The following is a 47,063-nucleotide window of genomic DNA, read 5'->3' as shown; positions in this document are numbered from 1 at the left end:
GCTACATCGGCGGCAATGTGCTTTGGAACGACAGCGTTGGGGCCGATGGCCAGTTCGCCGGTGGCGGCGTGGTCGGCGTGCGCGCAGGCTCCGACACCTCGACCCCGGTGTATGGCGGCCTGAACAGCCAGATCAACGGCACCTACGGCTATCTGACGCTGGATGCGGCGGGCAACGCGCTGTACCACAGCTACCCGAACTCAGTGGGCGGCCAAGGTGCGAGCGACGTGTTCACCTACACCTTGCGCGATGGTGACGGTGATGAAAGCACCACCACCGTGACCATTGATGTGTACAACAACAGTTGCAAGGTGGCGGGCCGTGACAGCGACGTGAGCGCCCATGGAAAAGCCGGCGGCCAGGACCTGATAGCAAAAGGCGCGGACTTTACCGGGACCCAGCAGAACTACAGCGTCTCCGGCAGCAATGCCGCCATTGCCCGCAGCGCCTTCGTCGCCAATACGGCGGCCATGACCGCGGTCCTGGTGGTCAGCGGGGCGCTGGGTGCGGCCAACGGCAACCACAACGACAACCTGATCACCGTCAATCTCAAGCAGGGGGAAACCCTCAACCTGGATCACAACCTCGCAGCCGGCCACATCAGCATGGAGTACTCGATCAACGATGGCGCCTATGTCGCCATCGCTGACGGGCAGGCCATCACGGCGACGTCGGATGCCACCTACCGCATCCACATCACCAATATCCCCGATGGTCCTGGCCAAGGCGCAAACGGCGCTGAAAACTACCAGTTGAAGATGACCGTCGATTACGCCGGGGCCCACGACATCGCGCCGGACAACACCTACAGCGCCAGCGACAACCATGGCAGCAACGCCCACCTGACCTCCCAGGATGGCCACGCCCTCACCGGAACGGCGGGGGATGACACCCTGGTAGCCGGCAACGGCGAGCACATCATCAATGCCGGTGACGGTAACGACGTGCTGACCGCAGGCACCGGCAATACCGAGCTGCACGGTGAAGCCGGCAATGACTTGCTCTACAGCGGGCCGGGCAACGACCTGCTCGACGGTGGTACGGGCAGCGACACTGCAAGCTATGCCCACGCCACCGCCGGCGTCACGCTCAATCTCGGCGAGGCCGGCGCACAGAACACCGTCGGTGCCGGCACCGACACCCTGACCGCCATCGAAAACCTGACCGGTTCCAACTTCAATGACTCACTCACGGGAGATAACCATAGCAATATCATCACCGGCGGCCTGGGCAACGACGTGCTCAACGGCGAGGGTGGCGACGACTTCCTGATCGGCGGTCTGTACAACAACACCCTGACCGGCGGCAGTGGCGCCGACACCTTCCAGTGGCTCAATGGCAACAACGGCCACGACATCATCACCGACTTTAAGCCGGGGGCCGACAAGCTTGACCTGTCGCAACTGCTGCAAGGGGAGAACAGCACCGCCGCCTCGCTGGATGACTACCTGCACTTCACCGTCAGCGGCAGCGGCGCTTCACTGGTGACCAGCATCGACGTCAGCGCCATGGCCGGCGCGGAGCCGAACCAGACCATCGACCTGGCGGGTGTCAACCTGGCCAGTCACTATGGGGTTACGCCGGGGGCGGACGGGGTCATTGGCGGCGCGGATACGGCCACCATCATCAACGGCATGCTCAATGACCATTCGCTGAAGGTGGATACCGTGTGACCTGAAGCCGCAACGAAAAAACCGCCCTCCTGTGCAAGGGGGGGCGGTTTTTTTCTGTGTGCGAATCGTTGCAAATCACATCGGCAGCGGCTGCCCGACCAAGCGCCCCATCACGCCAAACACCCCCAGTGCCCTGATCGTTTCCAGCTCGCCCTGGGTTTCCACTCGCTCCGCTATCAGGGGTAAGTCGATGCTGTGGGTCGTGCGGCAAACTGCTTCGATGAACAGCCTTTTGTCACGCTCAACATCGATGCCACGGATGTAGACTCCGTCGATTTTCAGGTAAGCCAGCCCCAGCTGAGTGAGGTTGCCAATCTGGCTGAAGTGACCGCCAAAATGTTGCAGCCCGATGCGGTAACCGATGGCGAGCAGGCTGTGGCTCAAGCGTTGCAGTTGGTCCGGTGGTGGCAGTTGGCGTTCATCGATTTCCAGGGTCAGCAGGGGCGCCAGTTCCGGCAGCGATTCCAGCGTGTCGAGGATCAATTGCAGCTGCGCCTGATCGCGCAAGGTGGTGCCGGACAGGCTCAATGCCAGGGGCAAACGGTTGATGACGAGGTACTCGAGCGTGGCTTCGAGCATCGCCAGGTCGAAGCGCGCCGACCAGCCAAAACGCTCGATCCACGGCAGGAACTGGCCAGCGGCAATCGCTTCGCCCTGCGGGTCGAGCAGGCGTGCGAGGACTTTGTGATGCAGCACCTGGCGGGTGTCGGCGCATTGCACCACCGGTTGAAAGTACAACTGCAGCTTGCCTTCGTTCAGGGCATCGTCGATCCAGGTGTGCCAGTGGTGTTGGGCCTGCCCTGGCGCGCTGTCGCTGCGGCCCAATACGGCCCAGGGGCGCTCGGGATGTTGCCGGGCTTCGTTGAGTGCCTGGTCCAGTTGATGCAGAACATGGCTTGCCGGGTCGCCAGGGTGGAAGGCGACGATGCCCAGATGGGCAACGGGCATGCAATCACTGTCGCCGGTCAGGCGCAGATTCTCCAGAGTGGCGCTGATCTCGGCGGCCAGGCGTCCTGCATTTTCGCTATCCAGATCCGGTGCCAGCAGGCTGAATTCGCCGCCGCGATTGCGCGCTGCCAGCCAGGTGCGACGTTCCGCAGCTTGAGTCAGGCGCTTGAGCAAGTCGCCGACCGCACCAATCAACGCATCGGTACGTTCCCCGCCAAGGCGCTGATTAAGGCCGGCCAGGTCGTTGAGCTGCAGCATCATCAGGTGACCGCCGCCATTTTGCTCGGTGACCAGCAATTGATCGGCCAATTGTTCATTGAGCAATCGCCGGTTGGCCAGCCCTGTCAGGCTGTCCTGATAGGAGTCGTGGAGCAGTTTTTCACTGCGCGCGGCCTCTTCGGCGAACAACGTCTTGAGCTTCTCGACCATCTGGTTCATGGCCAGCACCACGCGTTTCAATTCCGGTGTGCGCGGCAGTGTCGGCACGCTGAGAAATTCGCGTTTGCTGATGGCGTCGGCCTGGCGGACCATGCTGTCGAGCGGACGAAATTGTCGTCGCAGCAGCCAGCCACCGAACACCGCACTGAGCAGCCCACAGAGCAGCAACCAAACGAGGCTGCCCAGCGTGCTGTCCCAGAGTTTGGCCAGGGCGAATTGTGGATTGCTCAACACTTCGACCCGCGCCACCTGTTGCCAGCCACGGGTGATCAGTGCATCGCCACCTTCGGGACGCAAATTCACCAGGTTGACGAACCAGCCGGGCACGCCATCGATTTGCTCGGGGATGCTGCGCTGCACCAGCACCTGCCGATTCTCGAGGTGGGTGACGCGGATGTCGCTGAAATAGCCGCTGTCGAAAATCGAGCTGACCATCAATTCCATCATGGCCGGGTCGTCGACCTGTGTGGTCAAGGTCAGGCCCAGGGCGGTCGCGGCGTCCTGGGCATGGGCGCGCAACTGCCCAAGCGTCTGTTCGCGGGAGCTTTCCAGGCTGGCATAAAAACTGCCGCTGAAGGCCACCAGCAAGAACAGGCAAATGGCGAGAAACAACTGGTTGCGCAGTTTCATCGAGCGCTCCTTTGCGTGGCGGCTAACCGTCGCCCACGGCGAACCCTTCGGATTGCATTTTTTTCAAGACGTCTTGCCAGCGCGACAGTTTTTTCGAGTCGCCGCTGCGCGGGTTGCCAGGCTTGCCGGGCAGGTACAGGCCTTCGGCGTTGAATGCGTACACCGGCAGCAGGTCCTTGCGCTGCGAGGCGGGGCGGATGTCGCCGATCAAATTATCGAGCACCAGCGGTTCGGCACCGGGGCTGCTGTAGTAAGTCAGCACCATGTGCGCCTGGTTCCGGGTCAGGGCCTTCACGTAGGTAATGCGCAGCTTGTCGCTGGGAATGCCCAGCTGGCGCAGGCTGAAGTATTTCGCCAGGGCATAGTCTTCGCAATCGCCGGCGGCCTTGATCAGCGCTTCGACGGGCGTGGCCCAGTAATCGCTCTGGTGCCAGATGCGGGTGTCATCCTGGAATTCCAGCTGCCGGTTGAAGTAGCGATTGACCGCAGTCAATTGCGCCTGCTCGGGCAGGTCGCGTTCGCTTTGCAGCATTTCACTCCAGGACTGGATACGTCCCTGCGTCGGCCCCAGGCTGGCATAGCGTTTTTCGGCGGTTTGCGCAATTTGCGCGAAATCCCAAGCGGGCCAGACATTGCCAGGCACAGCCAAAGGAAAACTGGCCAGCAGCAGGCATCCGCCAAACCGAAGTCGGCGTGTTGACCATCCTGGACTACCCGGCCTGCGCGGCATGTCTGGCTGCTCGAGTGCAGAGATTTGAAGTCTAGGTGGTGTTTACAACGACAGTCAGGATTTACGCAGGGTTTTCTGTCGAAGGATGTACAGGGTTACCAGCACTGCACTGGTCAGCATGAACCCCCGTGCCCAAGGCATCGGCACCAGGTAGCAGGAGAACAGGATACTGGCCCACATCAGGCCGATGGCGTAGACCTTGCCCTTGAGGGGAATGCCGTTGCCCTCGAGGTAGTCACGAATCCATGGCCCGAGCCGCGGGTGCTCGACCAGCCATTGATAGAAACGTGGTGAGCTGCGGGCGAAACAGGCAGCCGCCAGCAACAGGAAGGGCGTGGTGGGCAACACCGGCAGGAAAATCCCCAGCACCCCCAACGCTACGCTCAGCCAGCCGATGGCCAGCAGCACGTAGCGCAACATCAGGGAGCGGTTGCCTATGGGGTTGTCCATAGGCAAAACCTTAGTGGTGACGTGGCTTGAGGATCGCCGGTTTTTCGTCCGGTGCGTTGCACAGCAGGTACAGCGCAGTCAGGGCTTCCGGGATCTGCACGATCATGTCGTCCATCAGGTTGGCGTCGGCGGCGATGTCGGAGAACTCCGGTTGCTCGTCGAACAGGCCGGAACCGACCATGATCGGCAGCAGCATTTCGCTGACTTCGTCTTCGGCGGTTTCGAACCAGGCTTCTTCGCGCAGGAATACGCCTTCCATGAAACCGATGCACCAGCCGCGCAGCTCGGAATCGTCCGGGTCGTCGCCCAGGTCGAGATCGCACGGCAGCTCGAACTCTTCATCGGAGGCCAGTTGACGGGCGATGTGCGCCTTGAGGCCGATCAGCGTGGCTTCGATCTCTTCGCGCTGGGCTTCGCTGCTGTAATGCGGCTCTTCAGCGAAAAGTGCGTCGATCCATTCACGATCGGGAACGTCTTCGGAACAGATCGATAGCGCGGTCAGGTAGCCGTGGGCGGCCACGTAGTCCAGCGCCTCGTCATGCAGTTCATCGGCGTCGAGGAAGACTTGCAAGCGGGTTAGTTGCTCAGCGAAGGACATTAAAGGGCTACCTTGGGGAATATTCGATGCGGGAATTCTAGGCCTTCTTGAGCGCTTGGGCCAGCCGCACGGCATATTTGCAGCGCATTCCCCATGGAAGCGAGCCTCATGGGTGTTCGTGTGTCTTCTCAGCGGCGCCCTTTGCCGGACAGGGGTCGGGTATACTCGCGCGTTTTGTGATGCCCTGCTGGTTTCGCGGCTTAAATGCACAGCGTCATGCAATCCGTACTTACGATTTGTCGGTGCAAAGTTGCGGGTTCTGCACCAGCCTTGCAGGGATGTTTCGGTGATTTTTGGAGTTTTTATGCTCGAACAGGCTCAGCGCGTCCTCAAGGACATCTTCGGCTACGACAGTTTCCGTGGCCGCCAGGGTGCGATCATTGAGCGCGTGGCCAGTGGCGGCGATGCCCTGGTCCTGATGCCTACCGGGGGTGGTAAATCCCTGTGCTTCCAGGTGCCGGCGCTGCTGCGCGAGGGCCTGGCGGTCGTGGTTTCGCCGCTGATCGCGCTGATGGACGATCAGGTCGCGACCCTGGAAGAACTGGGTGTGGCCGCCGCGGCTTTGAACTCCACGCTCAGTGCCGAACAACAGCGTGACCTGGCGGCCAGGATCCGGCGCGGTGAGGTGAAAATGCTTTACCTCGCGCCCGAGCGTCTGGTGCAGCCTCGCATGCTGAGCTTCCTGCAAGGCCTGAACATCTCGCTGTTCGCCATCGACGAAGCCCATTGCGTGTCCCAGTGGGGCCATGACTTTCGCCCGGAATACCTGCAATTGGGCCAGTTGGCGGAGCTGTTTCCCGACGTCCCGCGCATCGCCCTGACCGCCACCGCCGACAAGCGCACCCGCGAAGAGATCGTCACACGCCTGCACCTGCAGGAGGCCGAGCGTTTCCTGTCGAGCTTCGACCGGCCCAACATCTTTTATCGCATCGTGCCCAAGGAACAGCCGCGCAAGCAGTTGCTGGGGTTCCTCGCCGAGCGTCGCAGCGATGCGGGCATCGTCTATTGCCTGTCGCGCAAGAAGGTCGAGGAAGTGGCCACGTTCCTCACCGAACAAGGTTTCCCGGCGCTGCCGTATCACGCCGGCCTGCCCAACGATCTGCGTGCGCACAACCAGAAACGCTTCCTCAACGAGGAAGGCCTGATCATGGTCGCCACTGTGGCCTTTGGCATGGGCATCGACAAGCCCAACGTGCGCTTTGTCGCTCACCTCGACTTGCCGAAGTCACTTGAAGCCTATTACCAGGAAACCGGTCGCGGCGGCCGTGACGGTCTGCCGGCGGATGCCTGGATGGCCTATGGCCTGCAAGACGTGGTGATGCTCAAGCAGATGTTGCAGAACTCCGAAGGCGACGAGCGTCACAAGCGCCTGGAGCAACACAAGCTCGATGCCATGCTCTCGCTGTGCGAGGAAACCCGCTGCCGCCGCCAGACACTGCTGGCCTACTTTGACGAAGACATGCCCGAGCCCTGCGGGCATTGCGACAACTGCGTCGACGGCGTGCAGACCTGGGACGCCACGGAGCCCGCCCGTCAGGCGCTGTCGGCGATCTACCGCACAGGCCAGCGCTACGGTGTCGGGCACCTGGTGGATGTCTTGCTGGGCAAGGACAACGAAAAGGTGCGCAACTTCGGGCATCAGAAACTCTCGGTGTATGGGGTCGGCAAGGCGATGGCCGAAGGCGAGTGGCGCTCGTTATTCCGCCAGTTGGTGGCCCGTGGCCTGGCCGACATCGACCTGGAAGGCTACGGCGGCCTGCGCCTGAGCGACACGTGCCGGCCGCTGCTCAAGGGCGAAGTGACCCTGGAACTGCGGCGCGACCTGAAGGCGCAAACCACAGCCAAGAGCAGCAAGAGCCAGGCGAGCCAACTGGTGCGCGGCGAAGAGCGCGAACAGTGGGAAGCCCTGCGTGCCCTGCGCCGCAAGCTGGCCGAAGAACATGGCGTGCCGCCGTACGTCATTTTTCCCGACTCGACCTTGCTGGAAATGCTGCGCAGCCAACCGACTACGATGGCGCAAATGGCCCGGGTCAGCGGCGTCGGCGCACGCAAGCTGGAGCGTTATGGCGAGGCGTTCCTCGAAGTCCTCGGGGGCCAGGCCGAAGCACCGAAAGTGGTGGCAGACCTGCGCCACGAGCTGATCACCCTGGCGCGTGCCGGCATGACGCCGTTGCAGATCGCCGGGCAGTTGCAGTGCTCGGAAAAGAACGTCTACACCCTGCTCGCGGAGGCGATCGGCAAGCAGCAGCTGTCGCTGGAGCAGGCGCTGGATCTGCCGGAGGACTTGATGGGCGAAGTCCAGGATGCGTTCCTCGACGGTGAGGGCGAGTTACCGCCGGTGTCGGAAATTTCCGCGCTGTTTGCCGGTCGGGTGCCGGAAGGGGTTTTGTACTGTGTTCGCGCCGCCCTGCAGTCCGAATTCGAACTTTGAGCGACCGGTCCCGCTGATGTAACGATTCAGTACAGAACAAGCCTTGCCTCCAGCCAAGGCTCATGCTTAGCTGACTAATTATTAGTATTTCCCTTTTTTCAGTCTAATCATGAGTGTTTTATGCCGTTGACCGATCAACACCGTTTTGGCATGCAACTGGCCCAGATGTCGCGTGGCTGGCGTGCTGAACTCGACCGTCGCCTTGCCGGGCTCGGATTGTCCCAGGCCCGCTGGCTGGTGCTGCTGCACCTGGCGCGCTTCGAACAAGCCCCGACCCAGCGTGAGCTGGCGCAAAGCGTCGGTGTCGAGGGGCCGACCCTGGCTCGGCTGCTCGACAGCCTGGAAAGCCAGGGCCTGGTGCAACGCCAGGCGGTGGTAGAAGACCGTCGGGCGAAAAAAATCGTGCTGTGTGCCCCGGCGCGTCCCCTGATCGAACAAATTGAAACCATTGCCACCCAACTGCGTCACGAACTCTTCGAAGGCGTCGATGAGGCCGATGTAAAGGTGTGCATGCGGGTTCACGGGCACATCCTGGCCAACCTCGAAAAATCCTGAGACAAAGCTTCACGCCAGACTTTTGAGTGAACGCATTGGGCAGACTATAAGAACTACTCGGCAATATCGTGTTCGTACCGGATGTGCGAACACGTGCAGATTGGTTTTTTGGTGACCTAAGGGATGTTCATGCTCCAGAGTCGGCTATTGGTTGTACGGTGTGGTGCCAGGCTGTTGCTGGCCAGTACCGCCGTCACTTACTCGGCCTGGGTGCCGGCGTTGGGTTTGGGTGAAATCACCCTGCACTCGGCGTTGAATCAACCGCTACGCGCTGACATCGCCCTGGTGGATACGGCCGGACTTGCCGAGGGCGAGCTGTCGGTGCGCCTGGCGACGGCGGACGAATTCATGCGCGTTGGCGTCGAGCGCGTATTTTTCCTCAACGACCTGACGTTCACGCCCATTCTTCGGGGCGATCGCAGCCTGATCCGGGTCAGCTCCAAAAAACCGGTGAAGGAACCCTATCTGGATTTTCTGGTTCAACTCGACCAGCCCAATGGCCGCTTGTTGCGTGAGTACACCGTGCTCATCGATCCTCCGGGTGCCGGGGACATTGCACCGATTGACGATGAACCGCCGCTGGACCGTCCTGCTTCGGCATTCCCGCGTGTCCAGCCAGCGGTGGCACCCTTGCCTGCAAGCAGGGAATCGCCGGCAACGGCTGTGGATCCTCTGGCTGATCAACTGGCCACCAGTGTCCTGCACAGCCAGCAGTTGCAGGCGAGCCTTGATGAGCTCAACGCGAAGGTTCAGGCACAGGACGAGCAGATTGCCGTTGAGAAAAGGCAGGTGAGCGAGTTGCAAACCCGATTGGCGGAGGTCCAGCAGGCTCCAACGGAACCGGTAGCGGCGGTGCCAGCGCCGGTCGTGGTTGATGAGCCAGGGGTGAATTGGCTATGGATGTTTGGGTTTGTGGCGCTGTTGGCCTTGGCGCTGCTGCTTGCATGGAGGCGTCGTCAACGACAGCAGGATCAGGTTTCGCTAGAGCTCTCGCAACATGACCTCCAGGCCAATCGACCCGCAGCGCATGAAGGGCAGACACTTCAGGCAGTGCCCGCATATCCTCAACAATTGGGCGTTCTTGCGCCGGTTGCACTTGTTACATCGGCGGTGTTGGCCCCAGAAATGCCATCGCAGCCGTCACCCACCGATGAGTTCCAATTGAACCTGGACGACTTGTCGATGGATACGAATTGGGATTTGGGGCCGATGGAAAACACTCAGCCCTGCGAAGCGCCAGCGCTGCCCGAGCCCGAGATCGAATGGACCATCGAACCCGCTTCCCTTGACGACAGCCTTCGCGCCAACACGTAACTGTAGGAGCCAGGCTTGCCGGCGAACCAGGCGCTGCGGTGTACCTGCTGTACCGCGTTATCGTTCTTCGCGGGCAATAAAGACCGTTATCATGGTAACGCCCTCCGCCTCAGGAATTTCGCCGATCATGACCGCCAGCAAACCGGAAATCGTCATCACCTATTGCACCCAATGCCAGTGGCTGTTGCGTGCGGCCTGGCTGGCCCAGGAACTGCTCAGCACCTTTGGCGATGACCTGGGCAAGGTGTCGCTGGTGCCCGGCACGGGCGGGGTCTTTCACATTTTCTGTGACCAAGTGCAGCTGTGGGAGCGCAAGGCTGATGGCGGTTTTCCCGAGGCCAAGGTGCTCAAGCAGCGAGTCCGCGACCAGATCGATCCGGACCGCGACCTGGGGCACAACGATCGCACCACTCAGTGAGATACCGCCTCCGCGGCAACGGTTTTCTTGCTTGAACCGCTGGAAAGCCTGCTGGATACCACGATCGCGACGATGATCAATGCGCCGCCGAGCAGCATGCGCAGGGTCGGGTTTTCATTGAAGAGCAGCCAGGCCACGGTGATCCCGTAAACCGGCTCCAGGGCGAAGACCACCGCGGCGGTCCGCGCCTTGATCACCGCCAGGCTGGCGACAAACAGGCTGTGGGCAACGCCGGTGCAGAACACGCCGAGCAGGCCGATCCACAACCAGTCGATGGCCCGCACTTCGCTCAGGTGCGGGGCCGCCGCCGGCAGCAGGCACAAACCGACCACCACGTTCTGGCACAACGCCGCCTGTACCGGCGGGATGCGCGCGGAGCTGGCGCGGTTGGTCAGCGACAGCAGGGAGAACAGCAGGCCCGAGGCGATCGACCAGAGCAGGCCGGTGGTGGCGCCACTGCCCAGATCGAACTCAGGCGTGACCAGCACCAGCCCGACACTGACCAGCGCCACCAGGAGGATTTCATTGGCGCGGATGCGCTCGCGGAAAATCAGCCCTTCCAGGATTACGGTAAAGGCCGGGAAACTGGCAAAGCCCAGGGTGGCGATGGCCACGCCAGCGATCTTCACCGAAATGAAGAAGCTCACCCAGTGCCCGGCCAGCAGCAAACCGCTGAGCAGCAGTCGGCGCACATCCACGGCTTCGAGTTTCTGCCAGCGGGTCTGGCTGGCAAAGCGGGCAAAAAACGCCAGCGCCAGCACCGCGAACGCCGCCCGGCCGAAGACGATGATGGGCGCAGAGGCGGCGGCGAGTTTGCCGAACACGCCGGTCAGGCCAAACATCAATGCGCCGATATGCAGGGCGCCCAGGGCGGTACGGGGGGTCATGGCAATCCTTGGTAAAGGTCGTGAGTCCGGTCATTTAACCGCGCCGGCCGCCGCCGTGTCTGTCGCCAGACTCGCGTTATTTGTCGCCAGCCTCGCGTCGCAGTTTGCCCGGTGATGCGCCGAACTCGCGCAGCACCGCAGCGGCAAAGGCGCTCTGGGAGCTGTAGCCGACCCGACAGGCGATCTCGCCAATGGGCAGCGCTGAATTGCGCAGCAACCCCACCGCCTTGTGCAAGCGTCGGCTGCGGATGTAGTCCATCGGTGTCTGCCCGCACTCGGCCACGAACCGTGCATGCAACCGGGCGCTGGAAAGACCGGCCACGCGGGCCAGGTCGGCGACTTGCAACGGGTAGGCGGCGTATTGGTCAATGTGCGCATTCAAGGCGGCATAGGGCAGACGCCGGCCACCGATCGGGTCGGGCCTGGCGTTGTTGAGACTGGCCAGCAACAGCACCGCGCCCTGTTGCGCAATCACCGGGTCATCGACCGGGCTGTTGGCCAGCCACTCCACCAGCTGGCTCTGTCCTGCATCCAGCGACAAGCGCCCGGCATTGTCGAGCAGTCGCCGACTGGCATCGGCATGATCGCCCAGGGACTGGCCGAGCCATTGATCACCGGGCACATCCAGCACCAGGCAACGGCTGCCATTGGGGCTGCCGCAGGCATGGTGAAAACCGGAGGGAATCACCACGAAGCTTTGCTGGACCACCTGGCTGCCGCGCCCATCGACCTCGAAATCCAGCGCACCCGACAGCCCGAACACCAGTTGGGCGTGTTCGTGACTGTGGACGATCAGGTCTTCGGTGTACTGGCGCAGGGTAAGGATCGGTCTCATCACGGCTCTCGTTACAGGCTCTCATTGCAGGGTTGATGAGTCAGGACGCAGTCTACACCGACGCGACTGGTGCGCGCTGTCACAGGACTGACTTGCGGCTGTCATGGGTCATTAACCCGGCCGGGTCAAGCTTGCCAAAACTTGTCCTGAGGGTCGCCCATGACCAGCGCCGAGCTCGCCAAACCCAGTCATAAGCAACGTGTGCGCACCTTGTGGATTTCCGACGTGCACCTGGGCACGCGCGATTGCCAGGCCGAGCACCTGTCGCAGTTTCTCAAGGGCTATCACGCGGACAAGATCTACCTGGTCGGCGATATCATCGACGGCTGGAAACTGCGCAGCGGCATGTACTGGCCCCAGGCGCACACCAATGTGATCCGGCGCCTGCTGACCATGAGCAAGCGCGGCACCGAGGTGATCTACGTCACCGGCAACCACGACGAGTTCCTGCGCCGCTATTCGAAACTGATCCTGGGTAACATCCAGTTGGTGGACGAAGCGGTGCACGTGACCGCCGATGGCCGCCACCTGCTGGTGATACACGGCGACCAGTTCGACGTGATCACTCGCTACCACCGCTGGCTCGCGTTTCTCGGCGACTCGGCCTACGAATTCACCCTGACTCTCAACCGCTGGCTCAACCATTGGCGCGCCCGCTATGGCTATGGCTACTGGTCGCTGTCGGCGTACCTCAAGCACAAGGTGAAGACCGCGGTCAGTTTCATCAGCGATTTTGAAGAGGCCATTGCCCATGAGTGCGTCAAGCGCGAGTTGCATGGGGTGGTGTGCGGGCACATTCACCATGCCGAGATCCGCAAGGTGGGCGAGGTGGATTACCTCAATTGCGGCGACTGGGTGGAGTCCTGCACGGCGCTGATCGAGCATTGGGATGGCACGATCGAGCTGTATCGGTTGGCCGATGCCCAGGCGCGGGAGGCGCAGTTGAAGGCGGCGAAGGTGGCGGAACTGGCCTGAGAGTTTTGGCGGCAGGACTGGCTCTTCGCGGGCAAGCCCGCTCCCACAGGGTTCTGTGTCGAATACAAATTTTGTGTACAACATCGATCACTGTGGGAGCGGGCTTGCCCGCGAAGACGGCAGCACAGTCGACATCGCAATGACTGTCAGGCTGGCGAATGCTCTTCCATCGCCGCCTTGTAGATCGAATTCTTCGGCTGCGCAAACAAGCGCTCCATCATCGGTTCGAAAAAACTCAGCGGAAGCGTGTCGTACGCCGGATCAAAGGCCGCCGCATCGTACTTCGCGCAGAACTCGATGGTTGCCTGATACTGCGGATGGTCGTTGAATTGCTCGCGCAGGTGACGGTCCATGCCCAGGTGATGGAAGAAGTAGTAGCCCTGGAAGATCCCGTGTTTCTCCACCATCCACAGATTCTCGGCGCTGACAAAAGGCTTGAGGATCGCGGCGGCGATGTCCGGGTGGTTATAGGAACCCAGGGTGTCGCCGATGTCGTGGAGCAGGGCGCAGACTACGTACTCTTCGTCGCGGCCATCGCGCCAGGCGCGGGTGGCGGTTTGCAGCGAGTGGGTCAGGCGGTCCACGGGGAAACCGCCGAAGTCACCTTCCAGCAGCTTCAGGTGCGCGACGATCCGTATCGGCAATTGACGCGCGTAGGCGCTGAAGTCCGCGGCAATGATCGCCCAGTCCTCCTGCGTACCATCCTTCATGTGGGTAAAACGGGCATTGGCATTCATCGGCAATCCTCTGGTGGTCTAGAACGGCACGCGTCCCAGGATCATGTCGCGGTACATGACGAAATCGCCGAGCAGGCTGTAGAAAGGGTGCTGAAAGGTCGCAGGACGATTCCTCTCAAAGAAAAAATGCCCGACCCAGGCGAAGCTGTAACCCGCCACCGGCAATACCCACAACAACATCCAGGCGCCCCGACCGATGGTCAGCGCCAGAATGAAAATGACCAGCGTCGTGCCGATGAAGTGCAATCGTCGGCAGGTACTGTTGCTGTGTTCGCTGAGGTAGTACGGGTAAAACTCAGCGAAACTGTTGAAACGCTTGATGTTTTCCACGACTGCAATCTCTGTGGTTATTGTTCTGGCTGCAAGTTGTTCGGCGGGTAGCTTATTTGAGTCTAGAGTGATCAATGGCATCAGCCAGTGACAATGGGCGCCACTTTAGTATCCTTCGGAAAACTTGCCGCGACAGACGGCTCACCACGACAGTAAACGCCATGAGCGAACGAACGACTTCTGCAAGCTGGGCGATGGGGATTGTCAAAGCACTGGAAATGGACGGCCTGGATTGCCGGGTTCTGTTCAAGCAGCTGGGGCTCGACTACGCGGCACTGGATGATCCGGATGCGCGCTTCCCGCAAGATTCCATGACACGACTGTGGCAACGGGCGGTTGACCTGTCCGGCAACCCGGCGATCGGCCTGAACATGGGCAAGGTGGTGCGACCTGCGCAGTTTCATGTGACCGGCTACGCCTTGATGTCCAGCCAGACCCTGGCCGAGGGTTTCAAGCGACTGGTGCGTTACCAGCGGATCATCGCCGAAAGCGCCGACCTGAGCTTCCGCCTGCTGGATGAGGGCTATGCGCTGATTCTGACGGTGCATGGCGACCATTTGCCACCCACCCGTCAAAGCGCCGAAGCCTCGCTGGCTTGCGCCCTGGCGCTGTGCGGCTGGCTGACCGGGCGCACGCTGCACCCGCGCAAAGTGCTGGTGCAAGGCGATGAGCCGGTCAATCTCGAGCCCTACAAACAGGCCTTCCATGCGCCGCTGGTATTTAATGCGCCCTACGATGCGCTGATTTTCGAACGCGCAGACATGGAAGCGCCGCTGCCGACGGCCAACGAGGCCATGGCGTTGTTGCATGACCGCTTTGCCGGCGAGTACCTGGCGCGGTTTTCCGAAAGCCGGGTCACGCACAAGGCGCGGCAGGTGTTGTGCCGATTGCTGCCCCAAGGCGAACCCAAGCGCGATACGGTGGCGCAGACGCTGCATCTGTCGCAACGCACCTTGCAACGGCGTTTACAGGAGGAAGGCACGAGTTTTCAGACGTTGCTTGACGACACCCGTCGTGAGCTGGCCGAGCAGTATCTGGCGCAACCGACCATGACCCTGCTGGAAATCGCCTACCTGCTGGGGTTCGCTGATCCGAGCAATTTCTTCCGCGCCTTCCGCCGCTGGTTCGACACCACGCCCGGCGAGTACCGGGCGCGATTGACGGGAACACCTGCGCCGGTCAGTGACGCCAGAACGCCGGAATACACAGCACAAACACCGTAATGATCTCCAGTCGGCCCAAGAGCATGCCGAACGAGAGAATCCACTTGGCGGCGTCCGGCAGCGAGGCGAAGTTGCCGGCCGGGCCGATGGTCTCGCCCAGCCCCGGGCCGACGCCGGACACGGTGCTGGCGGCGCCGGTCAGGGCGGTCATCCAGTCCACCCCGAGCAGTGACAGCAACAGCGCGATCACGCAGATGGTGATGGCGAAGAAGAACGAAAAGGTCAGGATCGAGCGCACGATCTCTTCATCGAGGCGGTGGCCGTTGTACTTCTGCTTGATCACCGCCCGCGGGTGAATCAGCTGGTTAAGGTTGGCCTTGAGCAGGATGTAGGCGACCTGGAAGCGGAAAATCTTGATCCCGCCGGCGGTCGAACCGGAGCAGCCGCCAACAAAACCCAGGTAGAAGAACAGCATCAGCGAAAAATTTCCCCACAGGCTGTAGTCCCCCAACGCGAAACCGGTGGTGGTGACCACCGACGTCACGTTCAGCGCCACGTGCCGCAACGCTTCGAGCCAATGCAGCTTGGTGGTCCACCAGTACCAGGTGCCGAGCACCAGCCAGGTCACCAGCAGCATGCCGAGCAAACCCTGGACCTGTTCGTCCTTGATCAGTGCCTTGCGGTTACCCCGCAGGGTCGCCACGTACAGGGTGAACGGCAGGCTGCCGAGAATCATGATGACGATGGCCACCCAATGCACCGCCGGCTGCGTCCACTTGGCCAGGGACTGGTCCGAGGTGGAAAAACCGCCGGTGGAGATCGCCGACATCGCATGGTTGATCGCGTCGAACGGACTCATCCCCGCCCACCAGAACGCCAGGCTGCCGACAATGGTGATACCGACATAGGCCGCCACGATCAGGCGCGCCACCATGTGTGAACGTGGCATGACTTTTTCGGAGCGGTCCGACGACTCGGTCTGGAACAGCCGCATGCCACCGATGCGCAGCAGCGGCAGGATCGCGACCGCCATGCCGATAAACCCGATGCCGCCGATCCAGTGCAGCAGCGAGCGCCACATCAGGATGCCGGGGGACATGTCGTCCAGGTGGTTGAGCACCGTGGAACCTGTGGCGGTGATCCCGGACATGCTTTCGAAGAACGAATCGGTGTAGCTGATGTGCTGGGTCAGCAGGAAGGGCAGCGCGGCGAAGATACACACCACCAGCCAACTGCTGACGGTCAGCAGGTACATGTCCCGTGGCCGCAGATGCACATGCTCGGGGCGCCCGGGAATGACCAGGGCGAGGCCGGCGACAAAGGTGATCATGCTGGCCCAGAGGAACGACGGCAGGTCGCCCGTGCGATCGAAGATCACCAGCGTACCCATGGGCACAACCATGGCGATGGCCAGGGTTATCAGGAAGATGCCGATGATGAAACCAATGAGACGTAAGGTCGGCAACGCCATGAAATCCGCTCGGCTGAAGTAAGGAGGGCGCCATTCTACCTGCGGGGTGGGGCATGTAAACCGCACTGCCTCAGTAGTTACAGCTAGAATAGCCGCACGATTTTTTTCTGGAGGTGGCCGATGCAGGCTCTCGACGTTTTGCTCAACCGTGTTTCCGTCCCGCGCCTGATCGAACCGGCACCCACCCAGGCGCAACGCGAAGTGCTGTTTGGCGCGGCCATGCGCGCTCCGGACCACGGCCATTTGCAGCCTTGGCGTTTCCTGACGGTCGAAGGCGCGGCGCGCGAGCAGATGGGCGAGTTGCTGGCCGAAGCGGCGAAGTTGCAGGACGCTGAAGTCACCGAAGCAGCCATCGACAAGGCGCGTAACGGACCGCTGCGGGCACCCTTGGTGGTGGTCGTGATCGCGCGGGTGCAGGACCACGTCAAGTATCCAAAGTCCGAACAGTTGTTGGCGGCGGGTTGTGCGGCCCATGGGATTTTGCTGGCGGCCTATGCGCAAGGCATCGGTGCGGTCTGGCGGACCGGTGACCTGGCCTATTCGCCGCATGTGGCCAAGGGCTTGGGCCTGGCTGAGGGCGAAGAGGTGATTGCCTTCCTGTACCTTGGCACGCCGCTGAAAGAGCCGCGGGTAGCGGAGAAGGTAGACCTGGCCCAGTTCGTCTGCGCCTGGCCCGGCAAGGCCTGACGCTACCGATTAAATGTGGGAGCGAGCCTGCTCGCGATAGCGATCTGACATGCACATCAATGTTGAATGTGCTGCCGCCATCGCGAGCAGGCTCGCTCCCACAGGGTTTTAGGGTTGGACGACGGCCCCCGGCACCAGCGGAAACTCCAGGCTGGCAATGAATCCACCCTCAGGATGATTGGCCAGCACCAGGCTCCCGCCATGCCGTTCCGCCGCACGCCGGGCAATCGCCAGTCCCAGGCCATGCCCGGGCGCCGTCTGCCCGGGCGCACGATAGAACGGCTCACCCAGCTGGCTCAAATGTTCAGCGTCCGCCCCCGGCCCATGGTCACGTACGGTCACCACAATCCGTTCCCCTTGACGCAACGCCTGCATTTCAATCGGCAGGCCGCCCACGGGGTTGAAGCGCTGGGCGTTACGCAGCAGATTGTCCACGGCGCGTTCGATCATGGTCGGCCAACCCTTGAGGGTTAGCTGCGTTTCCGCTTCCAGGTGCACGAGCTGATCGGGTGAGCCCAGTTGTGCATCCTTTTGCAGGGTATTGAGCAGGGCGTTGAGATCCACGTCTTCGGCGCTGGCGTTATCGGCGTCGACCCGTGCCAGCACGAGGATTTCGCTGATCAACGCTTCGAGGCGGTCGCATTCGCGGGTCAGGCGCGGCCAGAGCTTTTCCCGTTCTGGTGGCGTGGCCCGCTCGGCCAGTGCCAGCGCAATGCGCAGGCGGGCGAGGGGCGAGCGCAGTTCGTGGGACACATCGCGTAGCAACTGTCGTTGACTGCCGATCAGGCTTTGCAGGCGCGCGCCCATGCGATTGAAGTCGTTGGCCAGCACGCCGAATTCGTCGCGGCGGTTGGCCAATTTGACCAGGCTGTTCTGTTGGTAGGTGGTTTGTCCCAGATCATGCACCGCACCGCGCAAACGGCTGAGCGGGCGGGTGATGGAGAAGGTCACCAGCAGGCTGAACAGGGTCAGCACCACCAACGCGATACCCAGCGCACTCAACGGCCAGAGCAGGCTTTCACGGTGCCAGGCGTCGAGTTCCGGGTGGGGAATCCGGTAGATGAACAGGTAGGTGTCACCGCTTTTTTCGCTGGTGAACTCATCGGTCAGGCGCCGCCATGGCAGGCGCCGGTCATCGTTGTTCTGCCGCGCTTCAAACGCCGCCGCGCGGCGCGGGAAGGTGCCGCGAACCACTGGGTCGCCGCTTTCGTTGAGCACCTGGACGTCGATGTGGTACTGGTGTTTACGCTCCTGCAGAAGGTCCTGCGCGGCGTCCTCACCTTGGGATTCGTAAGTCTGCGTCCATTGCTCGGCCAGGGTATTGAGGCCCGGGTGGCGACTGAGAATCCACGCATCCTGGTTGAGCATGTGCCCCAGCAGGATGGAGAGCCCTGCAACCAGGGCGATGGCCAGCCAGAAGCTGGCCAGGATCCGCCAGAACAATGAGCGCACAGAAAATCCTCAAGCAAACACAAAATCCCATTGCAGGAGCGAGCCTGCTCGCGAAAAACTCAAGGACAACACGGGCTACCTGATGCCCCGCGTTATCGTTGAAGTCCATCGCGAGCAGGCTCGCTCCCACAGTTCAGCTGTTGGGTCCGGGTTAGCGCATTATTGCGCTTTTTGCGCCTGTTGCGCTTTCCAGGCCTTGAACTCGGCCCACTCGGCGCGACGTTCAGCCTGTTTCTTCTGGATCTCGTCGAATTTCTTCTGTTGATCCGGTTTCAGCAAGGCACGCACGTCGGCTTCGGCTTTCTTGTGGTTGGCGGCCATTTCATCTTTCATGGCTTTCTGGTCGGCTGGCGAGAGTTTTTCCAGGTACTTGTCGACCACTTGCTTACGTTCATGCATCTGCTCGCCCATGATCTTGCGGATCTGCTCGCGCTGTTCGCGGCTCAGGTCCAGCTGGCTGTACGGGCCTTTACCGTGCATGCCGTGCATCTGACCGCCGTGGTGCGAGCCATCCATCGGGCCTGCGCCTTCAGGCATGGCCATGGCAACGGTCGGCAGGGCGGCGGCGAACATCAGAGCGATAAGAGTCTTGCGCATGGTGAATCTCCTTGTCTCATTCCCGGTACGTTCCGGATGTGTGCAGATTACGCAGTTCAAGGTCAACGGCGGTCAGCGGTACGTAAAGCTTGAGTAAAGACGGATTGCCGACGACCTGACAAACATTGCGTCTCTGTAGGAGCACGGCTTGCCGGCGATGACGATCTGCAGGACGCCATCGCCGGCAAGCCGTGCTCCTACAGAAATGAAGTTCGCTTTCAGAGGCTGTAGTAGTAACCACGGCTACGCAGCGCCACGATGCGCGGGCGACCATCGGGATGCGGGCCGATCTTTTTGCGCAGGTTGCTCACGTGCATGTCGAGGCTGCGGTCGTACAGGGTCAGCTTGCGGCCGAGGGCGATTTGCGCGAGTTCCTGTTTATCCAGCGGCTCGCCGGGCTGCTTGAGCAGGGCTTCGAGCAGGCGGCTTTCGGAGACCGTCAGGGTGAACTCCTGTTCATCGATGCTGACCACGCCGCGCACCGGGCTGAAACACAGGTCGCCCAGCTCCATCTGGCTGGACACCGCCGCGGGATGGCTGCGGCGCAACACGGCGCGCAGGCGGGCGGTCAGTTCCCGTGGGTCGCAGGGTTTGGCCAGGTAGTCGTCGGCACCGAGCTCCAGGCCAAGGATACGGTCCAGGGGTTCGCCGCGGGCTGAAAGCATCAGCACCGGCAAGTCGGGGTGATCGCTGCGCAGCTGCTTGAGCAGTTCCAGGCCACTGCCATCCGGTAACATCACGTCCAGCACCACGGCCGCCGGGGAAGTTTCGGCCAGTGCGCGACGGGCGCTCTGGCCGTCATGACAGGCGCGCACCTGAAACCCTTCCTGGCTCAGCCAGCTGCCCAGGAGCTCGCACAGCTCCTGGTCATCATCAATCAGTAACAACTCGCTCATGGATCACTCAATTTAGCCATTGTCGACGTTTTCGACTCGCCCCACTGGCGAAGATACCGCAGAGCAGGGCCAATAGCGCCACCCCGGCGCCAACGACGAACCACTGTTGCTGGTCGGTCAACCAGCGCGGGATCGAACTGCCGGCCTGCGCTTCCCGAAGTTGCAGCTTGAGTCGCTGATTCTCCTGGCGCAAGCGAACCAGCTGGGCGCTCTCGCGTTCGCCATCGGCAGCGTTCAATTGTTTGCTCAGTTCTTCTCGTTGCCGCTCGCTTTCCTTCAAGCGTTGCTGCAGTTCGTTGATCTGGCTGCCGGCGCTCAAGGACAGCGGCGTGGAGTTCGCGCCCTCGGCGGCTTCTTCACCGTGGGCGGGCGCCACGATCGACAACGTGACCAACATCAGACACAACGGACCCTTGCGCATCGCGACTCCTGATTCCAATACGGATATTGGGGAGTTTGTCGGCAGGCAAACGAGAATAATGAGCGATTGAGAACGCGATGAACCGATAAGGTTCACCGCGTGAAGGGGCGTTACGGGAGGACTTGCTTGAAAGGCTTGACCAGAACGTTGGCGTAGACGCCTGCGGCGATGTACGGATCAGCGTCGGCCCAGGCCTGTGCGGCGCTCAGGGAGTCGAATTCGGCGACGATCAGGCTGCCGGTGAAACCCGCTGCCCCCGGATCATTGCTGTCGACCGCCGGATGCGGGCCGGCCAATACGATGCGACCTTCGCCCTTGAGCGCTTGCAGGCGCTCCAGGTGTGTAGGCCGTGCGGCCAGGCGGGCTTCCAGGGAGTTGGCGACGTCTGTGGCAATGATTGCGTAAAGCATGTCAGTCCTCGGTTTTCGGCGTTGTGGTATCGGCGTCGTGCAGGTGGCGGGACAGGTAGATGCCCTGGCCGACCAGGAACAGCAAAGTCATGCCCAGGCTGCCGAAGACCTTGAAGTCGACCCAGTAGCTCTGGAAGGTGAACGCGACGAACAGGTTGGCAGCGCCGCAAAACAGGAAAAACGCGATCCAGGCGATGTTCAGGCGCGTCCAGACCGGCTCCGGCAGGCTCAGTGCGTGGCCCATGATGCGCTTGATCAGCAGTTGGTCACCGATGAAGTGGCTGCCGATGAAGGCCAGGGCGAACAGCCAGTTGACCACCGGGGCTTTCCATTTCAGGAAGGTCTCGCTGTGGAAGGCCAGGGTCAGGCTGCCGAAGACCAGGCAGGCGATGAGGGTCAGCCACTGGCTCTTCTCCAGCTTGCGCTGTTTGATGAACAGCGTGCCGTAGACCACCAGGGAGCTGATGATCAGCATCGCGGTGGCGCTGTAGATACCGCCTACAGTGACCTCGTGGCCGGCAATGTCGACGACCCGTGGATCGATTTTGAAGACGATGAAAAACAGCAGGAGCGGGATGAAATCGATGAATTGTTTCACAGTGGCAGCCAGAAGCAGGATGTGGCGGCATAATAACAAACATATGGGCGCGCGATAGCGCCAGCTGATTTGAGGTTACAAAGCCCTGTGAATGTTGATCTGCACTGCCATAGCACGGCCTCCGATGGCGCCCTGGCGCCTGCTGTCCTGGTCGCGCGTGCGTTCGAGAAAGGCGTGCAGGTCCTGGCCTTGACCGATCACGACACCCTTGAAGGCCTCGACGAGGCCCGCCACGCCGCGAATGCGCTGGGGATGCAACTGGTCAACGGCGTCGAGTTGTCCTGCACCTGGGGTGGCGCGACCATTCACGTGCTGGGCTACGGTTTCGACGTCAATGCCGCGCCGTTGGTCGAGGCGATTGCAAAATTGCGCGATGGTCGCTGGCTACGTTCCGAGGAAATCAGCCGCAAACTGGCGCTCAAGGGCATGCCGGGTGCGCTCGAAGGCGCCCGGGAAATCCAGCAGACCCTGGGTGACAGCGGCAACGCACCGGCCCGCCCGCACTTCGCCGACTGGATGGTGCGCGAAGGTTTCGTCAAGGATCGCGCCGAAGCGTTCCGCAAATGGCTGGGCGCCGGCAAGCTGGGGGACGTCAAGCAGCACTGGCCGACCCTGGAAGACACCGTCGAAACCCTGCGCGCGGCCAAGGCCTGGGTCAGCCTGGCGCATCCTTGCCATTACGAATTCACTCGCAGCAAGCGTCGCCGCCTGATTGCCGACTATATTCAAGCAGGGGGCCACGCGATTGAGGTGGTCAATGGCCATCAGCCTGCCGAGCAAGTGGGCAGTCTCGCGATTTTGGCCCGCGAGTTCGGTCTGCTGGTCAGCGCCGGCAGTGATTTTCATGGCCCTGGAGGCTGGTCCGAGATCGGTGAATACCGCCCGCTCCCCGAGGATCTGCCACCACTGTGGTGTCGATTCAAACATGACCCAATTATTGCCGCCGTCTGAACAGGTAGAGAATGTGAGTCAATTTTTCCAGATTCATCCGGAAAACCCGCAGGCGCGCCTGATCAAGCAGGCTGTCGAGATCATCCGCAAGGGCGGGGTGGTGATTTATCCCACGGACTCCTCCTACGCAATCGGTTGCCAGATCGGCGACAAGGTCGCCGTGGAACGCGTTCGCCGTCTGCGCCAGCTCGACGAAAAACACAACTTTGCGCTGATATGCAGCGATCTGTCACAACTGGGTCTGTTCGCGAAGATCGATACGGGCACCTTCCGCCTGCTCAAGGCTCATCTTCCAGGGCCCTACACCTTCATCCTCAATGCCACCCGCGAAGTACCGCGCCTATTGCTGCATCCGAAGAAACGCACCATCGGCCTGCGGGTACCGAGCCATCCGATTGCCCTGGCGCTGCTGGAAGAGCTAGGCGAGCCGCTGATGAGCGTGACGCTGATCATGCCGGGCGACGATGACCCGATGACCGACCCTTACGAAATGCGCCAGCTGCTCGAGCATCAGGTGGACCTGATCATCGATGGCGGTTTTGGCGGGATCAAGGCGTCCACCGTGATCAACCTCGCCGATGGCGAGCCGGAAGTGATCCGTGTCGGTTGCGGCGACCCTGCACCGTTCATGGTCGAGGCCTAGATGTCCGCGGTAGAACCCGTCGACGGTCAGGCCGGCGCCCAGCAAGAGCTGCCTTTCGCCATGGTCTATGGCCAGGCGGTCATGGAAATGCCGCTGGACTTGTATATCCCGCCGGATGCGCTGGAAGTCTTTCTCGAAGCCTTCGAAGGCCCGCTCGACCTGCTGCTGTACCTGATCCGCAAACAGAACATCAACATCCTCGACATCCCGGTGGCGGAAATCACCCGGCAGTACATGGGTTATGTCGAGTTGATGCAGTCGGTGCGCCTGGAATTGGCCGCCGAGTACCTGGTGATGGCCGCTATGCTGGCCGAGATCAAGTCGCGGATGTTGCTGCCGCGGGCCGAAACCGTCGAGGACGAGGAAGAAGACCCGCGCGCCGAACTGATCCGCCGCTTGCAGGAGTACGAGCGCTTCAAGGCCGCCGCCGAAGGCATCGACGGCCTCAGCCGGGTCGGTCGCGACGTGGTGGTGCCCAAGCTCGATGCCCCGGAGGCGCGGGCGCGCAAACTGTTGCCGGACGTGCGTTTGTCGGAGCTGTTGCTGTCCATGGCCGAGGTGTTGCGCCGCGGCGACATGTTTGAAAGCCACCAGGTCAGCCGTGAGGCGCTGTCCACCCGCGAACGCATGAGCGACGTGCTCGAACGGCTCAAGGGCGGCGGTTTCGTGCCCTTTGTCGAGCTGTTCACCGCCGAGGAAGGGCGTCTGGGGGTTGTCGTGACCTTCATGGCGATCCTCGAACTGGTCAAGGAATCCTTGGTCGAGCTGGTGCAGAATGAGCCGTTCGCCGCGATCCACGTCCGAGCACGAGCCGAATAACGAGTCCAATCATGAACCTGAGTGAACCCCGCGAGCTGGCGCCATTGCTCGAAGCCTTTCTGTTGGCCTCCGGAAAACCGCAATCCCTGGAGCGTCTGTTCGAGCTTTTTGAAGAGGCCGAGCGCCCGGAACCGGCGGTCTTCAAGAAAGCCCTGACTATCCTGGGCAAGTCCTGCGATGGCCGCGCGTACGAGTTGAAGGAGGTGGCTTCCGGCTATCGCCTGCAAATCCGTGAAAAATTTTCGCCGTGGGTCGGGCGTCTATGGGAAGAGCGGCCGCAGCGTTACTCGCGCGCCATGCTCGAAACCATTGCCTTGATCGCCTATCGCCAACCGATCACCCGGGGCGAGATCGAAGACGTGCGGGGCGTGGCGGTCAACAGCCAGATCGTCAAGACCCTGATGGAGCGCGAGTGGATCCGCATCGTCGGTTATCGCGACGTGCCGGGCAAACCGGCGATGTTCGCCACCACCAAGGCGTTTCTCGATCACTTCAACCTGAAGAACCTCGATGACCTGCCGCCGCTGGCCGAAGTGCGCGAACTGGAACCGGATCCGGTGCTCGACTTCGACGACGCGCCAGTGCCCGCCGGGTTGCAGGAACTGGCCGACGCCAGCGCCGAGCCGGAAGAGCCCAAGGAAGAGACCAGTTTCCATACGCTATTGCTGGAGCTGGACAGCATGGAGGAGGGGATCAAGACGGATTTCGATGATTTGTTGCGTGACGGGGAGGTACCGGGGATTGATCCGCAGCAGCCCGACATCGAGCCGGAACAGGTGGAGCTGCAGGTGGAACCTGAACCCGAGCAGGAAGACGACATCCTCGGCGTTGCCGAGGCCCGTGAAAAACTCTTGGCTGCAGTTGCAGCGCTTGAACCACCCAAGCCCGCGCCCGAGTTGACGGACGAAGAAGCCGAGGCCCTGGCGCTTGCCGAAGCCATCGAAGCCGAACGCCGCGAATTCGGAGACTGACAACAAGCCCTGTACCGACCAAAAAACCTGTGGGAGCGGGCTTGCCCGCGATGAGGGCGTGTCAGTCGACATCATTGCCAGCTGATCCACCGCAATCGCGGGCAAGCCCGCTCCCACAGGGTTGTGTGACAAACCATCGAGATCACCGGTCGGCGGAAAAACCAGTAACCTTGCCTTGATCAGCTACTCTCTGATGCGCAAACGCCCGCATGCGCGTATGATTCGCGACCCTTCGGCGATCCCTTCGCCAAAGTACCCAGTTTCCAGAACACACCGGGAGGTGCCCAGATGAGTATCAAAGACCAGAAAGACGACCAGGAAATCGGCCCAGCAGGCGAAAAACTGCAGAAAGTCCTCGCCCGTATCGGCGTCGGCTCGCGCCGTGACGTGGAAGCCTGGATCAGCCACGGCCGGATCAAGGTCAATGGCAAAGACGCCACCCTTGGCCAGCGCGTCGACATGCACGACGCCATCACCATCGATGGCAAGGTGATCAAGCGTGAAGAGGCCGCCGAGTCGGTGCGCCGCGTGATCATGTACAACAAGCCCGATGGCGAAATCTGCACCCGCGTCGACCCGGAAGGCCGTCCGACCGTGTTCGACAAGATGCCGCGCCCGAAAGAAGGTCGCTGGATCAACATCGGTCGCCTGGACATCAACACCACTGGCCTGCTGATGTTCACCACCGACGGTGAGCTGGCCAACCGCTTGATGCACCCTTCCTACGAAATGGACCGTGAGTACGCGGTACGTGTGCGTGGCGAAGTCGACGACGAGATGATCGAGCGCCTGAAAGCCGGCGTGGTCCTCGAAGACGGCCCGGCCAAGTTCACCGACATCAAGCAGGCGCCGGGCGGCGAAGGTTTCAACCACTGGTACCACTGCGTGGTGATGGAAGGTCGCAACCGCGAAGTACGTCGCCTGTGGGAGTCCCAGGGCCTGGTGGTCAGCCGCCTGAAGCGCGTGCGTTTCGGTCCGGTGTTCCTCAATTCGGACCTGCCGATGGGTCGCTGGCGCGAAATGAGCCAGTACGAAGTCGACATCCTCAGTGCCGAAGTCGGCCTGACGCCGGTGGCAATGCCGCAGATGAACGCCAAGAGCAAAGACAAGCTCGATCGGATGCAGCGTAAATCGTCGCGTCCAATGGCCAAGACCGAGCGCGTACGTACCCTGCGTCCCGCCACTGCTGCGCCTGCCGCACCCCGTGCCAACCGCGAGCCGCAGATCGAAGGCGAGCGTCCGGCACGCAAGCCAGCCGCCCGTCAGGACGGCGAACGCGGTCCACGCACGCCACGTCCGGCCAATGGCCGTACCGAGCGCGGTGAAGGTCGTGGTACGCCAGTAGCCGATCGTCCGGTCGACAGCAAGCGTCCGGCCAAGCCGGCGTCGAAGCGTCCTGGCATCAGCCTGGTCGACGGTGACAAGCCGTCGGGCAAGCGCCGTGGCGCGCCGGCAGGTTCCGGCCAGCGTCCGGGGTTTGGTCGTCGTAAGCCGGAGTGAAGCAGCGGTAAGCTGCAAGTGAAAACGCCAACCTTCGGGTTGGCGTTTTTTTTCGCCTGGTTTTAGTTCTATTGTGTTTTTGAGGGCGCCATCGCCAGCAGGCTGGCTCCCACAGGAGATCGGGTTGTTTAGTTGAAAAGCGATCCCATGTGGGAGCCAGCCTGCTGGCGATGGCGCCAGTCGCGGTACCGAGATGCCCAAAGTGGAAAGCCAAAATTACATGCTGTAAAGAATTCCTGACGAAATCCACAGATAAACCCCATGAAATCGCCGCGCCCTTGATCCCGTAAGAAAAATCTTACGCTGCATTGTCTTCCGTCCTCCTCCCGCCCCTCTATCCCGCTTGTTTCCCCCCCCCATGCAAGGTGTCATGCGCCCCATGCCTGTCGTGCAGGTGCATAACAAAAAGGAGGCGCAATGACCGCCGCAATCCGTTTCCAGCTCCCATCGCGGGCCGGTTCTTCCGCCGTCCCCGTCCGAGACCTGCAAAGGTCTGACCACCTTTTTGCCGCCGCCCGATCGCTTCGGGGTGGCCACATGCAATCCCGGTTACCGACACGCTGATCCAGCGGGGTCTGGCAGCAGGGGGTTACAGGTGTACAATGCGCCGCGTTTTACCTGTGACCTCCTGCGCATCTGCGCAAACCTCAAGGCTATCCGCCTTGTTCACTCCGCCGCGCCACAAGCGTGTCGGGTTCGATTTCGTCACAGATAAAAACAAACAGGTGACGCATGACCGTTGTAAATACGCTGAACTCCTGGTGCCTGCGCTGGGGTTTGATCGACGCTGCTTAACGTCCTTCTGAGTAGCAACGTCAACTGAACATCATCAAACCTTGCGTGAGACCCTTTTCATGAGTGGACAAAACTCGCATTCAGGCGAGCTGAAACGCGGCCTGAAAAATCGCCACATTCAACTGATTGCCCTTGGTGGCGCGATCGGTACCGGTTTGTTCCTCGGCTCGGCCGGGGTACTGAAATCCGCCGGGCCGTCGATGATCCTCGGCTACGCCATTTGCGGCTTCATCGCCTTCATGATCATGCGCCAGCTGGGCGAAATGATCGTCGAAGATCCGGTGGCCGGCTCCTTCAGCCACTTCGCGCACAAGTACTGGGGCGGTTTTGCCGGCTTCCTGTCGGGCTGGAACTGCTGGATCCTGTACATCCTGGTCGGCATGTCGGAGCTGACGGCGGTCGGCAAATACATCCACTACTGGGCGCCGGACATCCCGACCTGGGCATCCGCAGCGGCTTTCTTCGTGCTGATCAACGCTATCAACCTGGCCAACGTTAAAGTGTTTGGCGAGGCCGAGTTCTGGTTCGCGATCATCAAGGTCGTGGCGATCGTCGGCATGATTGCCTTGGGCAGCTACCTGCTTGTGAGCGGTAACGGCGGCCCGCAGGCGGCGGTGAGTAACCTGTGGTCCCACGGCGGCTTCTTCCCCAATGGGGTCAGCGGCCTGGTGATGGCCATGGCGTTCATCATGTTTTCCTTCGGCGGCCTGGAAATGCTCGGTTTCACCGCAGCCGAAGCCGACAAGCCGAAAACCGTGATCCCGAAAGCGATCAACCAGGTGATCTACCGGATCCTGATTTTCTACATCGGTGCATTGGTGATCCTGCTGTCGTTGACCCCGTGGGACAGCCTGCTGACCACCCTGAACGCCTCTGGTGATTCCTACAGCGGCAGCCCGTTCGTGCAAGTGTTCTCGATGCTGGGCAGCAACACCGCCGCGCATATCCTCAACTTCGTGGTCCTGACCGCGGCGTTGTCGGTGTACAACAGCGGCACCTACTGCAACAGCCGCATGCTGCTGGGCATGGCCGAGCAGGGCGATGCGCCGAAGGGCCTGGCGAAGATCGACAAGCGCGGCGTGCCAGTGCGTTCGATCCTGGCCTCGGCTGCCGTGACCCTGATCGCGGTACTGCTGAACTACCTGATCCCGCACAGCGCGCTTGAGTTGCTGATGTCGCTGGTAGTGGCCACGCTGGTGATCAACTGGGCGATGATCAGCTACTCGCACTTCAAGTTCCGCCAGCACATGAACAAGACCAAGCAGACGCCGCTGTTCAAGGCCTTTTGGTATCCGTACGGCAACTACATCTGCCTGGCGTTCGTGTTGTTCATCCTCGGTGTGATGTTGTTGATCCCGGGGATCCAGACATCGGTGTACGCGATTCCGGTGTGGCTGGTGTTCATGTGGGTCTGCTACGGCATCAAGAACAAGCGCAGTGCGCAGCGCGCGTTGCAGCCAGCTGTGGAGTAACGCTGCACAGAAACAACAAACCCGGCCATGTGCCGGGTTTTTTGTTGCAGGGGGGGCGACATTCATCATTAGCGGTATCCTGCACTCTCTGAATACGGGTGCTTTTCCATGCTGGTGATTTCCAACAACGTGCATCTACCAGATGCCGAAATCGAGTTGACCGCCATTCGCGCCCAGGGGGCCGGTGGGCAGAACGTCAACAAGGTTTCCAGCGCCGTGCACCTGCGCTTCGACATTCCGGCCTCGTCCTTGCCCGAGTTCTACAAGGAGCGCTTGCTGGCGCTGCGTGACAGTCGCATCACCAGCGAAGGCGTGTTGATCATCAAGGCCCAACAATACCGGACCCAGGAGCAGAACCGCGCCGACGCGCTGGAGCGTTTGGTCGAGTTGATCCAGAGCGCCACCAAGGTCGAGAAGAAACGCCGGCCAACCAAGCCGACCCTCGGTTCGAAGACGCGGCGGCTCGAGTCCAAGAGCAAGCGCGGCAACATCAAGGCCGGGCGCGGCAAGGTGGATTTCTAGCGAGCGTCGCGCGTCTTGCGATGCTTCGGCGCTTGCCGATACAGGTAGAGACAGAGCATCAAACTGCAAAGCGCAGCAAGGGCGGCAAACAGGAAGATCGACGCAAAGCCGAATCCTGCCGCCACCGCGCCGGCGACTGGCCCGGTGATCCCCAGCGACAAGTCGATGAACAGCGAGTAGGCCCCGACCGCCGCGCCGCGACTGGAGGCGGGTACCAGGTTGACCGCTTCGACACCCAGCGCTGGAAACACCAGGGAGAAACCGAAACCGCTCAAGGCAGCGCCCGCCAACGCCCAATGCGCGTCGGGCGCCAGCCACAGCAGTAACAGGCCGAGGGTTTCCACCGACAGGCAGGCAATCGCCACGCGAAAGCCGCCGAGGCGATTGATCAGGTTGCCGAACAACAGGCGTGCACCGATGAAGCTCGCACCGAACAGGCTCAGGCACAGCACGGCGTTGTCCCAGTGTTGGGTGGCGTAATACAGGGTGATGAAGGTGGCGATGGTGCCAAAGCCGATTGAGCCCAACGCGAGGCCGCAACCGTGGGGCAGCACCCGACCGAGCACGTGCATGAACGGCAAGCGTTCACCGGCAACAATGGGCGCGGCGGTTTTCGGCCAGGCCAGCAGCAGGCCAAGCACTGCCAGCAGCACAATGCTCACGCCCATGCTCCACAAGCCCAGCTGTTTTACCAGCAGCACGCCCAAGGGGGCGCCGACGGCCAATGCGCCGTAACTGGCGATGCCGTTCCAGGAGATGACCTTGGCGGTGTTCGCCGCGCCAACCCGGCCGATGCCCCAGCCAATCGAACCGGAACCCACCAGGCTTTCGGCGCTGCCGAGCACCAGGCGACCGATCAGCAGGCTGATCAGGCTGAGCATCGGCAGGCTTTGGGTCCAGGCCGACAGCAACATGAACACGCCGCTCAAGCCACAGCCGGCCAGGCCATACATGACCGCCAGTTTGCTGCCCTTGTTGTCGATGATTTTTCCGGCGTAGGGGCGGCTGAGCAGGGTGGCCAGGTACTGCACGCTGATCACCAGCCCGGCGATCACGGCGCCAAAGCCCAGGTCGCTATGGACATAGCCCGGCAGTACCGCCAGCGGAATGCCGATATTGAGGTAGCCGATAAAGGTGAACAGGACGATGGAAACAACTTGCAGCGTGACCGCCAGGGGGCGCTGGTTTTCAGACATGGGTAAAGGTCCACGGGAAAGCAGGATTAGTTAGGCTGCTTATGATAGCGGCGCGAGTGGCTGCCGGTCGTGGAAAAAGTAAAACTATTTGCCGGACGGGGTCGGTCAGGGCTTGGCAGGCGCTACCAGTTGCGTGGTGACCAGGGCGGCCAAGGCATTTTCTTCGCTGCCAAAGCGGGCGAGCAGGGCGGCTTGTTTTTCGGGAGAGAGACGATTCCAGATCTCGATCATTTTCTCGGCGGTGCCGATCAGGACGCTGGCTTGGGCTTCGGAAAATTCGTCGGTCATGGAGGGCTCACAGTTCAGGCGGTGTGGAAAGCGCATGTTAGCGCTTTCCACACAGTCTGTACGGCGGTTGTATCAGTCTTCGCTGTCAGCCTGGCGGCTGCCAGTGGCTTCTTTCGGCTCGGGCTGTTGGGCGCCGGCTTGCTGCGTGGTCGTCTGCTCAGGTACGTGCAGGCTTGGGAAGGGGAGATTAGGAATCTCGTGCATGGTCGCGCTCCTCGCTAAGTCTGTTGATAGATCTGGTAGATCCGCGCTTTCAAAAAAGCCTGGGCAGGATACAGCACGAGAAATGACAAACAGACTTTTATATCCATTTGTTTCGACGAATGGGGTTGTCTATACAAATCTGGAGGTTAAACACAAAACAAATGTGGGAGTGAGCCTGCTCGCGATAGCGGTCTATCAGTCAACATCATCATTGAATGACACTCCGCTATCGCGAGCAGGCTCACTCCCACAAGGGGTCTACAGCGTTCTCGAGGTTATTTGCAGACCTTGGCAATCGCCTCGGCCAACAGATCAAGACGCGTTGCATCTATCCCGGCAACGTTCGCCCGCCCCGAGCTAACCATGTACACACTGTGATGATCGCGCAGCTGCTTGACCTGCTCCGGCGACAACCCGGTGTAGGAAAACATCCCGCGCTGCACGCCAATGTGCGCAAAGCGCTCACGCAAACCGTAAGCCTCGAGCGCTTCGAGCAAACCGCTGCGCAGCTGCGCAATGCGCAAGCGCATGGTTTCCACTTCGTCGGCCCAGAGGTTTTTCAGTTCCGGGTCGCCGAGGATGGTCGCCACTACGGCAGCGCCGTGATCCGGTGGCGTCGACCACAGGTTGCGGGCGATGTTGGCCAGTTGGCTGCGGATGTCGGTCAACTTGTCTGCCGATTTCGCGCAGACAATCAGCGCGCCGGTGCGGTCGCGGTACAGGCCGAAGTTCTTCGAGCAGGAGCTGGTGATCAAGACTTCCGGCAACTCGGCGGCAAACAGTCGAGTCGACCATGCGTCCTGCTCCAGGCCGTCGCCGAAGCCCTGGTAGGCGAAATCGATCAGCGGCAGCAACTCGCGCCGACGCACCACCTCCAGCACCCGGCGCCAGTCGTCATGAGACAGGTCGAAGCCGGTCGGGTTGTGGCAGCAGGCGTGCAGCAGCACCACGTCGCCCCTGGGGGCTTCGTTGAGCACGGCGAGCATCGCATCGACGTCCAGGCGGTTATCGCTGCCCACGTAGGGGTAATGATTAACCTTCACCTTGGCCGCGGCGAAAATGGTTTCGTGGATCGGCCAGGTCGGATTGCTCAGCCAGACGCCACGGCCCGGCAGGCACTGGGCGATGAAGTCTGCGCTCAAGCGCAACGCCCCGGTGCCGCCCGGGGTCTGGGTGGCGCCGGCGCGTTGTGCGCTGATCAGCTTCGAGTCGGCGCCGAGCACCAACTCGTTGATGACCTTGCCGAAGGCCGGGTCGCCATGCCCGCCGATGTAGGTCTTGGTGGTCTGGCGATCCACCAGTCGCGCCTCGGCGAGTTTCACCGCCTGGGGAATCGAGGTCAGGCCCTGGGCGTCTTTATAGACACCCACGCCGAGGTCGAATTTGCGCGGGTTGGGGTCCTGCGCATAGGCCTCCATCAGGCCGAGGATCGGGTCGCCGGGCACCCGGCCGATGGCGTCGAAATGCATTATTTGCGGCCCTCGGCGTCCTTGGCCACTTCATCAGTGCGCGCGGCCATGATGAAGTCGTTGCGGTGCAGGCCCTTGATGGAGTGGCTCCACCAGGTCACGGTGACTTTGCCCCACTCGGTCAAAAGGCCTGGGTGATGGCCTTCGGCCTCGGAGATTTCACCGACGGCGTTGGTGAACGCCAGGGCGTGCTTGAAGTTCTTGAACAGGAAAACCTTTTCCAGCTGCATGATGCCGTCGCGAACTTCGATGTTCCAGTCGGGGATCTGCTTGATCAGGATCGGCAGTTCTTCGTCGCTGACTTGTGGGGCATCGGCGCGGCAGGCTTCGCAGTGGGCTTGGGTTAATGCAGTCATGATGGGTTCCTGAAATCGTATTATTGGAATTCGGCCGTCAATGTCACCACGCTAAAGCAAAGCGTCGGTTCCGGACAGGCTCACTTGATTCTAAAAGCAGCGGTTCACGCGGCTTTTGGTTTTGGCGGAAATTTCGGCGCGTGCAGACCCATCTGCATCGCTTGCTTGACCATGCCCATGATGTCTTCGTGGGCCAGGTCGAACAGGCGCTTGAGGTTCGGCAGCACGAAATACAGCGGTTGCAGGATGTCGATGCGGTAAGGCGTGCGCATGCACTCCAGCGGATCGAATGCCTGGTGCTCAGGCTCATCCGACAGGCAATACACGGTTTCTTTTGGTGAAGACAGGATACCGCCACCGTAGATGCGCTGACCTTGCGGGGTGTCGACCAGGCCGAATTCGATGGTCATCCAGTACAGGCGCGCCAGGTACACGCGTTCTTCCTTGGAAGCCTGCAGGCCAAGCTTGCCGTAGGTGTGGGTGAATTCAGCGAACCAGGGGTTGGTCAGCAATGGGCAGTGGCCGAATATCTCGTGGAAAATGTCCGGCTCTTGCAGGTAATCCAGTTCTTCGCGGGTACGAATGAAGGTAGCCACTGGAAACTGCTTGCTGGCGAGCAATTCAAAAAAGGTCTGGAAGGGAATCAGTGCCGGAACGCGAGCGACTTGCCAGCCGGTGGTTTCACCGAGGACCTTGTTGATCTCGCCCAGTTGAGGGATGCGGTCGTGGGGCAGACCGAGTTTTTCGATGCCGTCCAGATATTCCTGGCACGCACGCCCTTCGATCACTTTCAGTTGGCGAGTGATCAGCGTGTTCCACACCGCGTGTTCTTCGGCGGTGTAGTCGATAAAACCTTGCGCATCGGGCTCACGAGCCACGTATTGCGTCTGCTTCATGCTGCTCTCCTGCTAGGGGATTCGTTCTTGTTATGTACTGCTATGGACCTAGGAATACCCCAACAATTGCATCGTTGCAGCCGGTCAAGGGCGGCCTGCGCGGGAAAAATGCGGTAAAATCGTAAAGTTTTCGTTACGTATTGGGCGTCATCGCGCAGATGTTGAGATTGGCGGGTGGGAAAAGCCCTTCAGCTGTCACATAATCTTGACGACTAACTGAGCACCTAATCAGAAAAGTCGGGCGCTAACCCTGTGGGAGCCAGCCTGCTGGCGATAGCGGTGTGTCATTCGGCATCCCCAGGGCCTGATGCGACGCCATCGCCAGCAGGCTGGCTCCCACAGGTCAATCATCGTTTATCAGGTCTTTTATATGCGTATCAAAGTCCACTGCCAGAACCGCATCGGCATCCTGCGCGACATTCTCAACCTGCTGGTCGAGTACGGCATCAACGTCGCTCGCGGCGAAGTGGGTGGCGAACATGGCAATGCCATCTACCTGCACTGCCCGAACCTCATCAATATTCAGTTCCAGGCGCTGCGTCCGAAGTTCGAGGCGATTGCCGGGGTGTTCGGCGTCAAGCGCGTAGGGCTGATGCCCAGCGAACGGCGGCACATGGAGCTCAATGCGTTGCTCGGCGCACTGGAGTTTCCGGTGCTGTCGATCGACATGGGGGGTTCGATCGTCGCGGCCAATCGCGCGGCGGCGCAGTTGCTGGGCGTGCGGGTGGATGAAGTGCCGGGGATTCCCTTGTCGCGTTATGCCGAGGATTTCGACTTGCCGGAACTGGTGCGCGCCAACAAATCGCGGATCAACGGGCTGCGGGTCAAGGTCAAGGGCGATGTGTTCCTGGCCGACATCGCGCCCCTGCAATCGGAACATGACGACAGCGAAGCCATGGCCGGGGCGGTGTTGACCCTGCATCGCGCCGATCGGGTGGGCGAGCGCATCTATAACGTACGCAAGCAGGAGTTGCGCGGCTTCGACAGCATCTTCCAAAGCTCGAAGGTGATGGCAGCGGTGGTGCGCGAAGCCCGGCGCATGGCGCCGCTCGATGCACCGCTATTGATAGAAGGCGAAACCGGTACCGGCAAAGAGTTGCTGGCGCGCGCCTGCCATCTGGCCAGCCCGCGCGGGCAATCGCCACTGATGGCGCTCAACTGCGCCGGCCTGCCGGAATCCATGGCCGAGACCGAGTTGTTCGGCTATGGCCCGGGTGCCTTCGAGGGGGCCCGGGCCGAGGGTAAACTCGGGCTGTTGGAGTTGACGGCGGGCGGTACGCTGTTTCTCGATGGTGTCGGGGAAATGAGTCCGCGGCTGCAGGTGAAACTGCTGCGCTTCCTGCAGGATGGCTGCTTCCGTCGCGTCGGCAGCGATGAGGAGGTTTACCTCGATGTGCGGGTGATCTGCGCGACCCAGGTCGACCTGTCCGAACTCTGTGCCCGCGGGGAGTTTCGCCAGGACCTGTATCACCGTTTGAACGTGCTGTCGTTGCACATTCCGCCACTGCGCGAATGCCTCGACGGCTTGACGCCGCTGGTGGAGCACTTTCTCGATCAGGCCAGCCGGCAGATCGGTTGCCCGCTGCCCAAGCTGGCACCCGCGGCCATGGACCGGCTCAGCCATTACCACTGGCCGGGCAACGTACGGCAGTTGGAAAACGTGCTGTTCCAGGCGGTTTCCCTGTGCGATGGCGGGACGGTCAAGGCCGAGCACATTCGCCTGCCGGATTATGGCGTGCGTCAGCCACTTGGCGATTTTTCGCTGGAGGGTGGGCTGGACGAAATTGTCGGGCGCTTCGAGAAAGCGGTGCTGGAGCGGCTGTACTCCGAGCATCCGAGCAGTCGGCAACTGGGTAAGAGGCTGGGGGTTTCGCATACCACCATTGCCAACAAGTTGCGTGATTATGAGGTGGGCAAGGACAACACCTGAAGATCAAAAGATCGCAGCCTGCGGCAGCTCCTACACCGATCCCAGTAGGAGCTGCCGCAGGCTGCGATCTTTTGATCTATTGCCGCGAAGCGGCATGACACCGCCGGTTTTTCGTCTCTGACACAATCCTCCATTCCCCGGTAAATCCCTTCAAGTCCTGTATTTGCCGGGCCTCGCGCCGCCAAAAACAACTTGGTCTGCAAATTGCTTATGCCACGTCAGTACAGCATCGGGCGGCAAACGTCCGGCAGGCAGAGGAAAGCGTGTGGACAAGTACCTTTATGTGGCAATGACCGGTGCCAGCCAGAACGCACTGGCGCAAAAGGCTCATGCCAACAACCTGGCGAACATCTCTACCAACGGTTTCCAGAAAGACCTGGAGCAGGCGCGCTCGATGCCGGTGTTCGGCGACAGCTTTCCGGCGCGTGCGTTTGCCCTGTCCGAACGCCCGGCCACCGACTTCTCCCCGGGTTCGCTGGTAGAAACCGGCCGCGACCTCGACGTGGCCGTGCAAGGCAACGGCTGGCTGGCGGTGCAGAACCCCGATGGCGGTGAAAGCTACGTGCGCACCGGCAGCCTGGTGGTGGACGCCCTGGGCGTGCTGCGGGCTGGCAACGGCATGCCGGTGATCGGCAATGGCGGACCGATTGCCGTGCCGCCCGAGCAGCAGATAGAAGTCGGCGAGGACGGCACCATCAGCATTCGCGCCATGGGCGAAGGCCCGCGCGTCATGGCCGAAGTGGACCGCATCAAGCTGGTCAACCCGGACATCAAGAACATGACCAAGGGCCTGGACGGTTCGATACACACCAAGGACGGGCAACCGGCGCAAGCCGATGCTGGCGTCAAGCTGGTGTCCGGTTTCCTCGAGTCGAGCAACGTCAATGCGGTGGACGAGATGACGCAGGTGCTGGCCCTGTCGAAGCAGTTCGAACTGCACATCAAGATGATGAATACCGCCAAAGAAGACGACCAGGCCATGGCTCGGGTCTTGCAGATCAGCTAATTACCAGAACGTCGCGCCGTAAAACAGGCGCACGAGGAGAATCGAATGCTTCCGGCTCTATGGGTTGCCAAAACCGGTCTGTCCGCCCAGGACACCAACCTGACCACCATTTCCAACAACCTGGCCAACGTGTCGACCACGGGCTTCAAGCGTGACCGCGCCGAGTTCCAGGACCTGCTGTACCAGATCAAGCGTCAGCCTGGCGCCCAGTCGACCCAGGACAGCGAACTGCCGTCGGGCCTGCAACTGGGTACCGGTGTGCGGATTGTCGGCACCCAGAAAAACTTCAACGCCGGCAGCCTGCAAACCACCGAGCAACCCCTGGACATGGCCATCGACGGTCGCGGCTTCTTCCAGATCCTGCAGCCGGACGGCACCACGTCCTACACCCGTGACGGTACCTTCCACCTGGATTCCAATGGCCAGATCGTCAACGCCAGCGGCTTCGCACTGGAACCGGCGATCGTCATTCCGAACGACGCCCAGACCTTCACCGTGGGCAAGGACGGCACCGTGTCTATCACCGTCGCCGGCAACCCGGCCTCCCAGGTGATCGGCAACCTGCAGACCGCCGACTTCATCAACCCGGCCGGCTTGCAGGCCGTGGGCAACAACCTGTTCCTGGAAACCGCCGCCAGTGGCGCGCCGCAAGTAGGCACCCCGGGCCTGGCCGGTTTCGGTACCACGCTGCAGAACACCCTGGAAACCTCCAACGTCAGCACCGTTGAAGAGATGGTCAACATGATCACCACTCAGCGCGCCTACGAGATGAACTCCAAGGTGATCTCCACCGCCGACCAGATGCTCTCGTTCGTAACGCAGAATCTGTAATCAAGTCTATGAGGCGACCACGAGGTCGCCTGCAACACCGTGAGGTAGGGTCATGAAACGCGTCGTCTCTGTTCTGGCATTGAGTGGGATTGCTGCGCTCGCTGCGCTCGCAGGTTGCGTGCCTGTGACGCCCAAGCCCAATGACCCTTACTACGCCCCGGTGTTGCCGCGCACACCGTTGCCGGCTGCGGCCAACAACGGCTCGATCTACCAGGCCGGTTTCGAGCAAAACCTGTACACCGACCGCAAGGCGTTCCGGGTCGGTGACATCATCACCATCACCCTGAACGAGAAGACCCAGGCCAGCAAGAACGCCAACTCGCAAATTGGCAAGAACAGCAAGGCCAGTATCGGCCTGAGCTCGCTGTTCGGTTCCACGCCGAGCACCAACAATCCGTTTGGCAGTGGTGACCTGAGTCTGGACGCCAGCTACGAAGGCGACCGCGCGACCAAGGGCGACAGCAAGGCCGGGCAGGGCAACAGCCTGACCGGTTCGATCACCGTTACGGTGGCGGACGTCCTGCCCAACGGCATCATCGCCGTGCGCGGCGAGAAGTGGCTGACCCTCAACACCGGCGACGAACTGGTACGGATTGCCGGTCTGGTCCGGGCTGACGATATATCCACTGACAACACGGTGTCGTCGACCCGCGTCGCCGATGCGCGCATCACCTACTCGGGCACCGGTTCCTTTGCCGATGCGAGTCAGCCAGGCTGGTTCGACCGTTTCTTCCTCAGCCCGCTGTTCCCTTTCTAGGTGGTCACGTTGAATCTCAGAAGTCTCATCGTTGCTGCCTTGATGATGTCGGCAGCCTTCAACGCTCAAGCCGAGCGCCTGAAGGACATCGCCAGCATTTCCGGCGTGCGCTCCAACCAATTGATCGGCTACGGCCTGGTGGTCGGGCTTAACGGCACCGGCGACCAGACGACGCAAACGCCGTTCACCCTGCAGACCTTCAACAACATGCTCTCGCAGTTCGGCATCAAGGTGCCGCCGGGTTCGGGCAACGTGCAGTTGAAGAACGTCGCGGCGGTCTCGATCAGTGCCGACTTGCCGGCGTTCGCCAAGCCGGGGCAGCAGGTCGACATCACCGTTTCGTCCATCGGTAACTCCAAGAGCCTGCGCGGCGGCACCTTGCTGCTGACGCCGCTCAAGGGTATCGACGGCAACGTCTATGCCGTGGCCCAGGGCAACCTGGTGGTCGGCGGTTTCGATGCCGAGGGGCGCGACGGCTCCAAGATCACGGTCAACGTGCCGTCGGCCGGGCGCATCCCCGGCGGTGCCTCGGTCGAGCGCGCCGTGCCGAGCGGTTTCAACCAGGGCAACAGCCTGACCCTGAACCTCAACCGTTCCGACTTCACCACGGCCAAGCGCATCGTCGACAAGATCAACGACATGCTTGGCCCAGGCGTGGCCCAGGCCATTGACGGCGGATCGGTGCGCGTCACGGCGCCGCTGGATCCGAGCCAGCGTGTCGACTACCTGTCGATCCTGGAAAACCTCGAGATCGATCCGGGGCAGGCGGTGGCCAAGGTCATCATCAACTCGCGCACCGGCACCATCGTGATCGGCCAGAACGTCAAGGTTTCGCCGGCCGCCGTCACCCACGGCAGCCTGACCGTGACCATTACCGAAGACCCTATCGTCAGCCAGCCTGGCCCTCTGTCCAATGGCCAGACGGCGGTCGTGCCGCGTTCGCGGGTCAACGCCGAGCAGGAAGCCAAGCCGATGTTCAAGTTCGGCCCGGGCACCACCCTCGACGAAATCGTGCGTGCGGTGAACCAGGTCGGCGCGGCACCGGGCGACCTGATGGCGATTCTTGAAGCGCTGAAACAGGCTGGCGCCTTGCAAGCCGACCTGATCGTGATCTAAGGACGGCGACCATGGACATGAACAAGAGCGGTCGGGTCAGCAGCAGCGATTCCGGTGCGTTTTCCGACCTGAACCGGCTGAACCAGCTCAAGGTCGGCGACAAGAACAGCGACGCCAACATGCGCAAGGTGGCGCAGGAGTTCGAGTCGCTGTTCCTCGGCGAGATGCTCAAGTCTATGCGCTCGGCCACCGAGTCCCTGGGCAAGGACAATCCGATGAACACCGCGGAGGCCAAGCAGTACCAGGAAATGTACGACCAGCAACTGGCGGTTTCCATGTCCCGTGAGGGCGGCGGTATCGGCCTGGCGGACGTGCTGATGCGGCAGATGTCGAAGAACAAACCGCTGGCGCCGGGTGAAGCGGCAACGCTGTCCGCCGCTAAGCAGGAGGCCGCCAAAGCCGCTGCGCAAACCCCGGTGGCCGCCGGCACGACGGCGCTCAACGGGCCGCTGTCGCGGGTCAATGGCGAGCGTCCATTGTGGGCTTCGCGTTCGGTCAGTGCACCGACCGGCGAGGGTGCGCATCGCAATGACATGGCGTTGATCAATCAGCGGCGCCTGGCCTTGCCGCCGAAACTGGCCGATCGCTTGCTCGCGGGCCTGGTGCCTTCCGCCACGCCAACCAGCGCTGGGGTCGTCAACAAGGCGCCACTGCCCGAGCGCGTCGCGAGCAGCGGTTCCGGACCTTTGTACAACGGCGACTGGCTGGCGAATGCCCAGGCAGCGGAAAGCGGGTCCCTGCAGATTCACGGGCGCGCCATCGCGCAAATCCCGTTGGCGCCGGCGAAAAAAGCCTTCAGCTCCGCCGACGAATTCGTCAATACCATGCTGCCGATGGCCAAGGAAGCAGCCGATCGCATCGGTGTCGATCCGCGTTACCTGGTGGCCCAGGCCGCCCTGGAAACCGGTTGGGGCAAATCGGTCATGCGCGCCCAGGACGGCAGCAGCAGCCACAACCTGTTCGGCATCAAGGCCGGCAACAGTTGGAAGGGTGATTCGGCACGGGCAATCACCAGCGAATTCAGGAATGGCGAGATGGTCAAGGAGACGGCCGAGTTCCGTTCCTACGATTCCTACAAGGACAGCTTCCATGACCTTGTCACGCTGCTGCAAACCAATAATCGCTATCAAGATGTGGTGAAGTCGGCCGATAACCCGGAACAGTTTGTGCGCGAGCTGCAAAAGGCCGGTTACGCAACCGACCCGGCTTACGCCAGCAAGATTTCGCAGATAGCCAGGCAGATGACGAGTTATCAGAACTACGCTGCGGCGGGCGTTTCCACAACGCCTTTATAGACATAAGGGTCTGAACCATGAGTTTGCTCAACATCGGAATGTCGGGGCTCAATGCCAGCCAGGTTTCACTGGCGACCGTCGGCAACAACATTGCCAATGCCAACACGGCCGGCTACTCACGTCAGCAGACCACTCAGGTGAGCAATGCGTCGAACATGTATGGCGGCGTGTTCATCGGTAGCGGTACCACCCTGGCCGATGTGCGTCGGGTCTATAACGCCTACCTCGATAACCAGTTGCAGACCTCCACATCGCTGAGCAGTGACGCCAACGCCTACCTCGATCAGGTGAGCCCGCTCGACAAGCTCTTCTCCGACAAGACCACGGGGATCAGTGCGGTGTTGAGCAGCTTCTTCTCTTCGGTCCAGACGGCCGCCGGTACACCGAGCGACACCGCCGCCCGGCAACTGCTGCTGACCAATGCGCAAACCCTGAGTAACCGCTTCAACGCCCTGGCGTCGCAAATGGCGCAACAGAACGAAGGGATCAACAGTCAGTTGACGACAATGACCGGGCAGGTCAACCAGCTGACGGCGTCGATTGCTTCGTTGAACCAGCAGATTGCCCAGACCAGCAGTTCTTCCGGCAGTGGCCCGAGCAACTTGCTCGATGCCCGGAACGAAGCGGTCCGCTCGCTCAACGAATTGGTGGGTGTCACGGTCCAGGAGCAGAACGGCAGTTACAACGTCTCCCTGGGGAACGGCCAACCCCTGGTGTTGGGCAATACATCCAACACCCTCTCGACCGCCCGCACCGGCATCGACAAAAGCCAGCTGAATATTCAGCTCAACTCGCCGTCTAAAACCAGTGACGTCACCTCGGTCATCAGCGGCGGCAAGATTGGCGGCCTGCTGCGTTATCGCGAAGACGTGCTGGTGCCGGCGCAGAACGACCTGGGCCGCACCGCCCTGGTGATGGCTGACAAGATCAACAGCCAGTTGGGCCAAGGGCTCGACGCCAATGGCGAGTTTGGTGCTTCGTTGTTCTCCAACATCAACAGCGCCGCCGCGATCAGCCAGCGCAGCCTGGGGTCGTCGAACAACAGTACCGGTTCGGGCAACCTGGATGTCACGATCACCAATTCCAGTGCGCTGACCACCTTCGATTATTCGGTCACCTTCACTGCTGCCGATAAGTACACGGTCAAGCGCTCCGACGGCAAGGACATGGGCTCCTTCGACCTGTCCCCGGCGGCGGAAATCGATGGTTTCAAGCTGGATGTGAACGGCGGCGGTCTCAGCGCGGGTGATACGTTCCAGGTGACGCCGACCCGCAACGCCGCGAGTTCCATCAAGACCCAGATGACCGACTCGAACAAGCTCGCGTTTGCCGGCCCGCTGGTTGCCAACGGCAGCACGAGCAATGGCGGCACCGGCGCACTGACCCCTCCGGTGCTGTCTACTCCGTTGGATATCTATGGTGGTGCCGATCTGGCCGCGCTGCAGGCAGGCATCAAGGACTCGATGCCGGTGACCCTGGCCTTCAAGGAGGCGGCCGGTGGCAGTCAAGGCTATGAAGTGTTCAACGCGAAAGGGCAGAGCATCGGCACGGGCACCATCGTGCCTGGCCAAAGCAATGACCTGACCATCAATGTGCCGATGCTCGATGCCTCGGGTGCTCCGATCCCCGGCAAATCGTTTTCGTTCAACACCACGGTCAGTGGCTCGCCGTCGAAGAATGACAAGTACGAAGTCGCGTTCAACGCGGACGGCAAGAAAGACAACAGCAACGCCAACCAGCTGTTGGCCCTGCAAACCAAGGCAACGGTGGGTGTGACGGGCGGCAACGCCGGGATGAGCATGACCACCGCCTACAGCCGCCTGGTCGAACAGGTGGGCGCCAAGGCCAGCCAGGCCCTGGGTGACAGTACGGCCAGTGGCGCGATCCTGTCCCGGGCCAAATCCGAAGTCGCGTCGGTGTCCCAGGTCAACCTGGACGACGAAGCCGCCGACCTGGTCAAGTTCCAGCAGTACTACACCGCGTCGTCGCAGATTATCAAGGCCGCGCAAGAAACGTTCAGCACGCTGATCAACAGTCTTTAAGGGAATCTTCGACGATGCGAATTTCTACAGCCCAGTACTTTGAGACCAGTGCGGCCAAGTACCAGAACAACTTCTCCTCGATTGTGAAGACTCAGGAGCAGATCACGTCGGGCGTGCGGATCCAGAGTGCCGGTGATGATCCTGTGGGCGCTGCAAAGTTGCTGATGTTGCAACAGCAGAAAGACTTGCTGGGGCAGTACAGCACCAACATGGGCAGTATCAAGAGTTCGCTGACCAACCAGGAAAGCGTGCTGGACAGCGTCAACACGGCCTTGCAGCGTGCTCGTGAGTTGGCGCTTCAGGCGGGTAATGGTGGTATCAATGATGCTGATCGAAAATCCATCGCCAGTGAGATAGGCGAGATTGAGCAGCAAGTCCTGGGATTGCTCAACAGCAAGGACTCGTCGGGCAACTACATGTTTGCCGGCTCGAAAACGTCTACACCACCCTATGTGCGCAACAACGACGGCACCTACTCCTATCAGGGTGACGACACGCAGTTGAGCCTGCAGGTGTCGGACACCTTGTCCGTGGCCACCAACGATACCGGTAAAAGCGTCCTTGAAACGGCGAAGAACTCGGGGCGCACCCAGGCCGTCCTCGATCCATCGAAGCCCAATGACGGTACCGTTTCCGTGTCTGCTGGCTTGGTGCAATCGAATGCGGCCTACACCCAGAAGTTTTCCGCGGGAGAGCCCTACGAGCTGAAGTTTGTAGACAGCACTCATTACACCATCGCGGACAAGGACGGTAACGATATTACGAGCGAGGTGTCTGGAAATGGCACGTTCGACTCGAGCAAAGAGGGTGGCGCGACCATCAGCCTGCGGGGGGTGGAGTTCGACATCTCCTTGCGCCTCAAGGCGCCTGTGGATCCTGCGACCACGCTGCCAATGACCCCTGATCAAGAGGTCAAGGATCACATCTTTTCGCTGGGCACCAAGCCTGACAGCTTCAATACATCACGGACACCGAGCAACGGTTCGACGGCCCAGATCACCGGGTCCGGCGTCGCTAACCAGGCAGACTACGTCAACGGGTTTCCCAACAGCGGTGTGGTCATCAAGTTCACCGATGCCAGCAATTATCAGGTCTATGCCCAGCCAATGGGCGCAGACAGCAAGGCAATCGGTGGGGGGGCGATGGCGGGTGGCTCGATCACGTTCGCGGGCGTGAAGCTTGATTTTACCGGAGCGCCGCAAGCGAACGATCAGTTCGTGGTGGGGGCCAGCAGCCACCAGACGCAAAGTGCCCTGGACACGTTGAGCCAGCTACGCCAGGCGTTGGAAACCCCCGCTGATGGCAATGTTCTGGCACAGATCAAGCTGAAAGACTCGGTGAATGCGGCGATCAGTAACCTTTCCAATGCCAGTGAGCAGGTCGATATCGTTCGCGGCACGATAGGTGCGCGTTTGAACGCCATTGATATCCAGAGCGCCGAAAACGTCAGCATGGGCCTGGCTAACACCAGTACCCAGTCGGCTATTGGTGATACTGATGTCGCAACGGCTTCTATCGACCTGGCGTTCCAGCAATCGCTGCTGCAGGCCTCGCAACTGGCCTTTGTGAAAATTGCCCAGCTGAGCTTGTTCAACAAGCTCTGATCCCTTCTCGATTGCCGGCATCAACGATGCCGGCAATGTCTCGTTGGTTCGTTATCGCGCTTTTTGCTCAATCATTGCCGGTTTTTTCCTCATCCATTGGGCGGTTGAGCGCTTGTTTGTGGCTGGATGTTTTGCGCAAGGCACGCATAATGCGTGACCTGTGAGTCAGATAGCGCATCTTCACTGTATTGTGTCAAAAAGGATGGGCAGGGGTTTGACCCTTGTCGGGCGTGTTTTCAGGGTTTCTGGAGCGTCTGTGCCGTATTTTTTCGCTCGGTGAAATCCAGTATTGTCGTACCTCTCGGTCATGCGAGCGGTGATCTCCAGCTATTTAGTATTGGGAAGCCACAATGATTGGCATAAAAAGCATTGCCAGCTACGTGCCAGCGAGTGGGCTGGATAACTATGCTCAGGGCGCAAAGTTCGAGAAGGATGAAGAATTCATCCTCGGGAAAATCGGTTCGGCGTTCCTGCCGCGCAAGGACGCAGAACAGGAAACCTCCGACCTGTGTGTCGAAGCGGCCAATGCGTTGTTCGCCAACAACCCTCAGCTCGACCGTCAATCCATCGACGTGCTGATCGTCGTCACCCAGAACGGCGACGAAGAAGGCCTGCCGCACACTTCGGCGATCGTCCAGGACAAACTGGGCCTGTCGACCAACGTCGCCGCTTTCGACATCTCCCTGGGTTGCTCCGGTTACGTCTACGGTATCTATGCCATCAAGGGCTTCATGGAAGCTGCCGGGCTGAAGAATGGCCTGCTGATCACCGCAGACCCGTATTCGAAGATCGTCGACCCGGAAGACCGCAACACCACCATGCTGTTCGGCGACGCCGCCACCGCCACCTGGATGGGCGAAGACGCCATCTGGCAGCTGGGCAAGGCCAAGTTCGGCACCGATGGCTCCGGTGCTCCGCATCTGAAGGTAACCGACGGTGTGTTCTTCATGAACGGACGCCAGGTGTTCAACTTCGCCCTGCTCAAGGTGCCGGCGCATTTGCACGAATTGCTCAATCAGTCAGGCCTCACGTCCCAGGACATCGATGCCTTCTGCATTCACCAGGGCAGTGCGGCCATCGTCGATGCCGTGGCACGCCGCTTTGAGAGCGAGCCGGAGAAGTTCATCAAGGACATGGTCGAGACCGGCAACACCGTGTCTTCGAGCATCCCGCTGTTGCTGGAAAAGCACATGTTCGACTCCAGCTGGAAGCGTGTAGCAATCAGTGGTTTCGGGGTGGGCCTGTCCTGGGGTTCGGCGCTGATCCACCGCACCTGACGCGTCAGTTTAGTAACGCCAAAAAAACGCCCATGGCCGCGAGGTCATGGGCGTTTTTTCATTCTGGGGCGGGCATTTAACGCCTTGAAATGCAAGGGGTGGCACGGTGCTAGTAAAAAAAATCAAAAAAGCCCTCAAGCAACCTGCTTTCACGACGATAACTATTACGAAGGTTCTCTAGGCCACACCCGGCGGTTGCCAGGGCCGGAAGCCGCAGCACCCAACCCACGAGGAATTCGTCATGTCGTTAACCGTTAATACCAACATCACCTCTCTATCGGTTCAGAAAAACCTGAACAAGGCTTCCGACGCTCTGGGCACCACGATGGGACGCCTGTCTTCCGGCCTGAAAATCAACAGCGCTAAAGACGACGCCGCCGGCCTGCAGATCTCCAACCGTCTGACCACTCAGATCAAAGGCCTGGGTGTTGCGGTAAAGAACGCCAACGACGGTATCTCCATCGCGCAAACCGCTGAAGGCGCCATGGCGACCTCCGGTAACATCATGCAGCGTATGCGTGAACTGGCCCTGCAATCGGCCAACGGCTCGAACAGCGATGACGACCGTACCTCCATGCAGCAGGAATTCACCGCGCTGTCGGGCGAACTGACCCGTATCGCCAAAACCACCACCTTCGGTGGTCGTAACCTGCTGGACGGCACTTTCGACAACAACGCCTTCCAGATCGGCGCCAACTCCAACGAAAGCATTTCGTTTGGCATGAAAGACGTCAGCTCCACTGCAATGAAGGGCAACTACAACGAGGCAAGCGTTGATGGTGGTGTTGTCACCTTGGCAGCTGGTGTTACTGGTGCGGACGGCAAGTTCGGTACCAACGCTGTAGGCACACCTTCTGCGACCGCAGTTGGCGTGGCCGGTGCTGGTGTATTCCCACCACCAACAGTTGGTGGTACTGGTGGTGACCTGGTTCTGAATGTGGGTGGCACAAAGACCACCATCACATTGGCCGCTGGTGACTCGCTTAACGGTACTGGTGCGACCCAAGCTCTTAAAGATGCGTCCAGCATTCTTGTTAAAATCAATGCTCAAACTGCGAACACGGGCATTACCGCTAGCATCGACAGCGCAACCGGCGGGCTTAAGCTTTCGGGGACTCAGGCTTTCACAGTTGATGGTACTGCTACTACTGCTGCCGTGGCCACGAAATTTGGTCTGGCTGTTGACGGTGGCGCGCAGTTGGACAAGCTCGGCACATCCAATATGCGGGATGGCGTGCTCGGCGCCGCAAACGCTGGTAACTTGATTGTTGGTGGTGCAACCATCGTTTTGGACGGGTCTGAAACGCTGTCCAAAGTTATTGATCTGGTCAATGGCAATTCGAGTTCTACAGGTGTAACAGCGTCCGTTGATAGTGCATCTGGTCAGCTGAAGCTGAGCTCTTCCGCAGGTTTCACACTTGACGGTACCGCCGCCACAATCGGCGGCTTGGGTCTCACCGCGGCTGCCGCGGCTGCTGC

46 protein-coding genes are annotated in these 47,063 nt (G+C 61.0%); 25 read left to right on the top strand and 21 right to left on the bottom strand.

What is annotated here, in order from left to right; genetic code table 11:
* A partial coding sequence (locus tag PMI35_RS27815) for a type I secretion C-terminal target domain-containing protein (protein WP_008055550.1) occupies positions 1 to 1,673 on the top strand: 1,673 nt, incomplete at its 5' end.
* Positions 1,674 to 1,748: 75 nt separating this feature from the next.
* Here PMI35_RS27815 and lapD read toward each other — a convergent pair.
* The 4 genes from lapD to PMI35_RS27835 are packed head-to-tail and all read right to left on the bottom strand — an operon-like array spanning position 1,749 to position 5,467.
* Entirely contained in the window at positions 1,749 to 3,689 is a 1,941-nt protein-coding gene (lapD, locus tag PMI35_RS27820) for a cyclic di-GMP receptor LapD (RefSeq protein ID WP_008055549.1), read from the bottom strand.
* 22 nt (positions 3,690 to 3,711) lie between these two features.
* The gene (gene lapG / locus PMI35_RS27825; RefSeq protein WP_008055548.1) at positions 3,712 to 4,419 is read right to left on the bottom strand and encodes a cysteine protease LapG; all 708 of its coding nucleotides are present in this window, start codon (positions 4,417 to 4,419) and stop codon (positions 3,712 to 3,714) included.
* A 54-nt stretch (positions 4,420 to 4,473) separates the two neighbouring features.
* Positions 4,474 to 4,869, bottom strand: a complete 396-nt coding sequence (locus tag PMI35_RS27830) for a YbaN family protein (RefSeq protein ID WP_008055547.1) — start codon at positions 4,867 to 4,869, stop codon at positions 4,474 to 4,476.
* A 10-nt stretch (positions 4,870 to 4,879) separates the two neighbouring features.
* Positions 4,880 to 5,467 (bottom strand): UPF0149 family protein, encoded by a 588-nt coding sequence (locus PMI35_RS27835; protein WP_008055546.1) that lies wholly within the window; start codon positions 5,465 to 5,467, stop codon positions 4,880 to 4,882.
* Positions 5,468 to 5,771: 304 nt separating this feature from the next.
* Here PMI35_RS27835 and recQ point away from each other — a divergent pair, with 304 nt between their 5' ends.
* The 4 genes from recQ to PMI35_RS27855 all read left to right on the top strand — a co-directional run bounded on the left by recQ (position 5,772) and on the right by PMI35_RS27855 (position 10,185).
* Positions 5,772 to 7,898 (top strand): DNA helicase RecQ, encoded by a 2,127-nt coding sequence (gene recQ, locus PMI35_RS27840; protein ID WP_008055545.1) that lies wholly within the window; start codon positions 5,772 to 5,774, stop codon positions 7,896 to 7,898.
* Positions 7,899 to 8,018: 120 nt separating this feature from the next.
* Complete coding sequence (locus PMI35_RS27845) at positions 8,019 to 8,453, top strand: MarR family transcriptional regulator (RefSeq protein WP_008055544.1); 435 nt, start codon at positions 8,019 to 8,021, stop codon at positions 8,451 to 8,453.
* Between the two features lie 129 nt (positions 8,454 to 8,582).
* The gene (locus tag PMI35_RS27850; protein WP_008055543.1) at positions 8,583 to 9,767 is read left to right on the top strand and encodes a type IV pilus assembly protein FimV; all 1,185 of its coding nucleotides are present in this window, start codon (positions 8,583 to 8,585) and stop codon (positions 9,765 to 9,767) included.
* A gap of 127 nt (positions 9,768 to 9,894) precedes the next feature.
* Positions 9,895 to 10,185, top strand: a complete 291-nt coding sequence (locus PMI35_RS27855; RefSeq protein WP_008055542.1) for a SelT/SelW/SelH family protein — start codon at positions 9,895 to 9,897, stop codon at positions 10,183 to 10,185.
* Here the strand turns inward: PMI35_RS27855 and PMI35_RS27860 are convergent.
* Together PMI35_RS27860 and PMI35_RS27865 are read right to left on the bottom strand one after the other, a co-directional pair.
* On the bottom strand, positions 10,179 to 11,072 hold the full coding sequence (locus tag PMI35_RS27860) for a DMT family transporter (protein WP_008055541.1): 894 nt from the start codon (positions 11,070 to 11,072) through the stop codon (positions 10,179 to 10,181). The two genes, PMI35_RS27855 and PMI35_RS27860, sit on opposite strands and share 7 nt — an antisense overlap.
* A gap of 76 nt (positions 11,073 to 11,148) precedes the next feature.
* Positions 11,149 to 11,907, bottom strand: a complete 759-nt coding sequence (locus PMI35_RS27865; protein ID WP_008055540.1) for a helix-turn-helix transcriptional regulator — start codon at positions 11,905 to 11,907, stop codon at positions 11,149 to 11,151.
* A 159-nt stretch (positions 11,908 to 12,066) separates the two neighbouring features.
* On the opposite strand from PMI35_RS27865, the gene PMI35_RS27870 reads away from it, so the two are divergent.
* Complete coding sequence (locus tag PMI35_RS27870; RefSeq protein WP_008055539.1) at positions 12,067 to 12,882, top strand: UDP-2,3-diacylglucosamine diphosphatase; 816 nt, start codon at positions 12,067 to 12,069, stop codon at positions 12,880 to 12,882.
* Positions 12,883 to 13,028: 146 nt separating this feature from the next.
* Here PMI35_RS27870 and PMI35_RS27875 read toward each other — a convergent pair whose 3' ends face one another.
* Both PMI35_RS27875 and PMI35_RS27880 read right to left on the bottom strand, forming a co-directional pair.
* The gene (locus tag PMI35_RS27875; protein ID WP_008055538.1) at positions 13,029 to 13,619 is read right to left on the bottom strand and encodes an HD domain-containing protein; all 591 of its coding nucleotides are present in this window, start codon (positions 13,617 to 13,619) and stop codon (positions 13,029 to 13,031) included.
* Positions 13,620 to 13,637: 18 nt separating this feature from the next.
* Positions 13,638 to 13,949, bottom strand: coding sequence for a DUF962 domain-containing protein (locus tag PMI35_RS27880; RefSeq protein ID WP_008055537.1), 312 nt, complete (start codon positions 13,947 to 13,949; stop codon positions 13,638 to 13,640).
* Between the two features lie 161 nt (positions 13,950 to 14,110).
* On the opposite strand from PMI35_RS27880, the gene PMI35_RS27885 reads away from it, so the two are divergent.
* On the top strand, positions 14,111 to 15,172 hold the full coding sequence (locus PMI35_RS27885; RefSeq protein ID WP_202949496.1) for an AraC family transcriptional regulator: 1,062 nt from the start codon (positions 14,111 to 14,113) through the stop codon (positions 15,170 to 15,172).
* On the opposite strand, the gene PMI35_RS27890 is transcribed toward PMI35_RS27885, so the two are convergent.
* A complete protein-coding gene (locus PMI35_RS27890) occupies positions 15,129 to 16,583 on the bottom strand; it encodes a TrkH family potassium uptake protein (RefSeq protein ID WP_008055534.1) in 1,455 nt (484 codons plus the stop codon). The genes PMI35_RS27885 and PMI35_RS27890 overlap by 44 nt on opposite strands.
* 120 nt (positions 16,584 to 16,703) lie before the next feature.
* Between PMI35_RS27890 and PMI35_RS27895 the strand changes: the two genes are divergently transcribed.
* Positions 16,704 to 17,270 carry an NAD(P)H nitroreductase gene (locus tag PMI35_RS27895; RefSeq protein WP_008055532.1) on the top strand — a complete coding sequence of 189 codons (567 nt, stop codon included), beginning with the start codon at positions 16,704 to 16,706 and terminating at the stop codon, positions 17,268 to 17,270.
* A 108-nt stretch (positions 17,271 to 17,378) separates the two neighbouring features.
* Here PMI35_RS27895 and PMI35_RS27900 read toward each other — a convergent pair whose 3' ends face one another.
* From PMI35_RS27900 to PMI35_RS27925, 6 genes are all read right to left on the bottom strand, one after another.
* Positions 17,379 to 18,722, bottom strand: coding sequence for a sensor histidine kinase (locus tag PMI35_RS27900; RefSeq protein WP_008055530.1), 1,344 nt, complete (start codon positions 18,720 to 18,722; stop codon positions 17,379 to 17,381).
* A gap of 159 nt (positions 18,723 to 18,881) precedes the next feature.
* A complete protein-coding gene (locus PMI35_RS27905) occupies positions 18,882 to 19,319 on the bottom strand; it encodes a Spy/CpxP family protein refolding chaperone (RefSeq protein ID WP_008055528.1) in 438 nt (145 codons plus the stop codon).
* 218 nt (positions 19,320 to 19,537) lie between these two features.
* Positions 19,538 to 20,215 (bottom strand): response regulator transcription factor, encoded by a 678-nt coding sequence (locus tag PMI35_RS27910; RefSeq protein ID WP_008055526.1) that lies wholly within the window; start codon positions 20,213 to 20,215, stop codon positions 19,538 to 19,540.
* 7 nt (positions 20,216 to 20,222) lie between these two features.
* Positions 20,223 to 20,636: a hypothetical protein gene (locus PMI35_RS27915; protein ID WP_008055525.1), complete on the bottom strand. Its 414-nt coding sequence runs from the start codon at positions 20,634 to 20,636 to the stop codon at positions 20,223 to 20,225.
* Between the two features lie 110 nt (positions 20,637 to 20,746).
* Complete coding sequence (locus PMI35_RS27920) at positions 20,747 to 21,046, bottom strand: YciI family protein (protein WP_008055523.1); 300 nt, start codon at positions 21,044 to 21,046, stop codon at positions 20,747 to 20,749.
* A 1-nt stretch (position 21,047) separates the two neighbouring features.
* Positions 21,048 to 21,644 carry a septation protein A gene (locus tag PMI35_RS27925; protein WP_008055521.1) on the bottom strand — a complete coding sequence of 199 codons (597 nt, stop codon included), beginning with the start codon at positions 21,642 to 21,644 and terminating at the stop codon, positions 21,048 to 21,050.
* Positions 21,645 to 21,731: 87 nt separating this feature from the next.
* Between PMI35_RS27925 and PMI35_RS27930 the strand changes: the two genes are divergently transcribed.
* From PMI35_RS27930 to arfB, 7 genes are all read left to right on the top strand, one after another.
* Positions 21,732 to 22,595, top strand: coding sequence for a PHP domain-containing protein (locus tag PMI35_RS27930; RefSeq protein WP_008055520.1), 864 nt, complete (start codon positions 21,732 to 21,734; stop codon positions 22,593 to 22,595).
* A gap of 13 nt (positions 22,596 to 22,608) precedes the next feature.
* Positions 22,609 to 23,238, top strand: coding sequence for an L-threonylcarbamoyladenylate synthase (locus PMI35_RS27935; protein WP_032831338.1), 630 nt, complete (start codon positions 22,609 to 22,611; stop codon positions 23,236 to 23,238).
* 120 nt (positions 23,239 to 23,358) lie between these two features.
* Positions 23,359 to 24,057 carry a segregation and condensation protein A gene (locus PMI35_RS27940; protein WP_172901685.1) on the top strand — a complete coding sequence of 233 codons (699 nt, stop codon included), beginning with the start codon at positions 23,359 to 23,361 and terminating at the stop codon, positions 24,055 to 24,057.
* Between the two features lie 11 nt (positions 24,058 to 24,068).
* On the top strand, positions 24,069 to 25,028 hold the full coding sequence (gene scpB, locus PMI35_RS27945) for an SMC-Scp complex subunit ScpB (protein WP_008055516.1): 960 nt from the start codon (positions 24,069 to 24,071) through the stop codon (positions 25,026 to 25,028).
* A gap of 288 nt (positions 25,029 to 25,316) precedes the next feature.
* Positions 25,317 to 26,528: a 23S rRNA pseudouridine(2605) synthase RluB gene (rluB, locus tag PMI35_RS27950; RefSeq protein WP_008055514.1), complete on the top strand. Its 1,212-nt coding sequence runs from the start codon at positions 25,317 to 25,319 to the stop codon at positions 26,526 to 26,528.
* 854 nt (positions 26,529 to 27,382) lie between these two features.
* Positions 27,383 to 28,795 (top strand): amino acid permease, encoded by a 1,413-nt coding sequence (locus PMI35_RS27955; protein WP_008055512.1) that lies wholly within the window; start codon positions 27,383 to 27,385, stop codon positions 28,793 to 28,795.
* A gap of 108 nt (positions 28,796 to 28,903) precedes the next feature.
* On the top strand, positions 28,904 to 29,317 hold the full coding sequence (gene arfB / locus PMI35_RS27960) for an alternative ribosome rescue aminoacyl-tRNA hydrolase ArfB (RefSeq protein WP_008055510.1): 414 nt from the start codon (positions 28,904 to 28,906) through the stop codon (positions 29,315 to 29,317).
* On the opposite strand, the gene PMI35_RS27965 is transcribed toward arfB, so the two are convergent.
* The 6 genes from PMI35_RS27965 to phhA all read right to left on the bottom strand — a co-directional run bounded on the left by PMI35_RS27965 (position 29,314) and on the right by phhA (position 33,726).
* Entirely contained in the window at positions 29,314 to 30,513 is a 1,200-nt protein-coding gene (locus tag PMI35_RS27965) for an MFS transporter (protein ID WP_008055508.1), read from the bottom strand. The two genes, arfB and PMI35_RS27965, sit on opposite strands and share 4 nt — an antisense overlap.
* A 105-nt stretch (positions 30,514 to 30,618) precedes the next feature.
* Complete coding sequence (locus tag PMI35_RS27970) at positions 30,619 to 30,801, bottom strand: hypothetical protein (protein WP_020796929.1); 183 nt, start codon at positions 30,799 to 30,801, stop codon at positions 30,619 to 30,621.
* A 72-nt stretch (positions 30,802 to 30,873) separates the two neighbouring features.
* Complete coding sequence (locus tag PMI35_RS35615; RefSeq protein ID WP_007984112.1) at positions 30,874 to 31,005, bottom strand: hypothetical protein; 132 nt, start codon at positions 31,003 to 31,005, stop codon at positions 30,874 to 30,876.
* Between the two features lie 275 nt (positions 31,006 to 31,280).
* On the bottom strand, positions 31,281 to 32,474 hold the full coding sequence (locus PMI35_RS27975; RefSeq protein ID WP_008055504.1) for an amino acid aminotransferase: 1,194 nt from the start codon (positions 32,472 to 32,474) through the stop codon (positions 31,281 to 31,283).
* Positions 32,474 to 32,830: a 4a-hydroxytetrahydrobiopterin dehydratase gene (locus tag PMI35_RS27980; protein ID WP_008055502.1), complete on the bottom strand. Its 357-nt coding sequence runs from the start codon at positions 32,828 to 32,830 to the stop codon at positions 32,474 to 32,476. The genes PMI35_RS27975 and PMI35_RS27980 overlap by 1 nt, the downstream gene beginning before the upstream one ends.
* Positions 32,831 to 32,934: 104 nt before the next feature.
* Positions 32,935 to 33,726 (bottom strand): phenylalanine 4-monooxygenase, encoded by a 792-nt coding sequence (phhA, locus tag PMI35_RS27985; RefSeq protein ID WP_008055500.1) that lies wholly within the window; start codon positions 33,724 to 33,726, stop codon positions 32,935 to 32,937.
* Between the two features lie 370 nt (positions 33,727 to 34,096).
* Between phhA and PMI35_RS27990 the strand changes: the two genes are divergently transcribed.
* The 10 genes from PMI35_RS27990 to PMI35_RS34535 form a co-directional block, all read left to right on the top strand.
* Positions 34,097 to 35,656, top strand: a complete 1,560-nt coding sequence (locus PMI35_RS27990; protein WP_008055498.1) for a sigma-54-dependent phenylalanine hydroxylase transcriptional regulator PhhR — start codon at positions 34,097 to 34,099, stop codon at positions 35,654 to 35,656.
* Positions 35,657 to 35,921: 265 nt separating this feature from the next.
* Complete coding sequence (locus PMI35_RS27995) at positions 35,922 to 36,662, top strand: flagellar basal body rod protein FlgF (RefSeq protein ID WP_008055495.1); 741 nt, start codon at positions 35,922 to 35,924, stop codon at positions 36,660 to 36,662.
* A gap of 45 nt (positions 36,663 to 36,707) precedes the next feature.
* Positions 36,708 to 37,493 carry a flagellar basal-body rod protein FlgG gene (gene flgG, locus PMI35_RS28000; RefSeq protein ID WP_008055493.1) on the top strand — a complete coding sequence of 262 codons (786 nt, stop codon included), beginning with the start codon at positions 36,708 to 36,710 and terminating at the stop codon, positions 37,491 to 37,493.
* A 52-nt stretch (positions 37,494 to 37,545) separates the two neighbouring features.
* A complete protein-coding gene (gene flgH / locus PMI35_RS28005; protein WP_008055491.1) occupies positions 37,546 to 38,250 on the top strand; it encodes a flagellar basal body L-ring protein FlgH in 705 nt (234 codons plus the stop codon).
* Positions 38,251 to 38,292: 42 nt separating this feature from the next.
* A complete protein-coding gene (locus PMI35_RS28010; protein WP_008055490.1) occupies positions 38,293 to 39,366 on the top strand; it encodes a flagellar basal body P-ring protein FlgI in 1,074 nt (357 codons plus the stop codon).
* 11 nt (positions 39,367 to 39,377) lie between these two features.
* The gene (flgJ, locus tag PMI35_RS28015; RefSeq protein ID WP_008055489.1) at positions 39,378 to 40,661 is read left to right on the top strand and encodes a flagellar assembly peptidoglycan hydrolase FlgJ; all 1,284 of its coding nucleotides are present in this window, start codon (positions 39,378 to 39,380) and stop codon (positions 40,659 to 40,661) included.
* Positions 40,662 to 40,678: 17 nt separating this feature from the next.
* On the top strand, positions 40,679 to 42,703 hold the full coding sequence (gene flgK, locus PMI35_RS28020) for a flagellar hook-associated protein FlgK (RefSeq protein ID WP_008055488.1): 2,025 nt from the start codon (positions 40,679 to 40,681) through the stop codon (positions 42,701 to 42,703).
* A 14-nt stretch (positions 42,704 to 42,717) separates the two neighbouring features.
* A complete protein-coding gene (locus PMI35_RS28025; RefSeq protein WP_008055487.1) occupies positions 42,718 to 44,307 on the top strand; it encodes a flagellar hook-associated protein 3 in 1,590 nt (529 codons plus the stop codon).
* Between the two features lie 350 nt (positions 44,308 to 44,657).
* Positions 44,658 to 45,584 carry a ketoacyl-ACP synthase III gene (locus PMI35_RS28030; RefSeq protein ID WP_008055486.1) on the top strand — a complete coding sequence of 309 codons (927 nt, stop codon included), beginning with the start codon at positions 44,658 to 44,660 and terminating at the stop codon, positions 45,582 to 45,584.
* 241 nt (positions 45,585 to 45,825) lie between these two features.
* On the top strand, positions 45,826 to 47,063 hold a 1,238-nt coding region (locus tag PMI35_RS34535), incomplete at its 3' end, for a flagellin N-terminal helical domain-containing protein (protein WP_008055485.1).

Source organism: Pseudomonas sp. GM78 (assembly GCF_000282475.1).
GTDB lineage: Bacteria > Pseudomonadota > Gammaproteobacteria > Pseudomonadales > Pseudomonadaceae > Aquipseudomonas.
The sequence above is the reverse complement of the archived record's forward strand: the minus strand, read 5'-3'. Positions and strand labels throughout refer to the sequence as shown.

Bases quoted from the DNA above. Each gene is read 5' to 3' on its own strand.
- lapD (WP_008055549.1), bottom strand. From the start codon at position 3,689: ATGAAACTGCGCAACCAGTTGTTTCTCGCCATTTGCCTGTTCTTGCTG.
- lapG (WP_008055548.1), bottom strand. From the start codon at position 4,419: ATGCCGCGCAGGCCGGGTAGTCCAGGATGGTCAACACGCCGACTTCGG.
- PMI35_RS27830 (WP_008055547.1), bottom strand. From the start codon at position 4,869: ATGGACAACCCCATAGGCAACCGCTCCCTGATGTTGCGCTACGTGCTG.
- PMI35_RS27835 (WP_008055546.1), bottom strand. From the start codon at position 5,467: ATGTCCTTCGCTGAGCAACTAACCCGCTTGCAAGTCTTCCTCGACGCC.
- recQ (WP_008055545.1), top strand. From the start codon at position 5,772: ATGCTCGAACAGGCTCAGCGCGTCCTCAAGGACATCTTCGGCTACGAC.
- PMI35_RS27845 (WP_008055544.1), top strand. From the start codon at position 8,019: ATGCCGTTGACCGATCAACACCGTTTTGGCATGCAACTGGCCCAGATG.
- PMI35_RS27850 (WP_008055543.1), top strand. From the start codon at position 8,583: ATGCTCCAGAGTCGGCTATTGGTTGTACGGTGTGGTGCCAGGCTGTTG.
- PMI35_RS27855 (WP_008055542.1), top strand. From the start codon at position 9,895: ATGACCGCCAGCAAACCGGAAATCGTCATCACCTATTGCACCCAATGC.
- PMI35_RS27860 (WP_008055541.1), bottom strand. From the start codon at position 11,072: ATGACCCCCCGTACCGCCCTGGGCGCCCTGCATATCGGCGCATTGATG.
- PMI35_RS27865 (WP_008055540.1), bottom strand. From the start codon at position 11,907: ATGAGACCGATCCTTACCCTGCGCCAGTACACCGAAGACCTGATCGTC.
- PMI35_RS27870 (WP_008055539.1), top strand. From the start codon at position 12,067: ATGACCAGCGCCGAGCTCGCCAAACCCAGTCATAAGCAACGTGTGCGC.
- PMI35_RS27875 (WP_008055538.1), bottom strand. From the start codon at position 13,619: ATGAATGCCAATGCCCGTTTTACCCACATGAAGGATGGTACGCAGGAG.
- PMI35_RS27885 (WP_202949496.1), top strand. From the start codon at position 14,111: ATGAGCGAACGAACGACTTCTGCAAGCTGGGCGATGGGGATTGTCAAA.
- PMI35_RS27890 (WP_008055534.1), bottom strand. From the start codon at position 16,583: ATGGCGTTGCCGACCTTACGTCTCATTGGTTTCATCATCGGCATCTTC.
- PMI35_RS27895 (WP_008055532.1), top strand. From the start codon at position 16,704: ATGCAGGCTCTCGACGTTTTGCTCAACCGTGTTTCCGTCCCGCGCCTG.
- PMI35_RS27905 (WP_008055528.1), bottom strand. From the start codon at position 19,319: ATGCGCAAGACTCTTATCGCTCTGATGTTCGCCGCCGCCCTGCCGACC.
- PMI35_RS27910 (WP_008055526.1), bottom strand. From the start codon at position 20,215: ATGAGCGAGTTGTTACTGATTGATGATGACCAGGAGCTGTGCGAGCTC.
- PMI35_RS27915 (WP_008055525.1), bottom strand. From the start codon at position 20,636: ATGCGCAAGGGTCCGTTGTGTCTGATGTTGGTCACGTTGTCGATCGTG.
- PMI35_RS27920 (WP_008055523.1), bottom strand. From the start codon at position 21,046: ATGCTTTACGCAATCATTGCCACAGACGTCGCCAACTCCCTGGAAGCC.
- scpB (WP_008055516.1), top strand. From the start codon at position 24,069: ATGAACCTGAGTGAACCCCGCGAGCTGGCGCCATTGCTCGAAGCCTTT.
- rluB (WP_008055514.1), top strand. From the start codon at position 25,317: ATGAGTATCAAAGACCAGAAAGACGACCAGGAAATCGGCCCAGCAGGC.
- PMI35_RS27955 (WP_008055512.1), top strand. From the start codon at position 27,383: ATGAGTGGACAAAACTCGCATTCAGGCGAGCTGAAACGCGGCCTGAAA.
- arfB (WP_008055510.1), top strand. From the start codon at position 28,904: ATGCTGGTGATTTCCAACAACGTGCATCTACCAGATGCCGAAATCGAG.
- PMI35_RS27965 (WP_008055508.1), bottom strand. From the start codon at position 30,513: ATGTCTGAAAACCAGCGCCCCCTGGCGGTCACGCTGCAAGTTGTTTCC.
- PMI35_RS27970 (WP_020796929.1), bottom strand. From the start codon at position 30,801: ATGACCGACGAATTTTCCGAAGCCCAAGCCAGCGTCCTGATCGGCACC.
- PMI35_RS35615 (WP_007984112.1), bottom strand. From the start codon at position 31,005: ATGCACGAGATTCCTAATCTCCCCTTCCCAAGCCTGCACGTACCTGAG.
- PMI35_RS27975 (WP_008055504.1), bottom strand. From the start codon at position 32,474: ATGCATTTCGACGCCATCGGCCGGGTGCCCGGCGACCCGATCCTCGGC.
- PMI35_RS27980 (WP_008055502.1), bottom strand. From the start codon at position 32,830: ATGACTGCATTAACCCAAGCCCACTGCGAAGCCTGCCGCGCCGATGCC.
- phhA (WP_008055500.1), bottom strand. From the start codon at position 33,726: ATGAAGCAGACGCAATACGTGGCTCGTGAGCCCGATGCGCAAGGTTTT.
- PMI35_RS27990 (WP_008055498.1), top strand. From the start codon at position 34,097: ATGCGTATCAAAGTCCACTGCCAGAACCGCATCGGCATCCTGCGCGAC.
- flgG (WP_008055493.1), top strand. From the start codon at position 36,708: ATGCTTCCGGCTCTATGGGTTGCCAAAACCGGTCTGTCCGCCCAGGAC.
- flgH (WP_008055491.1), top strand. From the start codon at position 37,546: ATGAAACGCGTCGTCTCTGTTCTGGCATTGAGTGGGATTGCTGCGCTC.
- PMI35_RS28010 (WP_008055490.1), top strand. From the start codon at position 38,293: ATGATGTCGGCAGCCTTCAACGCTCAAGCCGAGCGCCTGAAGGACATC.
- flgJ (WP_008055489.1), top strand. From the start codon at position 39,378: ATGGACATGAACAAGAGCGGTCGGGTCAGCAGCAGCGATTCCGGTGCG.
- flgK (WP_008055488.1), top strand. From the start codon at position 40,679: ATGAGTTTGCTCAACATCGGAATGTCGGGGCTCAATGCCAGCCAGGTT.
- PMI35_RS28025 (WP_008055487.1), top strand. From the start codon at position 42,718: ATGCGAATTTCTACAGCCCAGTACTTTGAGACCAGTGCGGCCAAGTAC.
- PMI35_RS28030 (WP_008055486.1), top strand. From the start codon at position 44,658: ATGATTGGCATAAAAAGCATTGCCAGCTACGTGCCAGCGAGTGGGCTG.